Annotated in this window: 52 protein-coding genes (2 of these 52 cut by a window edge); 17 read left to right on the top strand and 35 right to left on the bottom strand. The window is 60.3% G+C overall.

Annotated elements, in window-relative coordinates; all coding sequences use genetic code 11:
- The 4 genes from narJ to DU490_RS03385 form a co-directional block, all read right to left on the bottom strand.
- On the bottom strand, positions 1-332 hold the beginning of the coding sequence (gene narJ, locus DU490_RS03400; RefSeq protein ID WP_114572933.1) for a nitrate reductase molybdenum cofactor assembly chaperone. 451 nt of this gene lie to the left of the window's left edge; the window shows 332 of its 783 coding nt (coding positions 1-332); its start codon is at positions 330-332; its stop codon lies beyond the left edge, outside the window.
- Positions 325-1902 (bottom strand): nitrate reductase subunit beta, encoded by a 1578-nt coding sequence (narH, locus tag DU490_RS03395; protein ID WP_114572932.1) that lies wholly within the window; start codon positions 1900-1902, stop codon positions 325-327. Before narH ends, narJ begins: the two co-directional genes overlap by 8 nt.
- Positions 1899-5663 (bottom strand): nitrate reductase subunit alpha, encoded by a 3765-nt coding sequence (locus tag DU490_RS03390; protein WP_114572931.1) that lies wholly within the window; start codon positions 5661-5663, stop codon positions 1899-1901. Before DU490_RS03390 ends, narH begins: the two co-directional genes overlap by 4 nt.
- Positions 5664-5870: 207 nt before the next feature.
- A complete protein-coding gene (locus DU490_RS03385; protein ID WP_114572930.1) occupies positions 5871-7154 on the bottom strand; it encodes an MFS transporter in 1284 nt (427 codons plus the stop codon).
- 183 nt (positions 7155-7337) lie between these two features.
- Here DU490_RS03385 and DU490_RS03380 point away from each other — a divergent pair, with 183 nt between their 5' ends.
- From DU490_RS03380 to DU490_RS03335, 10 genes are all read left to right on the top strand, one after another.
- Positions 7338-9230 (top strand): histidine kinase, encoded by a 1893-nt coding sequence (locus DU490_RS03380; RefSeq protein ID WP_114572929.1) that lies wholly within the window; start codon positions 7338-7340, stop codon positions 9228-9230.
- 6 nt (positions 9231-9236) lie between these two features.
- Positions 9237-9902: a two-component system response regulator NarL gene (narL, locus tag DU490_RS03375; RefSeq protein ID WP_114572928.1), complete on the top strand. Its 666-nt coding sequence runs from the start codon at positions 9237-9239 to the stop codon at positions 9900-9902.
- 267 nt (positions 9903-10169) lie between these two features.
- The gene (locus DU490_RS03370; protein ID WP_114572927.1) at positions 10170-11804 is read left to right on the top strand and encodes an antiporter; all 1635 of its coding nucleotides are present in this window, start codon (positions 10170-10172) and stop codon (positions 11802-11804) included.
- A gap of 77 nt (positions 11805-11881) precedes the next feature.
- A complete protein-coding gene (locus tag DU490_RS03365) occupies positions 11882-12340 on the top strand; it encodes a universal stress protein (RefSeq protein WP_114572926.1) in 459 nt (152 codons plus the stop codon).
- A 55-nt stretch (positions 12341-12395) separates the two neighbouring features.
- Entirely contained in the window at positions 12396-13904 is a 1509-nt protein-coding gene (locus DU490_RS03360; protein ID WP_114572925.1) for an MFS transporter, read from the top strand.
- Between the two features lie 106 nt (positions 13905-14010).
- Entirely contained in the window at positions 14011-15294 is a 1284-nt protein-coding gene (locus DU490_RS03355) for a nitrate/nitrite transporter (RefSeq protein ID WP_114572924.1), read from the top strand.
- Between the two features lie 123 nt (positions 15295-15417).
- Entirely contained in the window at positions 15418-15867 is a 450-nt protein-coding gene (locus DU490_RS03350) for a hypothetical protein (RefSeq protein WP_114572923.1), read from the top strand.
- Between the two features lie 18 nt (positions 15868-15885).
- A complete protein-coding gene (locus DU490_RS03345; RefSeq protein WP_114572986.1) occupies positions 15886-16452 on the top strand; it encodes a hypothetical protein in 567 nt (188 codons plus the stop codon).
- On the top strand, positions 16453-17043 hold the full coding sequence (locus tag DU490_RS03340) for a cytochrome c oxidase subunit 3 family protein (RefSeq protein ID WP_114572922.1): 591 nt from the start codon (positions 16453-16455) through the stop codon (positions 17041-17043). It begins immediately after the preceding gene.
- Positions 17044-17045: 2 nt separating this feature from the next.
- Positions 17046-17357, top strand: coding sequence for a cytochrome C oxidase subunit IV family protein (locus tag DU490_RS03335; RefSeq protein WP_114572921.1), 312 nt, complete (start codon positions 17046-17048; stop codon positions 17355-17357).
- A gap of 107 nt (positions 17358-17464) precedes the next feature.
- Here the strand turns inward: DU490_RS03335 and DU490_RS03330 are convergent, their stop codons facing one another.
- The 15 genes from DU490_RS03330 to DU490_RS17090 form a co-directional block, all read right to left on the bottom strand.
- On the bottom strand, positions 17465-17677 hold the full coding sequence (locus DU490_RS03330; protein ID WP_258801210.1) for a hypothetical protein: 213 nt from the start codon (positions 17675-17677) through the stop codon (positions 17465-17467).
- Positions 17678-17690: 13 nt separating this feature from the next.
- Complete coding sequence (locus DU490_RS03325; RefSeq protein WP_114572920.1) at positions 17691-19631, bottom strand: nitric oxide reductase activation protein NorD; 1941 nt, start codon at positions 19629-19631, stop codon at positions 17691-17693.
- Positions 19632-19885: 254 nt separating this feature from the next.
- Positions 19886-20707, bottom strand: coding sequence for a CbbQ/NirQ/NorQ/GpvN family protein (locus DU490_RS03320; protein ID WP_114572919.1), 822 nt, complete (start codon positions 20705-20707; stop codon positions 19886-19888).
- A gap of 57 nt (positions 20708-20764) precedes the next feature.
- Complete coding sequence (locus DU490_RS03315; RefSeq protein ID WP_114572918.1) at positions 20765-22111, bottom strand: cbb3-type cytochrome c oxidase subunit I; 1347 nt, start codon at positions 22109-22111, stop codon at positions 20765-20767.
- 33 nt (positions 22112-22144) lie between these two features.
- Entirely contained in the window at positions 22145-22591 is a 447-nt protein-coding gene (locus DU490_RS03310) for a cytochrome c (protein WP_114572917.1), read from the bottom strand.
- A 353-nt stretch (positions 22592-22944) separates the two neighbouring features.
- Positions 22945-23268 carry a carboxymuconolactone decarboxylase family protein gene (locus DU490_RS03305; RefSeq protein ID WP_114572916.1) on the bottom strand — a complete coding sequence of 108 codons (324 nt, stop codon included), beginning with the start codon at positions 23266-23268 and terminating at the stop codon, positions 22945-22947.
- Between the two features lie 222 nt (positions 23269-23490).
- Positions 23491-23883, bottom strand: coding sequence for a SirB2 family protein (locus DU490_RS03300; protein WP_114572915.1), 393 nt, complete (start codon positions 23881-23883; stop codon positions 23491-23493).
- Between the two features lie 12 nt (positions 23884-23895).
- Positions 23896-25110: an NnrS family protein gene (locus DU490_RS03295; protein WP_114572914.1), complete on the bottom strand. Its 1215-nt coding sequence runs from the start codon at positions 25108-25110 to the stop codon at positions 23896-23898.
- A 358-nt stretch (positions 25111-25468) separates the two neighbouring features.
- Complete coding sequence (locus DU490_RS03290) at positions 25469-26995, bottom strand: nitrite reductase (protein WP_114572913.1); 1527 nt, start codon at positions 26993-26995, stop codon at positions 25469-25471.
- A complete protein-coding gene (cobA, locus tag DU490_RS03285) occupies positions 26992-27879 on the bottom strand; it encodes a uroporphyrinogen-III C-methyltransferase (RefSeq protein WP_114572912.1) in 888 nt (295 codons plus the stop codon). The genes DU490_RS03290 and cobA overlap by 4 nt, the downstream gene beginning before the upstream one ends.
- 54 nt (positions 27880-27933) lie before the next feature.
- Entirely contained in the window at positions 27934-29133 is a 1200-nt protein-coding gene (gene nirJ / locus DU490_RS03280; protein WP_114572911.1) for a heme d1 biosynthesis radical SAM protein NirJ, read from the bottom strand.
- 34 nt (positions 29134-29167) lie between these two features.
- On the bottom strand, positions 29168-29716 hold the full coding sequence (locus DU490_RS03275; protein ID WP_114572910.1) for an Lrp/AsnC family transcriptional regulator: 549 nt from the start codon (positions 29714-29716) through the stop codon (positions 29168-29170).
- Positions 29691-30173, bottom strand: a complete 483-nt coding sequence (locus DU490_RS03270; protein WP_114572909.1) for an Lrp/AsnC family transcriptional regulator — start codon at positions 30171-30173, stop codon at positions 29691-29693. Before DU490_RS03270 ends, DU490_RS03275 begins: the two co-directional genes overlap by 26 nt.
- Complete coding sequence (locus DU490_RS17095; RefSeq protein ID WP_181869943.1) at positions 30145-30687, bottom strand: Lrp/AsnC family transcriptional regulator; 543 nt, start codon at positions 30685-30687, stop codon at positions 30145-30147. Before DU490_RS17095 ends, DU490_RS03270 begins: the two co-directional genes overlap by 29 nt.
- On the bottom strand, positions 30684-31157 hold the full coding sequence (locus DU490_RS17090) for an AsnC family transcriptional regulator (RefSeq protein WP_181869942.1): 474 nt from the start codon (positions 31155-31157) through the stop codon (positions 30684-30686). The genes DU490_RS17095 and DU490_RS17090 overlap by 4 nt, the downstream gene beginning before the upstream one ends.
- Positions 31158-31388: 231 nt before the next feature.
- Here DU490_RS17090 and DU490_RS03260 point away from each other — a divergent pair, with 231 nt between their 5' ends.
- The 7 genes from DU490_RS03260 (at position 31389) to DU490_RS03230 (ending at position 38336) form a co-directional block, all read left to right on the top strand.
- A complete protein-coding gene (locus DU490_RS03260) occupies positions 31389-31739 on the top strand; it encodes a cytochrome c (protein WP_114572908.1) in 351 nt (116 codons plus the stop codon).
- A gap of 15 nt (positions 31740-31754) precedes the next feature.
- On the top strand, positions 31755-32972 hold the full coding sequence (locus DU490_RS03255; RefSeq protein WP_114572907.1) for a cytochrome D1 domain-containing protein: 1218 nt from the start codon (positions 31755-31757) through the stop codon (positions 32970-32972).
- A gap of 278 nt (positions 32973-33250) precedes the next feature.
- Positions 33251-34246 (top strand): peptidase U32 family protein, encoded by a 996-nt coding sequence (locus DU490_RS03250; protein ID WP_114572906.1) that lies wholly within the window; start codon positions 33251-33253, stop codon positions 34244-34246.
- Positions 34247-34255: 9 nt separating this feature from the next.
- Entirely contained in the window at positions 34256-35173 is a 918-nt protein-coding gene (locus DU490_RS03245) for a U32 family peptidase (protein WP_114572905.1), read from the top strand.
- Positions 35174-35556: 383 nt separating this feature from the next.
- Complete coding sequence (locus DU490_RS03240; RefSeq protein WP_114572904.1) at positions 35557-37287, top strand: ribonucleoside triphosphate reductase; 1731 nt, start codon at positions 35557-35559, stop codon at positions 37285-37287.
- A 32-nt stretch (positions 37288-37319) separates the two neighbouring features.
- Positions 37320-37496 (top strand): anaerobic ribonucleoside-triphosphate reductase, encoded by a 177-nt coding sequence (gene nrdD / locus DU490_RS03235; RefSeq protein ID WP_114572903.1) that lies wholly within the window; start codon positions 37320-37322, stop codon positions 37494-37496.
- A gap of 90 nt (positions 37497-37586) precedes the next feature.
- On the top strand, positions 37587-38336 hold the full coding sequence (locus tag DU490_RS03230; protein ID WP_114572902.1) for an anaerobic ribonucleoside-triphosphate reductase activating protein: 750 nt from the start codon (positions 37587-37589) through the stop codon (positions 38334-38336).
- Between the two features lie 257 nt (positions 38337-38593).
- Here DU490_RS03230 and DU490_RS16970 read toward each other — a convergent pair whose 3' ends face one another.
- The 16 genes from DU490_RS16970 to DU490_RS03160 form a co-directional block, all read right to left on the bottom strand.
- Entirely contained in the window at positions 38594-39247 is a 654-nt protein-coding gene (locus DU490_RS16970; RefSeq protein WP_147270441.1) for a hypothetical protein, read from the bottom strand.
- A gap of 87 nt (positions 39248-39334) precedes the next feature.
- Positions 39335-41308, bottom strand: coding sequence for an acyltransferase family protein (locus DU490_RS03225; protein ID WP_114572901.1), 1974 nt, complete (start codon positions 41306-41308; stop codon positions 39335-39337).
- A gap of 777 nt (positions 41309-42085) precedes the next feature.
- On the bottom strand, positions 42086-42922 hold the full coding sequence (locus DU490_RS03215; protein ID WP_220270442.1) for an aldolase/citrate lyase family protein: 837 nt from the start codon (positions 42920-42922) through the stop codon (positions 42086-42088).
- A complete protein-coding gene (locus DU490_RS03210) occupies positions 42919-43569 on the bottom strand; it encodes a sugar transferase (RefSeq protein WP_114572899.1) in 651 nt (216 codons plus the stop codon). Before DU490_RS03210 ends, DU490_RS03215 begins: the two co-directional genes overlap by 4 nt.
- A gap of 179 nt (positions 43570-43748) precedes the next feature.
- A complete protein-coding gene (locus tag DU490_RS03205; RefSeq protein ID WP_114572898.1) occupies positions 43749-44924 on the bottom strand; it encodes a glycosyltransferase family 4 protein in 1176 nt (391 codons plus the stop codon).
- The gene (locus DU490_RS03200; protein ID WP_181869941.1) at positions 44924-45667 is read right to left on the bottom strand and encodes a D-2-hydroxyacid dehydrogenase; all 744 of its coding nucleotides are present in this window, start codon (positions 45665-45667) and stop codon (positions 44924-44926) included. The genes DU490_RS03205 and DU490_RS03200 overlap by 1 nt, the downstream gene beginning before the upstream one ends.
- A gap of 255 nt (positions 45668-45922) precedes the next feature.
- Entirely contained in the window at positions 45923-46717 is a 795-nt protein-coding gene (locus DU490_RS03195; protein ID WP_114572896.1) for a glycosyltransferase family 2 protein, read from the bottom strand.
- A 35-nt stretch (positions 46718-46752) separates the two neighbouring features.
- A complete protein-coding gene (locus tag DU490_RS03190) occupies positions 46753-47721 on the bottom strand; it encodes a phosphoribosyltransferase (protein ID WP_114572895.1) in 969 nt (322 codons plus the stop codon).
- A 34-nt stretch (positions 47722-47755) separates the two neighbouring features.
- Positions 47756-48697 carry a glycosyltransferase family A protein gene (locus tag DU490_RS03185; protein WP_114572894.1) on the bottom strand — a complete coding sequence of 314 codons (942 nt, stop codon included), beginning with the start codon at positions 48695-48697 and terminating at the stop codon, positions 47756-47758.
- A gap of 412 nt (positions 48698-49109) precedes the next feature.
- Complete coding sequence (locus tag DU490_RS03180; RefSeq protein ID WP_181869940.1) at positions 49110-50159, bottom strand: glycosyltransferase family A protein; 1050 nt, start codon at positions 50157-50159, stop codon at positions 49110-49112.
- Positions 50160-50237: 78 nt separating this feature from the next.
- Positions 50238-52019, bottom strand: coding sequence for a hypothetical protein (locus DU490_RS03175; RefSeq protein WP_114572892.1), 1782 nt, complete (start codon positions 52017-52019; stop codon positions 50238-50240).
- A gap of 83 nt (positions 52020-52102) precedes the next feature.
- Positions 52103-52372 carry a hypothetical protein gene (locus DU490_RS16965; RefSeq protein WP_147270440.1) on the bottom strand — a complete coding sequence of 90 codons (270 nt, stop codon included), beginning with the start codon at positions 52370-52372 and terminating at the stop codon, positions 52103-52105.
- Complete coding sequence (locus tag DU490_RS17085; RefSeq protein WP_181869939.1) at positions 52369-52515, bottom strand: hypothetical protein; 147 nt, start codon at positions 52513-52515, stop codon at positions 52369-52371. Before DU490_RS17085 ends, DU490_RS16965 begins: the two co-directional genes overlap by 4 nt.
- 100 nt (positions 52516-52615) lie before the next feature.
- On the bottom strand, positions 52616-54616 hold the full coding sequence (locus DU490_RS03170) for a nucleoside-diphosphate sugar epimerase/dehydratase (RefSeq protein WP_114572891.1): 2001 nt from the start codon (positions 54614-54616) through the stop codon (positions 52616-52618).
- A gap of 135 nt (positions 54617-54751) precedes the next feature.
- Complete coding sequence (locus tag DU490_RS03165; RefSeq protein WP_114572890.1) at positions 54752-55921, bottom strand: O-antigen ligase; 1170 nt, start codon at positions 55919-55921, stop codon at positions 54752-54754.
- Between the two features lie 22 nt (positions 55922-55943).
- A protein-coding gene (locus DU490_RS03160; protein WP_114572889.1) for an ABC transporter ATP-binding protein crosses the window boundary here: on the bottom strand, positions 55944-57671 show its 3' portion. The gene runs 75 nt beyond the window's last position; 1728 of the gene's 1803 nt are visible here — the last part of the coding sequence; the start codon falls outside the window, past its right edge; the stop codon is at positions 55944-55946.

Below are 57671 nucleotides of genomic sequence, written 5' to 3'. Positions count from 1 at the left end.
TCGTTCATCAGGTCGACCATGGCCTGGCCACGATCGCGGGATTCACCATGGACATGCTCGAACAGCAGCAGAGAGTGAGCGCGGCCCTTGTCGAACAGCGCCACGTACTCGGACTGCAGTTCCAGCAGGTCGGCCTCACTGATGCGCTGGCACCAGCTCATCAGGTCGGCACGCAGCGCCGTCGATAGACGGCGCTCGACATAGATCGCCTCGATCAGCTCATCCACGGCGCCCTGGAGCGCCTCGGTCGGATAGTCCAGCAGGCGGGCGAGCACGCGCAGGCTGCGCATGCCAAGCTCGGCCTGGGGTAACTGGAGTGCGACATCAGCCATGGTGCTTCTCCTTGGCAGCCGTCTTCCCGGCCGCGGCCTTGGGATCGAAGACGTCCACCGGTTTGACCAGCAGGGAGGTCTGGGAACGACCGTTGAACAAGCTTGGCTTGCTCTCACCGTGACAGCCGTCGCCGAAGCTGAAGCCGCAGCCTCCGCGCTCCGGGAAGGCCTCGGTGGCCATCTCGCGATGGCTGGTGGGGATCACGAAGCGGTCCTCGTAGTTGGCGATGGCGAGATAGCGATACATCTCCTCCACCTGGGCCTCGGAGAGGCCCACGGCGTCGAGCACCTCGGTATCGTGCTTGCCTTCCACGTGCCGGTTGCGCATGAAGACACGCATCGCCATCAGCCGCTTGAGCGCCAGCACCACGGGCTCCTCCTCACCGGCGGTGAGCATGTTGGCGAGATACCTCACCGGGATGCGCAGCGACTCGATCTTGGGCAGCACGCCGTCGTACTCGATCTTGCCGGCCTCGGCGGCCGACTGGATCGGCGACAGGGGCGGCACGTACCAGACCATCGGCAGGGTGCGGTATTCCGGGTGCAGCGGCAACGCCAGCCCCCATTCCATGGCCATCTTGTAGACAGGCGATGCCTGGGCGGCCTTGATCACGTTGTCGGTGATGCCGTCCCTCTTCGCCTGAGCGATCACTTCCGGGTCGTTGGGGTCCAGGAATATCTCGCGCTGACGATGGTAGAGGTCGCGCTCATCCGGCGAGCTGGCCACTTCCTCGATGCGGTCGGCGTCATAGAGCAGCACGCCGAGGTAGCGGATGCGCCCCACGCAGGTTTCGGAGCAGATGGTCGGCATGCCCGCCTCGATACGCGGGTAGCAGAAGATGCACTTCTCGGACTTACCAGTCTTCCAGTTGTAGTAGATCTTCTTGTACGGGCAGCCGGAGATGCACATCCGCCAGCCGCGGCATTTGTCCTGGTCGATCAGGACGATACCGTCCTCTTCCCGCTTGTATATCGCGCCGCTGGGGCACGAGGCCACGCAGGTCGGGTTCAAGCAGTGCTCGCACAGGCGCGGCAGGTACATCATGAAGGTGTTTTCGAACTGGCCGTAGATGTCGGCCTGGATCTTCTCAAAGTTGGAATCCTTGCGCCGCTTTGCGAATTCGGTGCCGAGGATCTCCTCCCAGTTGGGACCCCATTCGATCTTCTTCATGCGCTCGCCGGAGACCAGCGAGCGCGGACGCGCCACCGGCTGGTGATCGGCCTGCTTGGCGGTATGCAGGTGCTCGTAGTCGAAGTCGAACGGCTCGTAGTAGTCGTCGAGTTCGGGCAGGTCGGGGTTGGCGAAGATGTTCGCCAGCACCCGCCACTTGCCGCCGATGCGCGGCTCGATCTTGCCATCGGCACGACGCAGCCAGCCACCCTTCCACTTCTTCTGGTTCTCCCACTCCTTCGGGTAACCGATGCCGGGCTTGGTCTCGACGTTGTTGAACCAGGCGTATTCCATGCCTTCACGGCTGGTCCAGACGTTCTTGCAGGTGATCGAGCAGGTGTGACAGCCGATGCACTTGTCGAGGTTGAGGACCATGCCTACCTGGGAACGAATTTTCATTTCACGGCCTCCTGAACGCTGTCGTTGCCTTCGCCGTCCAGCCAGTCGATTCTCTTCATCTTGCGTATCAGGACGAATTCATCGCGGTTGGAGCCAACGGTTCCGTAGTAGTTGAAGCTGTAAGAGAGCTGTGCGTAGCCGCCGATCATGTGGGTCGGCTTGGGGCAGACCCGGGTCACGGAGTTGTGCATGCCGCCGCGGGTCTTGGTGACCTCGGAGCCCGGCACGTTCACGTTGCGTTCCTGGGCGTGGTACATCATCACCATGCCGGCCTTGACCCGCTGGCTGACGATGGCCCGCGCGGTGATGGCGCCGTTGGCGTTGTAGAGCTCGATCCAGTCGTTGTCCTCGATGCCGATCTCCTGGGCATCGGTCTCCGACATCCACACCACCGGGCCGCCGCGGTTCAGCGTCAGCATCAGCAGGTTGTCGCTGTAGGTGGAGTGGATACCCCACTTCTGGTGCGGGGTGATCCAGTTCAGCGCCTTGGTCGGATAGCCGTTGTCCTCGGGCAGGTCGAACCCGGTGACCGTCTTGGTGTTGATCGGCGGACGGTAGACCAGCAGGCTCTCGCCGAAGGCGCGCATCCAGGGGTGATCCTGGTAGAACTGCTGGCGGCCGCTGACGGTGCGCCACGGAATCATCTCGTGGACGTTGGTGTAGCCGGCGTTGTAGGAGACGTGCTCGTCCTCCAGGCCGGACCAGGTCGGGCTCGAGATGATCTTGCGCGGCTGGGCGACCACGTCGCGGAAGCGGATCTTCTCCTCCTGCTTGGGCCTCGCCAGGTGGGTGTGGTCGCGGCCGGTGATCTTGGACAGTGCGTCCCAGGCCTTGACCGCCACGTGGCCGTTGGTCTCCGGCGCCAGGGTCAGGATCATCTCGGCGGCATCGATGGCCGTCTCGATCTGCGGGCGTCCCTTGTGCGGTCCGTCCAGCTTGCAGTGATTGAGCTTGCCGAGCAGCTCGACCTCGCTATCGGTGTTCCAGGCGATCCCCTTGCCGCCGTTGCCGATGCTCTCCAGCAGCGGCCCCACGGAGGTGAAGCGATCAAAGGTTTCGGGATAGTTGCGCTTGACCTCGATCAGCGCCGGCATGGTCTTGCCGGGGATCATCTCGCACTCGCCCTTCTTCCAGTCCTTTACCTCGACCTGGGCCAGCTCGGCGGGGGAGTCGTGCTGGTGCGGCAGGGTGACCAGGTCGGTCTCCTCGCCCAGGTGTCCCACGCAGACCTTCGAGAAGGCCTTGGCGATGCCCTTGTAGATGTCCCAGTCGCTGCGCGACTCCCACGCCGGGTCGGTGGCCGCGGTCAGCGGGTGGATGAAGGGGTGCATGTCCGAGGTATTGAGGTCGTCCTTCTCGTACCAGGTGGCCGTGGGCAGCACGATGTCCGAATAGAGGCAGGTGGAGGACATGCGGAAGTCCAGGGTGACCACCAGGTCGAGCTTGCCTTCCGGCGCCTCGTCGTGCCACTTCACTTCCTGGGGCTTCTGGCCGCCGAAGTCACCCAGGTCCTTGCCCTGGATGCCGTGGCGGGTGCCCAGCAGGTACTTGAGCATGTACTCGTGGCCCTTGCCCGAGCTGCCCAGCAGGTTGGAGCGCCAGATGAACATGTTGCGCGGGAAGTTCTGGGCGTTGTCCGGATCTTCCGCGGCAAACGCCAGCTCGCCGCTCTTGAGCTGCTGTACGGCGTAGTCCTTGGTGGACATGCCGGCGGCTTCCGCGGCCTTGGCCAGGCGCAGCGGGTTGGTGCCGAGCTGCGGCGCGGAGGGCAGCCAGCCCATGCGCTCGGAGCGCACGTTGAAGTCGATCAGGCTGCCGGGGTAGTCCTCGGCCTTGGCCAGCGGCGACAGGATCTCCTTGATCTCGAGCTTCTCGTAGCGCCACTGGGAGGAGTGGTTGTAGAAGAAGGAGGTGGAGTTCATGTGGCGCGGCGGGCGCTGCCAGTCGAGGCCGAAGGCCAGCGGGGTCCAGCCGGTCTGCGGGCGCAGTTTCTCCTGCCCCACGTAGTGTGCCCAACCGCCGCCGCTTTGACCGATACAGCCGCACATGACCAGCATGTTGATCAGGCCGCGGTAGTTCATGTCCATGTGGTACCAGTGGTTCATCGCCGCACCGACGATGATCATGGAGCGACCCTGGGTCTTGTCGGCGTTGTCGGCGAACTCACGGGCGATGCGAGCGACCTGCTCGGCAGGCACGCCGGTGATCTTCTCCTGCCAGGCCGGGGTGTAGGGGCGGACCTGGTCGTAGGCAGTGGCGCCGTCGTCCTCTCCCTCTTTGCCGAAACCACGGTCGATGCCGTAGTTGGCGCACATCAGGTCGAAGACGGTGACCGCCAGCACGTCACTGCCGTCAGCCTTCTTCAGGCGCTTGACAGGCAGGCTGTGGAACAGCAGTTCGTTGCCGGCCACGTGGTCGAAGTGCTCGTGGGCGATGCCGCCGAAGTAGGGGAAGGCGACCCGGGCCACGTCGTCATGGTGCTCGGCCAGGCTCAGCAGCGGCTTGATCTCGGCGCCTTCGGCATCGAGTGGCTCGAGGTTCCACTTGCCCACCTCATCGCCGGTCTCGCCCCAGCGAAAACCGATGGAACCGCGCGGCACCACCAGCTGATCGCGGGTCTCGTCCCAGGCGACGGTCTTCCACTCCGGGTTGTTGCCCTGGCCCAGGCTCGCCTCGAAGTCGCTAGCACGCATCTGCCGGCCGGGGGCATAGCTACCATCCTCCCGGGGCTCCAGCTCGACCAGGAAAGGCATGTCGGAGTACTGGCGCACGTACTCGGTGAAGTAGGCGCTGGGGTTGTCGAGGTGGAACTCCTTGAGGATCACGTGGCCCATGGCCATGCCGAGCGCGGCGTCGGTGCCCTGCTTGACCGACAGCCATTCGTCGGTGAGCTTGGAGACCTCGGCGTAGTCCGGGGTGATGGAGACGGTCTTGGTGCCCTTGTAGCGCACTTCGGTGAAGAAGTGGGCATCCGGGGTACGGGTCTGGGGCACGTTGGAGCCCCAGGCGATGATGTAGCCGGAGTTGTACCAGTCGGCCGATTCCGGCACGTCGGTCTGCTCGCCCCAGGTCTGGGGGCTGGCCGGCGGCAGGTCGCAGTACCAATCGTAGAAGCTCATGCAGACGCCACCGATCAGCGACAGGTAACGGCTGCCCGCGGCGTAGCTGACCATGGACATGGCGGGGATCGGTGAAAAGCCGATGATGCGGTCCGGGCCGTACTGCTTGGCGGTGTAGACGTTGGAGGCAGCGATCAGCTCGTTGAGCTCGTCCCAGTTGGCGCGCACGAAGCCACCCATGCCGCGGGCACGCTTGTACTGCTTGGTCTTGGCCGGGTCCTCGACGATGGAGGCCCAGGCGTCGACCGGGTCATTCTTCTCCTTGAGGGCATCGCGCCACAGCTTGAGCAGCGGCTTTCTGACCAGCGGATACTTGAGGCGGTTGGCGCTGTACATGTACCAGGAGTAGCTGGCGCCACGCGGGCAGCCACGCGGCTCATGGTTGGGCAGGTCCGGGCGGGTGCGCGGGTAGTCGGTCTGCTGGGTCTCCCAGGTGACCAGGCCGTTCTTGACGTAGATCTTCCAGCTACAGGAGCCGGTGCAGTTCACGCCGTGGGTGCTGCGCACGACCTTGTCATGCTGCCAGCGCTGCCGGTAGCTGTCTTCCCAGCCACGCGATTCGTCACGGGTCTCGCCATGGTCATTGGCGAAGGGCTCGCGAGCCTTGCGGAAGAAATTCAGCCGATCTAAGAAGTGACTCATGGTCGATCTCCAGGCTTCTTGAAATGATGCGTGGCACCCGGGCCACCCCGCCTGCCGTGTCGTGCGCCGTGTTCCACACGACTGTCGGGGCAGGTTCTTGGAGAGGATTCTGGAGGAACCAAACCTGGATTACTGCCCGGTTACCTCCATATACACCCCAACTACCCACAAGGTGATAGGTACCCGAGCGAAAGGGGATAAGCCTCGTCAGGAAGGGGTGTCGGCATGGGTTGCGGAGTCCCAGAGCATGGCCAGCATGCAAACCGCAAGCGCCGCGTAGAGAAACATGAAGCCGGCGGTGCGCACGCCGATCCACTCGTTACCGAGCACGAACATCAGCGGCAAAACGGCAGCGAAGAGTCCGCCCAGGGCCAGCGCCAGCCCGCCCGAGCGAGCCATATCGTCGCCGTAGTCGCGGTGCAGCAGGCACATCAGGCTGCCCTTGCCGATGCCCATAGCCAGCCCCATCACCCCCAGCAGGCTGATAAACCCCCACAGGGGCATGGAAAAGCGCAGCGTCAGGTCGCCATGCACGCCATGGATCTGCATGGTGAAATCGGGGTAGGAGAGCAGGAACAGGCAGACCATCACGCAGGAACTCACCCACCAGCGCAAATCGCGGAAGTCGCGCCGATCGGCCAGGCTACCTCCCACGATTTGCCCCAGGCCGCCCGGCAGCGTGAACAGCAGCGCCCAGAGTGCCGCGCTCTTCAGCGACAACTGGTACTGGGCCGCAAGATAGGCGGGCAGCCATAATGCCAGCGCCACGAAGGCGCCATAAAAGAAGCTGTAGTAGAGAGCCAGCCGCCAGACGGCCAGTGAGGGGAAACCATCTCGCCACCGCCCTGCTGGCGTGGGCGGAACCTCGTCCAGGACATCCGGCTCGGGCACCTCGGGGTGTGGTTCATCCTCGGCGAACAGCCACAGCAGCCCCGCCACCAGCAGTATCGGCAGCAGGAAGAGCTTTGGCGCCATGGGCCAGCCATAGGCCTGGCTGATCAGCGGCAACAGGAAATAGGTGAGCCCGGCACCCAGCATGCCGGCGCCATAGAGCCCCAGCGCCAGGCCGGCGTGGCGGCGCGGGCAGAGAGCGGAGACGTAGACCAGGCCTGCCGCCAATGAGCCGGCCCCCAACCCCAGCCCGGCACCCGCCAGCAGAAAGTCACCGTACTCCCGGGAGTGGGCGATAGCCCACAGGAAGGGGCAGATCAGCAGCAGGCAGCCAATCATCACCCGTCGGCCGCCGACGCGATTTGCCAGGGCCGCCAAAGGCAGGGCCGACAGTGCCCCGGTGAGCATCGGCATGGCCAGCAACACGGAGAACTGCACCTCGCCGAAATTCAGCGCACTCTTCAACTCGACGCCCAACACAGCGAAGATGGTCCAGCTGGCGAACACCAGCGCGAAGGCAAGCGGTGACAGCAGCACGACCACCAGCGAACGATAGTCGCCCTGCAGGCCCGCCGTTGGGGCTTTTTCGGCAGACATCATGAACGGTGGTTCCGAGGGAGTGGTCCAAAGAATTCTCGTCACCCGTGCCCACAGCGTCAAAAGGGCAAGCGAGGTACCCCTTAATGGGGTGCCGCCGCTACCTAATAGGGTGAGGTGCAGCGGCTACCCACTGGGGTATAGTGGCTGCCTACCCTCGTAATACTTCGGAGACCGCACCTGGCGATGAAACTGCTGCAACGCTCCCTGGTGGCCCGCATCGTGGCCTCGCTGCTGGCGATCAGCGCCATGGCGCTGATCAGTATCGTAGTGACCATGGCGGTCGCCGGAGGCAGTCGAGGCGATGCCGCGGCCATCAACGTGGCGGGCTCGCTGCGCATGAACACCTATCAGATCGTCGGCGCCTTGCAGCGCTACGAACGGACACCCTTGATGGTTCATCAGGCCGAGGTAAACGTACTCAAGCGTCGCTTCGAGGAGCGACTGGCCAGCGACGCACTAACCGGCGCGATTCCCGTCTCCGAGGCCCATGAGCTGCGTCGTCAGTATCGCCTGGTGCTGTCTCGCTGGCACAACGAGCTGGCTCCCGAGGTAGGCGAAGCCGTTGCCAGCCAGTACGTGCGTATCGACTCGCTCAATCGTGCCCTTGATGGCCTGGTGGGCGAGATCGATACCATGGTCAATCAACTCGAGCAGAACACCGAAGCCAAGATTCGCCTGCTCAGCGCGCTGCAGATCCTGTTCCTGGGCTTGACCGCCGTGGTACTGATCATTGCCCTCTACGATATTCGCCACAACCTCGTAGCACCACTGCGCCAGTTGATGGTACTTGCCCGGGAAGCCGCACGGCGCAATTTTTCACAGCGCATCCGACTCAGCGGCAACGACGAACTGGCGATGCTCGGTCGCACCTTCGACACCATGGCGGAGCAGCTTGCGTCCAGCTATGCCGAGCTGGAAGAGCGGGTAGCCGACAAGACCCGGGAGCTGGAGCGCAGCAGCCAGGTGATGCAGGTACTGCACGATGGCAGCCGCTGGCTCTACGGCGGCGGCAACGACCTGTGTGCCAGCGCCGCCCCCATGCTGCGCCAAGTCGAGCAACTGCTGGAGATCGGCCCCATCCGGCTGTCGCTCAACGACCCCCATGACAACCGTCAGATTCCGATCCTCGCTACCCGCTCCGCCAGGCGTCCGGACTACTGTCGCGACCATGACTGCCACGCCTGCCTGATCGATCCGAGCCCCATGCGGCTGGCGGATACAGAAGGGGGCGATTGCCTGCTGCTGCCGGTCAGCGTGGGCGAAGAAATGTTGGGCACCTTGGAGATTTGGCACCCCAAGGGCCAGCGCCTTTCCGACAGCGTTCGTCGCCTGCTCAACGCCCTGGCCGACCAGCTGGCCACAGCGGTCTACCTGCAGCGGCGCATCGAAGAGGAGCAGCAGATCTCGCTGATGAATGAGCGCACCATCATTGCCCGTGAACTGCACGACTCGCTGGCCCAGTCACTCTCCTATCTCAAGATGCAGGTGGCGCGGCTGGAGCGCATGCAGAGCAAAGACGCCCCCCGCGAAACCCAGGCGGCGGTGTTCGACGAGCTGCGTACCGGCCTCAACAGCGCCTATCGTCAGTTGCGCGAACTGCTCACCACCTTCCGTCTCAAGCTTGAGGGTCCAGGCCTGCAGTCGGCCCTTCACCAGACCACGGTAGAGTTCTCCGATCGCATGGGTGCCATGGTGGCGCTGCACTATGACGTGCCGCCCCATCTGCTCAATCCCAATGAAGAGATCCATGTCCTGCAGATCGCCAGGGAGGCCCTGAGCAATATACACAAGCACGCCCAGGCGCACTGGGCCGCCGTTACGGTGTACTTCCAGGATGCCCGTATCGTGCTGCGCATCGAGGACGACGGCGTGGGCCTGGCGGACGATGAGTCCCCACCCATGCACTATGGACTCGTCATCATGCGCGATCGGGCCCACACCCTGGGCGGCGAACTCACGCTGACCAACCGCACCGAAGGAGGCACCCGGGTCGAGCTGATCTTCACTCCGCAGACGGCGCGCCTGATCACCCGGCAGCCGTTGCCGACCGCAATCACTGAAGAGAAAGGAAACTGAATCGATATGGTCCAGCCAATCAACGAGACGCCTGCCAGTATCCTGATCATTGACGACCACCCACTGTTACGCCGCGGCGTGGCCCAGCTACTGGAGTTGGAGGATGATCTGGAGCTGGTCGGCGATACCGGCGAGCCCGAGGAGGGCGTGCGCCTGGCCATCGAGCTGGATCCGGACATGGTGCTACTCGATCTCAACATGCCGGGCATGGACGGTATCCAGACCCTCAAGGCGCTGCGCGAGGAAGGATTCACCGGACGGGTGGTGATGTTCACCGTCTCCGACCATGAAGAGGACCTGGTCGCCGCCTTGCGCGGCGGCGCCGACGGCTACCTGCTCAAGGACATGGAGCCCGAGGAGATGGTACGCCAGCTGAGACAGGTGGCCCTGGGCCGCATGGTGGTGAGCGAAAGCCTTACCGCCTTGCTCGCCGAAGCGCTGCGCAACCAGCGTGCGGCACCGGCCACGCCCGATATCCACAGCCTGACCCAGCGCGAGCGCGAGATATTGCGAGAGCTGGCCGCCGGGCTCTCCAACAAGCTGATCGCCCGCAAGCTCGAGATCACCGAAGGGACCGTCAAGGTGCACGTCAAGCACCTGCTGAAGAAGCTCAACCTGCGCTCGCGAGTCGAAGCGGCGGTGTGGGCCGTGCAGGAAGGCATAGAACGGTAGGTTCTGTGTGGATACCTCCAAAGACTTCAAGGCGCCGCCAAGGCGCCGCCCCCTTCCCGGCCGTCGTTTGCAAATGCTTTCATAACAGCCAGTTAGACGCCTACCCCCGCTACCCCTCAAGTGGTATTCCGCTGATTTTACGGCCGTTTCGGCCAGTTTCGCCGCCCTTACGCGCGGCGTATCTTTGCGCCATACGAACCTGAATTGATCCCGGTCAGGCCATAGGTCGCAAGCCGGGGGCAGCGGAACCACCAAGGGGAAATCACCATGGCCAAGACAGATACCGATATCGGGGGTCCTGTCGTGAAGTCCGGCAAGACGAATGGCGATATCGAACACTGGGATGTCGAAAACGACGAATTCTGGCAACGCAGCGGCAAGAAGATTGCCAACCGCAACCTGTGGATCTCCATTCCCAGCCTGCTGATGGGCTTTGCGGTGTGGTTGATGTGGGGCATGATCACCACCCAGATGCAGAACCTGGGCTTCCCCTTCACGGTGAGCCAGCTGTTCACATTGACTGCCCTGGCCGGGCTGTCCGGCGCCACCCTGCGCATACCCGCCTCGTTCATGATACGTATCGCCGGCGGGCGCAATACCGTCTTCCTGACTACTGCCCTGCTGATGATCCCGGCGCTCGGCACCGGCGTGGCGCTGATGAATCCCGACACGCCATTCTGGGTCTTCCAGATGCTGGCACTGCTCTCGGGTATCGGCGGCGGCAACTTCGCCGCCTCGATGAGCAACATCTCGACCTTCTTCCCCAAGAAGCAGCAAGGCTACGCCCTGGGCATGAACGCGGGGCTGGGGAACTTCGGTGTTACCACCATGCAGATCCTGATCCCGCTGGTGATGACCGTGGGAATCTTCGGTGCCATCGCCGGCGGCTCAATGGAACTACAAAGTTCCAGCGGCACCCTGATCGGCCGCATCGAGGCGGGCACCGATACCTGGATCCAGAACGCCGGCTTTATCTGGCTGGTGTTCCTGATTCCGCTGGCCTTCCTGAGCTGGTTCGGCATGAACAACCTGCGCACCATCACCCCTAACCCGGGCACCCCCGCGCAGGCATTCGGCAAGATCCTCGGCCTCTATGCCGTGGGCCTGGTGACTTCCGTGATCGGCATGCTGGCGCTGGTATGGCTCAACATGTGGATCGCACTCCCGCTAACCATCGTGCTTACCGTTATCGCCCTGCGCCTGATTCCCGGTGACATCAAACCCAATATCCAGAAGCAGTTCGCGATCTTCTCGAACAAGCACACCTGGTCGATGACAGTCCTCTACATCCTCACCTTCGGCTCCTTCATCGGCTTTTCCGCCGCCTTGCCGCTCTCCATCAACGTCATCTTCGGCAACATGATGGAAGTGGCAGCCGACGGCAGCGTGACCCGTGTGACCAACCCCGATGGCCCCAGCGCTCTGACCTGGGCCTGGATAGGCCCCTTCGTCGGCGCCCTGATCCGCCCCATCGGCGGCTGGATCTCCGACAAGGTGGGCGGCTCCATCGTCACCCAGATCATCTCGGTGGTCATGGTGGTGGCCTCCGCCGCGGCCGGCTATGTGATGATGCAGGCCTACAACGCCACCGATCCGAACAGCTACTTCGCCCTGTTCATGATCCTGTTCGTGATCCTGTTCGCCGCCAGCGGCATCGGCAACGGTTCCACCTTCCGTACCATCGGCGTGATCTTCGATCAGCACCAGAAGGGCCCGGTGCTGGGCTGGACATCCGCCGTGGCCGCCTACGGTGCCTTCATCGCCCCGCGGGTGATGGGCGAACAGATCCAGGCCGGTACGCCGGAGCTCGCCATGTACGGCTTCGCGATATTCTATGCCCTATGCCTGGTGATCAACTGGTGGTTCTACCTGCGCCCCAATGCCTACGTGAAGAACCCCTGACGCGGTCATCCGTGCTCCGGAATGGGTTCCGGAGCACCCCCTTACTTAGCTCAACTTGCCTTCTCCGGAGGGATGTCATGAAAGTCATGATCGCCTATGACGGTTCGCGAAACGCCAAGCTGGCCCTTGCCCAGGCCGTCAGCCTGTTTCGCTGCAACGCCCCCACGCTGGTGCTGGTCGGCGTGGCGGAAAACCCCCGCGATGCCACCGATGCCAACGAGGACCTGTTCCAGCAGGAGTACGAGGAGCTGAAGGAGGCCTTGCAGGAAGGCGCCGATTTCGCCACCCGCGAGGAATTCGATGTGGAGTGGATCCTGGCCGAGGGCGACCCGCGAAAGATGATCCTGCGCGCCACCCAAAAGCATCAGCCCGACGTGCTGGTCATCGCGCGTCACAGCAACAAGCCCGACGGCGGCATCATCGCCCAGTCGCTGAGTTACTTCGTCGACGAACTCGACTACATGACCTTCGGCAGCGTCAGCTCCTTCCTGGCCCGGCGCGTCGAGTGTCCGCTGCTGATACTGCCCAGCCCATGAGGCGAGGTATAGAACCCAATTATCCCTCCTTTCGCGAGAACAGGTTGATACGACCATGAAAGTCGCCGCCCTATTCAAGTTCCGTACGCCCGAGATCCGGGCCCTGCACCTGACCTGGATCGCCTTCTTCATCACCTTCTACGTCTGGTTCAACATGGCGCCGCTGGCGTCAAGCATGCTGAAAAGCGTCGATTGGATGACCCAGGATCATATCCGACTCTTTGCCATCACCAACGTGGCGCTGACCATTCCCGCCCGCATTATCGTCGGCATGGCGCTGGATCGTTTCGGCCCGCGCCGGGTGTTCTCGATACTGATGGTGGTCATGGCGATTCCCGCCCTGGCCTTCGCCTTCGGCAACACCATGACCCAGATGCTGATCTCGCGCCTGGTGCTCAGCTCCATCGGTGCCAGCTTCGTGGTCGGCATCCACATGACCGCGCTGTGGTTCAAGCCCAAGGACATCGGCTTCGCCGAGGGCTTCTACGCCGGCTGGGGCAACTTCGGCTCCGCCGCCGCCGCCATGACCCTGCCGACCATCGCACTGACCATGCTCGGTGGAGAAGACGGCTGGCGCTGGGCGATCGCCATCAGCGCCATCGTGATGGCCGCCTACGGCGTCTTCTACTGGTTCGCCCTCACCGACGGCCCCAGCGCCACCTCTCACCGCAAGACCCGCAAGGCCATGGCCATGGAGGTCAGCACCTGGGGCGACATGATCAAGCTGATCATCTGGACCATCCCGCTGGTGGGCTGCCTGGGTATCCTGGTATGGCGTATCCAGGACATGGGCTTTTTATCTATGAACGGTGCGCTGATCGCCTACCTCGCCATTGTCGCCATTGTCATCTACCAGATCGTGCAGATCATTCGTGTCAACGTGCCGATCCTGAAGAAGGGGGTGCCGGAGGATGACAAGTATCACTTCAACAGTGTGGCGGCGCTTAACACCACCTACTTCGCCAACTTCGGCGCCGAGCTGGCGGTCATCTCCATGCTGCCGATGTTCTTCGAACAGACCTGGGGGCTCTCCGCGGCCGCTGCGGGCCTGATCGCCGCCTCCTTCGCCTTCGTCAATCTGGTGGCTCGCCCCATGGGCGGGGCGGTCTCGGATCGCATGGGCAACCGGCGCTTCGTGATGCTCAGCTACATGTTCGGCATCGGCATCGGCTTCATGCTGATGGGGCTGATGAACTCCAACTGGCCGCTGATCGTCGCCATCGCCGTCACCATCTTCACCTCCTTCTTCGTGCAGGGCTCGGAGGGCGCCACCTTCGGCATCATTCCCTCGATCAAGCGCCGCATCACCGGCCAGATCTCGGGCATGGCCGGCGCCTACGGTAACGTGGGGGCGGTGGTCTACCTGACCATCTTCACCTTCGTGACGCCGACCCAATTCTTCTACATCCTGGCGGGCGGCGCCTTCATCAGTTGGGTGGTCTGCTTCATCTGGCTCAAGGAGCCGGAGGGCGCCTTCGACGAGGAGTACTACGTCTCCTCGGTGGACCGCATGATCGAGGAACAGGAACTGGCCAAGGTGCAAGAAAAGCCCCAGCAGGGCTGATTCGGCCTGCCCCAGGGCAGTGGTCGCCAAGGCGGCCACTGCCTTTTGGCTTTTCTGGTCACCGACACAGGCAGCGGGACAACCGCCCCTTTCACCGGGAGACTCCATGGCTTCGCCGCGCTTCAAGCAGTATTCGGTACTGACCGCCAACACCTTCGCCTTCACCATCTGCTTCATGGTGTGGACAATGTTCGGCGAGATCGGCGTGCCCATTGCCGAGGAGCTGGGGCTGAGCGATACCCAGTTCGGCATCCTGGCCGCCGTTCCCATCCTGACCGGCTCGCTGGTGCGCCTACCGTTGGGGGCCATGACCGACCGCATCGGCGGGCGCCCCGTCTTCATGGCGCTGATGCTGGCCACGGTACCGGCGATCTGGGCAGTACAGTTCGCCACCCAGTACTGGCAACTGCTGATACTGGGCGCCGTGATCGGCCTGTCCGGTGGCGGTTTCTCGGTGGGTATCACTTATACCGCCAAGTGGTTCGAACGTGATCGCCAAGGCCTGGCCATGGGTATCTTCGGCGCCGGCAACGCCGGTGCCGCCGTGACCAAGTTCGTGGCCCCCACGGTGATCATCGTGCTCGGCTGGCAGGCGGTACCCAACCTGTATGCGGCCATCATGCTGATCACCGCCCTGATCTTCTGGTTCTTCACTTTTTCGGATCCGAGCCACCGCAATGCCAACCGCCCGACTCTGCGCGAGCAGATCGCCGTGCTAAATGATCCCAAGGTGTGGAAGTACTGCCAGTACTACTCGGTGGTCTTCGGCGGCTATGTAGGCGTCTCACTGTGGCTGACCCGCTATTACATGAACGAATATGGCATGGGCATTCAGCTTGCCGCCCTGATCGCCACCATCTTCGTGCTGCCATCGGGTGTCATCCGCGCCTTCGGCGGCTGGCTCTCCGATCGCTTTGGCGCCCATGCCGTGACCTGGTCCTGCATGTGGGCCAGCCTGGTCGCACTGTTCATCATGTCCTATCCCCACACCCAGTACGCTGTGCAGCAGGTCGACGGCTCACGCCTGGAGTTCAGCTTCGGCATTCCCATCTGGCTGTTCACTTTCGCCCTGTTCGTGGTGGGCATTGCCTGGGGTATCGGCAAGGCGTCGGTGTTCAAGTACCTGTCGGATGAGTACGACCGCAACCTGGGCCTCGTTTCCGGCATCGTCGGGCTGGCCGGCGGCGTGGGCGGCTTCCTGCTGCCGATCATGTTCGGCGCCCTGGTTGACGTTACCGGCGTGGCCACCTCGGTGTGGATGCTATGCTTCGGCGTAACCCTGGTCTCGATCGTCTGGATGTGGTGGACCGAGCGGCGGTTGCCGGTTTTCACCCGCGATGAGCACCACCAGGCCACGGTCATCCGCAAGTCGGCTGCAGAATCAGATTGACTGGCTCGATGCAGTCGCAAGGCGGGAAGGAGTTTGATCCACGACAAGGACGAAACTGCCATCAGAAGGCATAGTGGTATCCTGGATACTTGTTCAACGCATGACTTCACTGGGAGGTGGCCGATGTCTTCCACCGCGTATTCACAGACCGATACTTCCTGCCCGCCGCAGGACGTCCTGAATCGCCGTGGCAAGGTGCTTGCCGCGGTGGTCTACGTACTCTACCTGGGCAGCATCATGGCCGTGGTCACCGCCCCTATCGGCGTGTTGATCGCGCACCTGCGGCGGCGTAGCGCCGCCGACTGGGTGGAAAGTCACCTGCTGTTTCAGATCCGTACCTTCTGGCTGGGTGCCCTGGGCGGCGCCGTGGTGCTGGCCGCCTGGTACCTGCTGGGGTTAATCGGCGCGCCCTCCTGGGTCTCCTGGGTGCTGGGCTACGGCTTCTTCACCGCCTGCCTGGGCTGGACCATTGGCCGCAGCGGTGTAGGCATCAATCGCCTGCTGAACGACCGCGCCATCGACGCCCCGCGCAGCCTGCTTTTCGGCGGCGCCACCGTCTCATTGACCGATTGATTCGTCATGGAGCTGCAGATGCGCACGGCCACGTATCACTCTCGCTCAACACCCTCCCGTTCCGCTGCTGTATCCGGCATCGCCTGGTGCTTCATCGTCTTTTCACTGCTGGTGATGGCACTGGTGACCCTGCCGCTGATGCCCGGTGACGCCATGGTGGCTTCGCTGGGCGTCGAGGCCGGTAGCGGCGGGCTGACCGGCGGTGTCGCTTGGCTGATCGAGCGCAGCAGCCTGCTGGCCATACTGATGATGATCGGTTCCCTGGCCACGCTGGTGCTGGCCGTGGCGCTGCTTCAGCGACGTGCCTGGGCTCGCCCCGCCTTTGTCGGCCTGATGGTGGCCGGTTTCGTCGGCGTGTTCGGTGCCGCCGCCCTGACACCGATGACCTTCGGCTTTCTGCCCGATGCCGCCACCGCCGACGCCGTGAACCCCACCAACCCGGTGGCAGGGCTGGTGGGGGCTCTCGCCCTGCTGATACTGGCAGCGACCACCCTGGTGGCACTGTTTGCCTGGGCGGGGTGGAAGCTGACCACACCGGCCGTGCGCGCCGAGTTCGACCGAACGCCCATCGCCCCGGAGGGCTGAGTGGCACAGCAGCAAGATACTACCCACCAGCGGCCGCTGCCCAACCCGGGCTGGGGGCCACTATCGGCGCTTCCCGGCAATCCGCTGATGTGGGTGCTGATCCTCAGCGAGATGGTGGTTTTCGCCGCCTTTTTCGGACTCTTCGCCTGGTTGAGGATCGGCGAGCGGGAGGTATTCGATGCTTCCCAGCAGCTGCTCGACCCGGTGGCCGGCGGCATCAATACCCTGGTACTGCTGACCAGCGGGCTTTTCGCCGCCCTGGCCGTCCAGGCCATCACACATGGCAAGGTGCGCCGTTGCCGCCAGTGGCTGGGGGCCGCCTTCGCGCTGGGCGTGGTGTTCTGCGTGGTCAAGGTGATGGAGTACGCCGACAAGCTCGGCCAGGGTCTCATGCCCGAAACCAACACCTTCTTCACCTTCTACTATCTGCTGACCGGCTTTCACTTCGCCCACGTGCTGTTCGGCCTGGGGCTTATCGCGTTGGTGGCGTGGCGCATCTCTCACGACAACGTGGAGACCGCCGCCGCTTTCTGGCATATGGTCGATCTGATCTGGATCCTGCTCTATCCCATCATCTACCTGCTGAGGTGACCATGCCGACACGCCTCGCCCCCCTGTCTCCCGCTACCCACCGGCTGCTGATCACCTGGGCGATGCTGATGGGCCTGACGCTGGTCACCATGCTCTCGGCCCAACTCGGCGGTGATGCCCGCCTACAGGCGCTGCCACTATGGTCGGCGGGCCTGCTGCTGCTCAGCACCGCCTTCAAGGCACATCAGGTGCTGATGACCTATCTCGGCCTGCGCGATGCCAGCGCCGCCTGGCGGGGCGCCTTCATCGGGTTGGTGCTGTTGACGCTGCTGCTGGTGGCTTCCGGTTACCTGCTGGCACAGCTGGGTGGCTAAAGCCGGGCAGCCAGTGCCCACCGTGCTTGCCCACCGAAAACGACACCCAACGAACAACGCCGGCCCCAGGGCCGGCGTTGTGTCTGGAGCTGCCAGAACGAGTGCCGTCAATCGCCTTCGGGTGGCGGCGGCGGGTCGACCCACTCCGCCAGCCGACGGCCGGCATGGATCAGGCCATAGATCACGAAGGGCGCCAGCAGCATCAGGAAGATGCCCCAGTCCCGAGTATTGATCAGCCAGATCAGTGGCGTGAGCACGGCAAAGGCCACGATCACCCCGAAGATCGTTGCCATGACGGGGCGGCTCACTGTCAGTGTCATGTGAAGTCCTCTCTCAGCTACCGATGATCTGACGATAGATACCCGGCAACGCCTGGGCCAGATGCTCGGGTCGGTTGACAATGGCGTAGCTGCCCCGGCCAAACAGGCGCGAGACATACTGATGGGCCTCGCTGTCGACAGTCACCCCGAATACCCGCACCTCCTGCTGGCGCGCCTCGAGCACCGCCTTGCGGGTGTCCTCGATGCCGTAGCGACCCTCGTAGTAGTCGGTGTCGTTGGGCTTGCCGTCGGTGATCACCAGCAGCAGCCGGTGCCGGTTGGGCCGCTTGGCCAGCTCCTGGGTCACATGGCGGATCGCCGGCCCCATGCGGGTGTAGTGCCCCGGCTTGAGCGCCGAGATTCGCCGCGCCACCCGCTCGCTCATGCTCTCCTCGAAGGTCTTGAGGGTATTGACCCAGACCTTCTGGCGCCGATGCGAGGTGAAGCAGTGGATGGCATAGTCATCGCCGCAGCCGGCCAGGCCGTGGCCCAGCACCAGCAGTGCCTCCTTCTCCACGTCGAGCACCCGGCGGTCCTCCAGCCAGGCGTCGGTGGAGAGCGAGACGTCGACCAGGATCGAGACCGCCAGGTCGCGGGCCTGCTGCCGGGTCGCCTGGTAGAGGCGGTCGCTGGACTCGCCGGTGGCGGCCAGGTCGCAGCGCGAGCGGATCACCGCATCCATGTCGAGTTCACTGCCGTCGAGCTGGCCGCGCAGCATCTCGCGCCGCGGGCGCAGTGCCTCGAACTCGCGACGTACCCGACGGATGCGCCGGTGGGTGGCGGCATCGGGCTCCCACTGCTCGCCCTCCTCGCTCGCAAGCTCGGTATGCACCAGGCAGTGGTCGGGAAGGTAGATCTGCTTGCGGTAGTTCCACTCGTCGTAGGCGTGCTTGCCACGCAGCCGCTCGCCCAGCACCTCGTCCGGCGGCAGGTCGAGGTCGACCTTGATGCGCGTCGCCGCCCGCTGCTTGTGCGGGCTCAGGATGATCTCCTCCATCTGTTCGGCGGCGCGCTTGGCTTCTTCGTCCTCGTTGTCCTCGACCAGGCGATTGAGGTTGACCATCTCGGTCCAGGAGAGCATTTTCTCGAAGCGGTTGGCGACCAGCGGATCGTCGCGCTCGGTCTGGTCCTGGGTCTTGCGCTCGGCCTTGCGCTTGCCACCGTCTACCGACTGGGGGCTGTTGGTCTCGCCCTCGTGGGGGTCGTCGGCGCTCTCCTCGCGGCCCGAGCCGGTGCCCAGCTCCACCACCTGGCCCCACAGCGGGATCGGCAGCGGGGGACGATAGCCGCGCGGCGCTTGGAAGTCTTTCAGCGAGAGGTCCGGATCACACACCGCCCGGTGCATGGCATTCGCCCAGCCTTCGAGCTCGAGCTCTTCGCCCAATAGCACGCGAAGTGTAGCCTCCAACGCCATCTCTATGGGCGGCAGTCGTTTGCGCTCTGGCCGCACGATCAATAGCGCCATACAGAGCCGACGATAGCGTTCAGCCAGGCCCGGGAAACGAACCAGCGCCGCGTCGCGGGCACGCACCGCCTCTCTCAGCCGGGAGAGGTCATCGCGCAGCGGGTCGCGCTGGACAACCGGGCGCCGGGCCACGGCGAGGAAGGCAACCAGCCAGAAATAGAGATCCCGGTTGAGCGCCGGATCGGGGAAGACATCCAGCGTGGGGGGCAACAGCAGGTTCTCTTCGTCGCGGCGCGCCTGATCGATGGCCTCGTCGTCAAAGCCCAGGCGTTGGCGCAGCGACAGGCGATGCTGGGAGCTGCGCGCAACGATGGCGGCGACCTCGACCCCGGCCTCGCCACCGCTGGCACGAAAGAACACGCCCAGCACATGGCGCAGGTCTTCCAGGTTCACGGCCGCATCGGGGTAGCGCTGATAGCTGGCGGCACTGGACGCCCAGCGATGCCAGTGGCGACCGACGAACTCCTCGACCTCGAGAAACTGCAGCATGACCAATCTCCTGTCCAGGAAGGCGTTGACCGACGCCCTATGCTCGGATCTAACCCGGCAGGCCCCGAGGGGCAGACCATCGAGGAGGCGCTGTGAATACCTCCCTGTACGCTACCGACGCCCTGCTTCGCTCTCGCATCCTGCTCCGCTTGCAGGACCGGGGCTGGCCATCCATGGCCAGCCCGTTCGGAGCAGTGCTCCTCACCCATGGCGTAGGACCTCCTCTCCTATCTCCCCCCGGCGCCTCGCAGGGCCTAGCCGAAGGTGGCCTGAATAGCTTCCATCAACCCTTCCTGAACATCCAGGTCGTCGGAAAGCGGCTCGACCAGGGTGGCCCGGGTCGCCTCCAGAATCGGCATGCCGGCATTGATCAGGGTGGCGCAGTAGACCAGCAGGCGGGTGGAAACGCCCTCCTCCAGGTCCTGGCCCTTGAGCTCGCGCAGGCGCGCGGCCAGGTTGACCAGGGCGGCACACCGCTCATGCGACAGGCCGCTCTCGCGGGCGACGATATCGCACTCCACCCGGGGGGGCGGGAAGTCGAAGGACATCGCCACGAAGCGCTGACGGGTACTCGGCTTGAGTGACTTGAGAATGTGCTGATAGCCGGGGTTGTAGGAAACCACCAGCATGAAATCGTCCGGTGCCTCGAGCAACTCGCCGGTACGTTCCAGCGGCAGCATGCGGCGATCATCGGTAAGGGGGTGAAGCACCACGGTGACGTCCTTGCGCGCCTCGACCACCTCGTCGAGGTAGCAGATGCCGCCTTCGCGCACGGCGCGGGTCAGCGGACCGTCGACCCAGCGGGTCTCGCCGCCCTGCAGCAGGTAGCGGCCGGTGAGGTCGGCGGCGGTGAGGTCATCGTGACAGGAAACAGTGAACAACGGACGGCCCAGCTTGGCCGCCATATGACTGACGAAGCGGGTCTTGCCACAGCCGGTCGGTCCCTTGAGCAGCAGCGGCAGATGCTGCTGATACGCCTGCTCGAACAGCGCGCACTCGTTGCCGACCGGTTCGTAATAGGGTAGGTCCTGCTCGAAAGCGGAAGGCGCTGCCGGAGCAGTAGCAGTATGAGACATGGCGTTACTCCAGGGAAAGGCTCGGCGGGGCGCGAGGCACACCCCGCCGAGGATCTATCACTCGTTGGCAGTCAGCGGGCGGCTGGTAGCAGGCACCTGCTCACGCGCCGGTGCGAACACCGCGTAGATGAACATCAAGGCGGCGATACCCACGAAGATACCAGTACCGAAGCGCATGATGTAGAACAGCTCGAGCTGCTCCTGGATCTGCATGAAGTTCATGCCGAGCACCCGCTGCAGGTGAGTCTGGACGACTCCTGCGAAGGTCAGGGTAAAGGTCATGAACCACATGGCCGAGGTCATGATCCAAAACGCCCACATGTTCAGCACCTGGTTGTAGGGCTGCACGCGACGCAGCTGCGGCATGGCGTAGGTGATGACACCCAGTACCAGCATCACGTAGGCGCCGTAGAAGGCCAGGTGGCCGTGGGCTGCGGTGATCTGGGTACCGTGGGTGTAGTAGTTGATCCACGACAGGGTGTGCATGAAGCCCCACACACCAGCACCGAAGAAGGCCACGGCAGCGCTGCCCAGGGTCCACAGCATGGCGGCCTTGTTCGGGTGATTACGGCTGCCCTTCCAGAACATGTAGAAGGCGAATACCACCATGGCGAAGAACGGGATCACCTCAAGCGTGGAGAAGATGCTGCCGATCGGCTGCCAGTAGGCGGGTGTGCCGATCCAGTAGTAGTGGTGGCCGGTTCCCAGCAGGCCGGAGAACAGCGCCAGGCCGACGATGACATAGAGCCACTTCTCGATCACTTCACGGTCGACACCGGTCATCTTGATCAACAGGTAGCCAAGCAGCGAGGCCATGATCAGCTCCCACACACCTTCCACCCAGATGTGAACAATCCACCACCACCACAGCTTATCCAGCGCCAGGTTATCGGGATTGTAGAAAGCGAACAGCCAGAATATCGCCGCCAGCCACAGGCCGAGCATCAGCACCATGTTGATGGCGGTCCTGCGTCCCTTGAGCATGGTCAAGCTGGTATTGAACAGGAACATCAGGAAGGAAACCGTTATCACCAGCTTCGCCCATAGCGGCTGCTCGAGATAGTGGCGACCTTCATGAATGCCGAACTGGTAGCTGATCAGCGCACCGGCACCGGCGATGGCGAACAGCGCCAACTGGAAATAAGCCAGGTTGGGGCTGTAGATCTCGTTCTCCGCCTCTTCCGGCATCAGATAGTAGGTACAACCCATGAAGCCGATCAGCAACCACACGATCAGCAGGTTGGTGTGGCTGGTACGGGTGATGTTGAACGGCATGGCTTCGGACATGAAGTGCGGCCACACGTATGCCGCTGCGGCCAGCAGCCCGAAGACGATCTGTAGCGCGAATAGCGCCATGGCCACCATGAAGAAGGGTAAGGCCACCTTCTGTGTTTCATATTTCATCGGTTCGACTCTCCTTGGTTCCTGGAATCCGGATCAGCCGGCCGGATGCGGCGGCCAGCCCTGGGTGTCGATGGAATCGGTCCACTCCAGGAAGTCGATCAGCGCCTGCATTTCTTCATCGTTGATGTCGAAGGCGGGCATCTGACGACGGCCGGGCGCGCCGGTGGGCTGGGCGTTCATCCACGCCTCGAGGGCCATGCGAGCCCCTTCAGGGTTGTTATGACCACCGAAACGGGTCCAGACGTTGCCAACTTCAGGCGCGAAGTAGGAGCCTTCGCCGAGAATGGTGTGACAGTTGATGCAGTTGTGCTCTTCCCAGACATGCTTACCTAGCCTGACGGAATCCGACATGGGCTGGGTCGACGTGTTGACGATGTAGTAGTGACTGTGAGCCGTCAGTCCGGCAAACAGCAGGAAGAAGAATAGCGAGCCGCCGTAGAATATATTTCGGGCCGCCGCCTTGGTGAGGCCTTCGGTCATGGGCCTTTCCCCCCTCGCTCGTGTGGCTTTTCAAGGGACCTGCGATCATGATCGATCAGTCCCACCCCTTTAAACATGCATTTATGGTGCATCTTTAGAGTACAGCCCCGGATTGGGGCCGGCATTGACCTTCGTCAAATGCGGGGCAAAGAGCCGTGAAAGTGGCGGTATGGCAGGAGGGAAAAGGTTGCGGTCTGATGTCGCACGGCGGGCCGAAAAACACGAAAGGAAAGGTCTAGAAACGCACGAGCGGGATGAAGGGCTAGGTGCACGGCGCACAGGAACCGGAGCCTATGGGGTATAGGTGAGGATTCCGAGCACCGTGCAACAACGCCATTCGCCCGCGCAGTCGTTTATTCTCTGGCGTCGGTGATGTCCTCGATCCAGGTTAATGCCGCAACGCCGGCGGGCAGCCCCAGGGTCGGAATCGCCAACATCGCTACCTGTTTGAGTGCCTCGGGCTCGATGCCCTCAGCCATGGCACGCCGCATGTGCGAATGCACGGCACCTTCGGAGCCGCCCCCCACCGCCAGCGCCAGCTTGACCAGGCGCCGCGTGCGGGCATCCAGCGGACCGGCTTCGGCGCACGCCTTGCCCAGCGAGGCGAAGGCTTGCCACACCTCGGGATAGTCATCCGCCACCTTGCCGGCGCCGGAAGGAAGATCTTGATTGGCCATGCGGTTTTCCTCGTCTTGTCGTGTGTGTCTCACCAGGCTCTCAGTATAGAAGCCCAGCGGGTCGTGCCCGTAGAAGAGAGCCATGTCTAGGCTATGTACGAAAAGTCGGCGAGCGAAGGTCAGGCAAGGCAAAAATCGGCGAAAAAGCGGAGTTTGCGGGGTGTAAATGAGCATTTTGAACCGGTTTTTAACGCCGCATGACCGAGCGCAGGCAGTTTTCGTTCAAAGCCTAGCAAACCAGAGGGGATCCTTGAACATGGCCGTGCCCAGCATGTACAGGAAGGTGATGACTGCTGCCAACGCCGCCATGCCCCGGACCAGCGATGTGCGCCCGCGCTTGATCGCCACACTCCCCAGCACGATATACACCAGCAGGGCGAGGATCTTTGCGGCAAGCCAGGGATGACGCTGCGGCCACATCGACAGCATCACCATCAGCAGGATGCCGAATGTAAGCAGCAGCGTATCGTTGACGTGGGGCACGATCTTCACCCAGCGCCGCTGCAGAATCGGCGCTTCGCGCACCGACCACCAGGCACGCAGGATGAAGAAGGCGAGGCTCAGTCCCGCCGTGGTCATATGTAAATGCTTGATCAGGAAGTAGTGCTCGACCACGTCTCGGCTCCCTCAGCCATCCCTGCCATCCACTCGAGCAGTCAAGAGCGGCACGGTGTAATGGAGCAGGAAGATCAGGTAGGCGATACACCAGAACAGGATGCTGAGGTTATAGGTCCAGTGGGTGATCTGCGGGAACATCGCCAGCACCGGCGAGCGCAGCAGGGCACCGGCAAACATCAGGCCGAGGCCCACGCCGATGCCCGGCAGGGTACGAATCGTGCGCCCGGTGTGGCCCAGCGAAACCCGTGACATCATCGCCAGCATCATGGTGGCAATGCCGCCGATGGCCAGGGCATGCAGCGCCAGCTCGACACGAAATGCCCCCATCAGCGCCATCGCCCACATCAATAGCCCCACGGAAACGAAGGCATAGCTGATGTGCAGGCCCCAGAGCAGCGGCTCGTGGAGGGTGCGATACCCCTCCCAGCGCGCCAGACGCACCAGATTGGCCGCCGCCGCCACCAGCATGACCAGCGCCAGCAGCCCCGGCGGCACAGGCACACCGAACAGTATCAGCAGCTGCAACAGCACCACGCCGAGGGTGGAGCCCACGGAGAGCGACTCCAGCCAGGCTATGGGTGCCACCTTGGGCCGGCCGAGCTTGAGCGAGGTAAAGAAGGGAATGACCCGACCGCCGAGCAGCACCATCAGCACGGCAATCAGCAGTACGCCCAGGTAGCCGCCCTCGCGAATCAGCGGCAGCTTGCCCTGGATGACCCCCAGGTGCATGGCCAGGTTGGCCAGGGCCAGCAGCAGCAAGACCGGCACGAACATCAGGTTACGCCACAGCCGGGCCGCTACCACCAGCCGCCCCATCACCAGGGCTGCCAGCGGCAGGAAGGCAACATCGAGCAGCATCAATAGCCAGGCCGGCAGGCCCATCGGGTAGGCCAGCAGCACGCGTGCCGCCAACCAGACGCCCACCAGCCCCAGCAGCGGAGCACCGGTAATGCTGGGCCGGCCGGTCCAGTTCTGTACCGCCGTCAGCAGGAAACCCACCACCACGGCAGCACCGAAGCCGAAGATCATCTCGTGCTGGTGCCACCACATCAGCCCTCCGTGGGGCCGCAGCAAGATATCGCCATGCCAGAAGGCGAACCAGACGATCATGGACAATACGCTGAACAGCGACGCCAGCAGAAAGAAGGGGCGAAAGGCGAGACGCGCCACGGGAAGACGCGTCAGGCCGGATGCAGATTGTGGTGCGGAGGTGGCAGATTTCATGGTGGTATACCCGACTCAAACGGTTGGATAAAGCCATTGTGTGCGCATGGACCGGGTAGCACCATGACCGGTATCAAGAATGCTTCTTTTTACCTGATTATTCACCTTGATCAGCCATCGGGCCAATCTTTCAGCCTCCGCCGAGGCGCCTATCGGCGCCAGTCGCGATGGGAACCAGCGCTCCAACAGCGATCCTCTCCACCGACGGTGCCACGCCGCTGTAGGAGTAGCTTCAGCTCACGACTGGAGGCCGCAGGCCTCCCGGCGGTGTTGCCGACGCCAACGATCACCGCTAACGCGGCGGCCTGCACCAGGCGCCTGCTGAGCCTTATGCGTAATCAGGTCTTTTTAATGACTCCTAATGGCTCGTGCCTTCCTCGTACTGTGTCTTGTTCCATACATTGTACTTGCCCGAGGGGCGTTTCATCGGCATGCGGCCCAGTTCCTCCAGGGTATTGCCGTCGAGCCACAGCAGGTAGCCGTCGTCGTCCCAGATGCTCAGCAGCAGGGTCTCGCCGCGGCGGTCGAACTCCACGTGGGCGGCGGTCTTGCCCGGCTCGGGGATCAGCGTCTCGACGATCTCCAGGGTCTGCTTGTCGATCACGTGGATACGATCGTGGTTGGGGCCGAAGAAGACGTCTACCCAGGCGTAGGGCGAGTTCTCGTGGCTGCGCATGAAGAAGCCGGGGCCGTCGGTCTCGATATGGGTGATCAGGGACCAGTCGGTCATGTCGAACACCGACACCTGCCCCTTGTCGATGTGCGGGATCGCCATGACGCGGCGCCCGTCCAGCTCCCAGGTGATGCCGGCGCCCAGGTGCGGCATGCCTTCCAGCGGCAGGTCGGCGACCTTGACCTCCTCGTCCATGTCGAACACCTGTCCGCCCTTGCCGCCCCGTGCGGCGCCTACCAGGTAGCGGTAGTCCATGTCGAAGAAGAAGTCGTCGAGGTAGTCCGGCGCCTCCATGCGGTGCAGGGCGAAGTCGCCGATGATGGTCTCATCGCCGTCGGCCCGCTCTTCGGGCCAGCGGATCTCCCACACCTCGGGAATGTCGCGCAGGGCGGCAACGAAGCTGTTGCGTGGCGGCGCGGTATAGACGGCACTGACGCGAGAGGTTTCGCCGTTCAGCCCCTCCACCGGGATGGTGGCGATCAGGTCAAGATCCCGGGCATCCAGCAGCACCAGCGAGTGCGGCAGGTAGTTGCCGGCCAGCACATAGCGGCCATCGGCGGAGACGGCGATGTTGCGCATGTTGATACCGGCACGCACCTCGGCGGTGACCTCGAGGTTGTAGATGTCGTACTTGGTTACCCAGCCGTCGCGGGAGCCGAAGTAGACGTAGCGGCCGTCCGGGGTGTACTTGGGCCCGCCGTGCAGCGCATAGCGGCTGGGGAAGCGGGTGATGCGTTCGAACTTGTCACCGTCGAGCAGGCTGACGTGGTGATCGCCGATCTCCACGACGAGAAAGAGGTTCTTGAGATCCTCGACTTCGAAAACAGGCTCGTCGGGCAGGGTGCCGTAGGCGTGACGGACGTCCTGACTGGCCAGGATATCCTCGTCGGTCCAGCTCGGCTCCACCTCCGGCGCCTCGAAGATCCATTCGGCCAGGGCAGCAATCTCGGCCTCATCCAACAGTTCGCCGTAGGCGGGCATCTGAGTGGCTATGCGGCCGTCGCGGATGACCTCGAAGGCCTCGTCGTGCTTGAGCCGCGAAAGGTTGTCCGGCAGCAGTGCTGGGCCGATGCCGCCCAGGCGGCTGACGCCATGACAGATCGCGCAGTGGTGGTTGTAGAGCACGTTGGGGTCGGGCTCGTCGGCCACAGCCGTCAGGGCCGGAATACCCAGGCCCAGCAGGGCGCCGAGCAGCAGCGAGGGGCGTATCACAGCACCATCCTCCTCATCTCGACCGGCGTATCGGTGCTGTCGCTCTGCGTGACAGTATCCGCGTCGGTATCGCGTCGCGTCATCCGGGTCATGGCCGGCGCCAGGGTGTCGGCCAGACGCACCACCTCGCCCACCACGATCAGGGTCGGCGGCTGGAAGTTTTCCCGCTCGATGACCTCGACCACGTCGCCCAGGGTGGCCAATACATGGCGCTGCTCGGGGGTGGTACCACGCTCGACCAAGGCAACAGGGTGCGTGGCCGGCAGGCCGTGGCGCTGCAGCTCACGGCTGATCAGCGCGGCATTGGCCAGGCCCATGTAGAACACCGCCGTGTGGCTGGGCACCGCCAGCGCCGCCCAGTTGAGATCCAGTGCACCGTCCGCCTTGCAGTGGCCGGTGACGAAGGTGACGCTCTGGGCGAAGTCCCGGTGGGTGAGCGGAAAGCCGGAGTAGGTGGAGCAGCCCGACGCCGAGGTGATGCCCGGCACCACGCGAAAGCCGACGCCGTGCTCGATCAAGTACTCGGCCTCCTCGCCGCCGCGGCCGAAGATGTAGGGGTCGCCACCCTTGAGGCGCAGGACCCGCTTGCCCTCGCCCGCCAGGCGCACCAGCAGCGCGTTGGTTTCGTCCTGGGTCAGGGCATGGCAGCGCGAAGCCTTGCCGACGTAGAAGCGGCGCGCAGAGGCCGACGCCATGGCCAGCACTTCCTGGGACACCAGCCGGTCGAAGACCAGGCAGTCGGCCTGCTGCAGCAGCGACAGAGCACGCAGGGTCAACAGGCCGGGGTCTCCGGGCCCGGCACCCACGATGGCGACTTCGCCGGACGCCAAAGGCGCCTCGTCGAGATTGAAGCTCAAGTTACGCGAATGGCGATGTGTGATCATGGTCGGCCTCTCCCCGAAGCGTCAACGGTCATCTTACAGATTCTGTGTGAAGGCCTACAGCTCGATGCTCTGGATGGCATCGTAGGGTGCTGCTACCCGGCGCTGGCGGTTTTCTTCGACGCCAATTTCCTCATTGCTGAGGTAGCAGCCGGGGTCCTCCTCCCAGGGGTCGCCGGTGACCTTCCACGCCCGCACCCGGGTGTTGCCGTTGCAGATTGCCAAGTACTGACATTCACCGCAGCGCCCCTTGAGGGGCCGTGGCCGCTGGCGAAAGCCCAGCATCAGCGGATCCTGCGTATCGCGCCAGATCTCGGAGAAGGGCCGCTCGCGGACGTTGCCGAGGGTGTGATCCCACCAGAAGGTATCCGGGTGAACGTTGCCGAGATTGTCGATGTTGGCGATGTGCTCACCGGAAGCGTTGCCCCCCCAGTTGGTCAGTCGCCGCACCAGGGTCTCGGCCTGCTCCGGGAAGTGCTCGCGGGCCCACATCAGCAGGAAGGGGCCATCGGCGTCGTTGTTGCCGGTGACGTACTCGCGTTCCACGCCGCGGGCAAGCTCCGTCCGGCAGTGGTCGAACAGCTGGGTCATGGCGTCGCGGGTCATCTGGTGCCAGGCATCGTGCTTGCCGTGACGATGGCCGCGCCCGCCGTAGTTGAGGTGCGAGAGATAGAACTTGTCGACGTCGTGCTCGTCGATCAGCGCCAGGATGTCACCGAGCTGTTCGTAGTTCTGCTGGGTCAGGGTGAAGCGCAGCCCCACCTTGATGCCGCGCTCCTTGCACAGCTTCACCGCGTGCATGGATTCGCGAAAGGCGCCTTTGCGCTGGCGGATCACATCGTGGGTCTCCTCAAGGCCATCGATGCTGATGCCGACGTAGTCGTAGCCGATGTCGGCAATCTCATCGATATTGGACTCATTGATCAGGGTGCCGTTGGTGGAGAGGCCGGTATAGATGCCCAGCTCCCGCGCCCGCCTCGACAGCTCGAAGATATCGGGTCGCATCAGCGGCTCGCCCCCGGAGAGGATCAGCGCCGGCACCCGGAAGCCCTGCAGGTCATTGAGAACCGCATGAGCCTCGGCGTTGGAGAGCTCACCGGCGAACTCGATGTCCGCCGAGGTGGTGTAGCAGTGCTTGCAGGTCAGGTTGCAGCGGCGGATGAGGTTCCAGATCACCACCGGACCCGGCGGCTTGCGGGCCGGCGGCACTTCAGTGGGCTCGACCAGGGACTTGATGTAGCGGGTGACTCTGAACATGGGGAACTCCTCTTGCGGCACACCTTGGCACAACCTAGCTCTGCCTGTCGGACCGGCCGGCCAGTCGCAGACCGGTCTTCTTGAGAATGCGCGAGCTGTAGAGAATGCGATGATCCCGGCAGGCGTCGCCAAGCAGGGCGCGAAGTTCGTCGGCCTGACGTTCGACATCGGCGTGGGTCTGACCATGCAGCATGGCGAACAGATTGTAGGGCCATTCCGGCAGGTGGCGGGGCCGACGGTAGCAGTGACTGACGCCCGGCAGCGTCCCCACTACGCGGCCCAGGCGATCGATATGGGCGTCGTCCACGTCCCATACGGTCATGCCGTTGGCCAGGTAACCCAGTCGGTAGTGATTGGGCACTGCAGCAATGCGCCGGATGATCCCGGCCGCCTGCATGCGCTGCATGCGCTGGCGAACCTCTTCCCCGTCGATACCCAGTGGCGTGCCCACGGCACTCCAGGGGTCGGGTACCAGCGGCAGGCCGGCCTGGGTGGCCAGTACGATGGCGCGGTCGACGGCGTCCAGGCCACTCGGCGTGGACTTGGCGACGTTCACGTCAGACGGGCAGGTGGAGACGGACATGGAATTCCTCCTGCTTGGGCATGTTGAAGACCGGCAGGCCGGTGGCCGCCTCGATCGCCTCGATCGCCTCGGCGATGCCTTCCGGCGTCTCGGTGGCCAGTACGAACCACATGTTGAGGCGGTGCTCGCGGCGGTAGTTGTGAGCCACCTCGGGAAAGGCGTTGACCGCCGCGGTGACGCGTTCAAAGTCGGCTTCCGGCACTTCCAGCGCCGCCAGCGTGAGGCCACCACCGAGCCGTTCGGCGTGATACATGGGGCCGAAGCGGCTGAGTATGCCGCTGTCCCGCAGACGCTCGAGCCGATAGAGCAGCTCGCCCTCGCTCAGCTTGAGTTCCGCCGCCACGGCGGCAAAGGGCGACTCGACCAGCGGCAGGCCATCCTGCAGGCGGTTGATGATGCGCCGGTCGACGGCGTCCAGCTCCGCCGGCTCAGGCCGACTGAGGCGTTCTGCGATCATGGCTGTCGTCCTCTCGGGTGTAGCGGCCCCCGCGTTGCTTGTAGGCCTTGAGGCTGAACAACACGCGGTGGGAAATAGCCTGTAACGCCTGGCGCTCGACGATCTCATCCAGCGCGGCAAGTACCCGGTCGCGCCGGGTGCCATGAATCATGCAGAACAGGTTGTAGGGCCAGTCGGGAAGGCGCCGCGGGCGACGGTAGCAGAGTGTCACGGCGGGCTCGGCCGCCAGGCGCCTGCCCAGCTCACCGACGGCATCGTCGGGTACGTCCCAGACCACCATGGCATTGGCGCAGACGCCCAGCGCATGGTGTCTGACCACCAGGCCCATGCGCTTTATCAGACCCACTTCCTGCCAACGCTGCACACAGGCCATGACCTCGCCCTCGCTCATCCCGCACTGCTCGGCAAGCGTGCTCCAAGGCCGGGGAGTCAGCGGCAGGCCGCTCTCCAGCAGCGCGCGCAAGCGGTGTTCGGCCCGAGTCTCGGGCACGGCATAGGACAGGGATGAACTCATGGCACCTCCAGTTCGGTCCAAGGAATGGGAAAGCTCAGATCGATATGGAAGCCCTCAAGCATCGGCAGGCGCAGCAGCGGCTTGCCCAGCTCGGCCTCCAGCGCATCGAGACGCTCATCGAGTTGGCACTCGTCGGCAGCCGTCATCACGAACCACAGGTTGTAGCGGTGTTCGCGAGCATAGTTGTGGTTGACGCCGACAGAGCGATTGATGACTGCCGCCACCTCGTCGCGCTGCGCTTCTGGCACGGCCACAGCCACCAGCAGGCTGGCGCCGGCTCGGGCGTGATCGAAAACCGGCCCCACCCGGCTCAGTACCTGCACGTCCTGCAGCGACTGAAGCCTCTCGACCACTTCGTCCTCACTCACCCCGAGCTGCTCGGCCATGGCCGCATAGGGCCGTTCACAGATCGGCAGGCCGCGCTGGTAGGCGTCGATGAGGCGACGATCAAGAAGGTCAAGTGCAGCCATGGGCAGGTACCGAGCCATTGGATGGAGAGCATGATGTTAAGACGCATCTTACATGCCTCATCAAATCTGAAAGTGGTCATTGACGCTGCCGTTGACACAGGTCAAAAGAGGCATTTTTACTAACCCGACTTGATATTCGTCAAAGCAGCCAAGCCGCAACGGGGGGACACTTCGCTGACGACCACTTTCTTTCACGGCCGTTCCTGTTCCGTCGTCTTGCGAGGTTTTCACATGCACCAGCCGGCCCTCTTGATGCTCCTCGGCTTACTGCTCTCGGCCTCCGCCATGGCGGAGACCACCGAGGATGCGCTTGATCCACAGCGCCAGGCCGAGCTCGAGACCCTGCTCTACCAGGACTGCGGCTCCTGCCACGGCATGACGCTGCGCGGCGGGCTGGGGCCGGCGCTGCCCCGCGATCGCATGGAAGGCTTCAGCGTCGAGGCGCTCGCGCACATCATTCAGTATGGCATTCCCGGCAGCGCCATGCCGGGCTGGAAGGCCCTGCTCAGTGACGATGAGGCGCGCTGGCTGGCTGAACATCTGCGTACCGACAATCGCCTGCAAACGCTGCAACAAGACTGACCCCGGAGACCTGCCATGCCTATCCCGTACCCGCTGAAGACCCTGCTTGCCGCCGGCGCCCTGGCCCTGCTCTCCACCGGCCATGCCGTGGCAGAGGCACCCGTCGCGGGGCCGGAGCTTCGCGGCACCGGGGATCTCGGCGTGATCATCGAGCGTGCCACCGGCAGCGTGGCACTGGTCGACACTACTCAAAAGACGGTGCTGAGCCATATCGAGGGCTTCGGCGATCTCTCCCACGCTTCGGTAAAGTTCACCCGCGATGCCCGCCACGCCTTCGTCTTCGGCCGCGACGGCGGCCTGACGCGACTCGACCTGCTCACCGGCGAGATCGACGGGCGCATCATCCAGGGGGGCAACAGCATCGGCGGAGCGATCTCCCAGGACGGCCGCTTCGTGGCGGTGGGCAACTACGAGCCGGGCGGGGTGAAGGTCTTCGCTAGCGACACCATGGAACTAGTGATCGACGTGCCGGCCACCTATGAGAAGCCGGATGGCACTACCGATCAGGCCAAGGTGGTCGGCGTGGTGGACGTACCGGGCAACATCTTCGTCTTCAGCCTGTTCGAGGCCGGCGAGATCTGGACCCTGGACATGTCCACGGATGAGCCCGAGCTGACGAAGTACCGCGACGTGGGCAGCATGCCCTACGACGCGCTGATTACCGCCAACGGCCGCTACTATATCGCCGGCCTGTTCGGCGAGGACGGCATGGCCCTGCTCGACCTGTGGCATCCGGAAAACGGCGTGCAGCGCATCCTGCCCGACTACGGCCGCGGCGAAGAGCGCCTGCCGGTCTACAAGATGCCCCACCTGGAGGGCTGGGCCATGGCCGGCGACCAGGCCTTCTTCCCCGCCGTGGGACGCAACGAGGTACTGGTAGCCGACGCTCGCGACTGGTCGCTGACCAAGCGTATAGAAGTGCATGGCCAGCCGATCTTCGTCATGAGCCGCCCCGACGAACGCCAGGTCTGGGTCACCTTCGCTCACCCGCTCAACGACAGGGTGCAGGTAATCGATACCCAGACCCATGAAGTGATCAAAACCCTCGAGCCGGGCGAGTCGATCCTGCACAAGGAATTCACGCCCCGGGGCGAGCATATCTGGATCTCGGCCCGCGACAGCAACCAGGTGGTGGTCTACGACACCCGAACCTTCGAGGTGTTGGCGACACTGCCGGCCGAGTCACCCAGCGGCATCTTCTTTACCAATCGGGCGCATCGCATCGGGCTTTAGGGAAACACGACACCACAGTAGAAAAGCAAAAGCCGGGGCTATCCTCCCCGGCTTCTTTCGTCCTGCCCGCGACAATGGGTCTCACGTCATCGCCTCTTGAAGAGGTATTTTACATATTTCCTCATAAAGTCATGCCCGCCAACCTTGCCGCCCTGGTTATCCAAAGCGGCAAGGTTTTCATTTCGAGACAACTCCACCTCGCCATGACCCGTATCAAAAGCGTGACGTCGATAGTCGACTAGCATGGTCGGATTTAACCAGACTGCGAGGAGAGCGTCATGGAGCTTGTCTGTCCGGCCGGCAACCTGCCTGCCCTGAAGCGAGCCGTGGATGAGGGAGCCGATGCCGTCTACTTCGGCTTCCAGAATTCCACCAATGCCCGGCAGTTCGCCGGCCTCAACTTCACCGACAAGCGTGCCCGCGAAGGTATCGACTACGCTCATGCCCGCGGCAAGCGGGTGTTCTGCGCCATCAACACCTATCCGCAGCCCGACGGCTGGGCCCAGTGGACCCGCGCCGTGGACCAGGCTGCAGACCTTGGTGTCGATGCCCTGATCATGGCCGACATGGGCCTGCTTGACTATGCTGCACGACGCCACCCCGATCTCGCCCGTCACCTCTCGGTGCAAGGTTCGGCCACCAGCCACGAGGCCCTGCGCTTCTACCACGACCAGTTCGGCATCAAGCGCGCGGTGCTGCCCCGGGTGCTCTCCATCACCCAGGTGCGCGACCTGGCGAAGCAGAGTCCGGTGGAACTCGAAGTATTCGCTTTCGGCAGCCTGTGCATCATGGCCGAGGGGCGCTGTTATCTTTCCTCCTACCTCACCGGCGAGTCGCCCAATACCCGCGGCGTCTGCTCACCGGCGGCCCACGTGCGCTGGGAGGAGACCCCCGAAGGGCTCGAATCACGCCTCAACGGCGTACTGATCGATCGCTACGGCGAGGGCGAGCGGGCCGGCTACCCCACCCTGTGCAAGGGACGCTTCGAGGTGGGTGGCGAGACCTATCACGCCATCGAGGAGCCCACCAGCCTCAATACCCTGGAGCTGCTCCCCGAGTTGCGCGAGCTGGGTATCAGCGCAGTGAAAATCGAGGGCCGCCAGCGCAGTCCGGCCTACGTATCAAAGGTAGCCGGGATATGGCGCCAGGCGCTGGACCGCCTCGAACGAGCACCCGAGCGCTTCCACCCCGACCCCGCCTGGATGGCTGGCCTCGGCGAGGTCTCCGAAGGCGCCACCACCACCCTGGGCGCCTACGAACGCCGCTGGAAATAGGAGCACGTCATGTCGACTTCCCCTGACCTGCAGCTGTCGCTGGGTCCGGTACTGTTCTACTGGACCCGCGAACACTACGCCGATTTCTACCGCGAGGCCGCCGACTGGCCGGTGGAAATCGTCTATCTTGGCGAATCCGTCTGCTCGCGCCGCCGCGACATGAAGCTCGACGACTGGCTCGGCATCGGCCGCGAGCTGGCCCAGAGCGGCAAGCAGGTGGTCATCGCAAGCCAGACCCTGATCGAGTCCGAGGCCGACCTGCGCGACCTGCGCAAGCTGTGCGACAACGGCGAGTTCATCGTCGAAGCCAACGACCAAAGCGCTCTGCAGCGCCTCTCCGCCGCCGGCCGGCCCTTCATTGCCGGCGCCGCGCTGAACCTCTACAACCCGGCTTCCATCGGTGTGATGGCCCGGGCCGGCATGCAGCGCTGGCAGGCGCCAGTGGAGATGTCCCACAAGGATCTCACCCGGCTGCTCGCCGACTGCGCCGCCGAAGGGCTCGAGGCGCCCTGCGAGGTGTTCGCCTACGGCCACCTGCCGCTGGCCTGGTCGTCGCGCTGCTTCACCGCGCGGCGTCACCAGAAGCCCAAGGATCGCTGCCAGTTCGTCTGCCAGAAATACCCCGAAGGACTGGCGCTGCGCTCCCAGGAATCCAAGGAGGTGTTCACCCTCAACGGCATCCAGACCCTATCCGGCGCCTGCCAGGACCTGCGCCACGAGGTGAGCGGCATGGCCGAGATGGGGGTGGCCGTAGCGCGCCTGAGCCCCCGCGCCGAGGGCATGGCCGAGGTGGTGGCCGCTTTTGACGCCGCCCGCCGCGGTGAGCTGCCCGCCGCCGACCCACTGGCGCTGGTCGAAGCGGAGGTCTGCGACGGCTACTGGTACGGCCGCCCGGGAATGGACAACACTCGCCTGCCCGCCGGCTGAAACCACCAATACCACAGCACACTCTCTCATGGGGCCTCGACGGAGCAGATTGAGGCGCCGGGGCAGGTCGAAGAGGAGGTCATTTGCCATGGGTGAGGAGCATTGCTCCGAACGGGCTGGCCATGGATGGCCAGCCCCGGTCCTGCTAGCGGAGCAAGATGCGAGAGCGTAGTAGGGCAAATGTAGCGCCCATGGATGGGTTCACAGCGCCTCCTCGTAGACCTGGCGACGGCGCGGTACAGCCAACGGCAAGCGCTACCGTTTATCTCGATAGACCTTTTTCTGACCTGGATCATTTTCTCCCGCCGCCGTAAGCACTAGCCTTCACACACCATATGTAGTGTATGAAAACACCAAACGGCAGCACATATAGGGAGATTGCGGTGAACGCCCCCATCCGCCAGGCCGGCCCGCGCCGCATCGACGTCGCCTCGACCGTCAACGAATACCTCGAACGTGCCGACTGGCGCGTGCACGCCAATGCCAACCAGGGCTATTCCCTGGGCGGCCTGATCCTCAACGTCTCGGGCAAGCTGATCGCCAACTACTGGCTCGACGAGGTCTACCCGGCCGAGGTCGGCGCCGCCCACCGCGAGGGCGACCTGCATATCCACGACCTCGACATGCTGTGCGGCTATTGCGCCGGCTGGTCGCTGCGCCAGCTCTTGATTGAAGGCTTCAACGGCGTGCCCGGGCGCGCCGAGAGCGACCCACCGCGCCACCTCTCCAGTGCGCTGGGGCAGATGGTCAACTTCCTCGGTACGCTGCAAAACGAGTGGGCCGGCGCCCAGGCCTTCAGCTCCTTTGATACCTACCTGGCGCCCTACGTGCGCCGCGACGGCCTCGATTTCGTGGCAGTGAAGCAGGCGGTTCAGGAATTCATCTACAACCTCAACGTGCCATCGCGCTGGGGCAGCCAGACGCCCTTCACCAACCTCACCTTCGACTGGGTGTGCCCGGCAGACCTGCGCGATCAGGTGCCGACCATTGGCGGCGAAGAGCAGCCGTTTCGCTACGGCGAACTACAGACGGAAATGGACCTGCTCAACCGCGCCTACCTGGAGGTGATGGAGGCCGGCGACCGCCAGGGGCGGGTGTTTACCTTCCCCATCCCCACTTACAACATCACCACCGACTTCGACTGGGAGAGCGACAACGCCGAGCGGCTGTTCGCGCTGACCGCCAAGTACGGACTGCCCTACTTCCAGAACTTCCTCAATTCGGACCTGGAACCTCACATGGTGCGTTCCATGTGCTGCCGGCTGCAGCTCGACCTCACCGAGCTGCTCAAGCGCGGCAATGGCCTGTTCGGCAGCGCCGAGCAAACCGGCTCGCTGGGTGTGGTGACGCTCAACTGTGCGCGGCTCGGCTACCGCTTCGCCGGCGACCGGACGGGACTGCTCGAAGAGCTCGACCGGCTGCTGGCACTGGGCCGCGACAGCCTGGAGCTCAAGCGCAGCTGCATCCAGCAATGGATGGACGAAGGCCTCTACCCTTACACCCAACGCTACCTGGGCACCCTGCGCAACCACTTCTCCACCCTGGGCGTGAATGGCCTCAACGAGATGGTGCGCAACTTCTTCGAAGACCACTACGACATCGCCGCCCCGGAAGGGCGCCAACTCGCCCTGGAGGTACTCGACCACGTGCGCGGGCGAATGCAAGAATTTCAGGCCGAGACCAGCCATCTCTACAACCTGGAGGCGACCCCAGCTGAGGGCACCACCTACCGCTTCGCCAAGGCTGACCAGGCGCGCTTTCCCTCCATTCTGCAGGCCGGCACGCCGGAGTCGCCCTACTACACCAATTCGAGCCAGCTGCCGGTGGGCCATACCGACGACCCCTTCGAGGCGCTGATTCACCAGGACCCGCTGCAGACCCGCTACACCGGCGGCACCGTGCTGCACCTCTACATGCGCGAGAAGCTTTCCAGCCCCGAGGCCTGCCGCAAGCTGGTGCGTACCGCGCTGTCGCGATTCCGCCTGCCCTACATCACCGTGACGCCGACCTTCTCGATCTGCCCGGTGCACGGCTACCTGGCCGGCGAACACGAATTCTGCCCAAAGTGCGACGAGGCACTGCTGGCAAGATGCGCCGCGGCCGTGACGGCCTGAGCGTTATTTGACCCACTGGAAGGAGCCAACCGATGACGAATATCGACACCTTGCCCACCGAACAACGCCAGCGCTGCGAGGTGTGGACCCGCGTGATGGGCTACCACCGCCCGGTCAGCCAGTACAACGTCGGCAAGCGCGCCGAGCACCGCGAGCGCCACCACTTCACCGAACGAGCCGCGGCCCTCGCACCCCCTGATACCAAGTAGTTGACGCATCCATCAACGCTGCCGGGCCTCGTGCCCGGCACTGGCGCCTTCAGTTTGGTAAAGGAGCCATCAGCTTGGTAAGGAGTCTTCATGATCGCCACCGACCTCGACTCCCCCCCACCCGTGCCACTCGACGGCATTCGGCTACCCATCGCCGGACTCACCCAGATGACCACGCTGGACTATCCTGGCCACCTGGCCTGCGTGGTGTTCCTGCAGGGCTGTCCGCTGCGCTGCGGCTACTGCCACAATGGCCACATGATGCCACCGCGCCGCGGTGACGAACGGGAGTGGCAGGCAGTGCGAGAGTTCCTGGGTAGCCGCCGGGGGCTGCTCGAAGCGGTGGTGTTCAGCGGCGGCGAACCCACCCTGCACAACGCCCTGCCGGCCGCCGTCGGCGAGGTGAAGGCGATGGGTTTCAAGGTGGGCCTGCACACTGCTGGGCCTTATCCGGGCCGGCTCTCTCACCTGATGCCGAATCTCGACTGGGTGGGGCTCGACGTGAAGGGGCGCGGGCGCGACTTCGACCGCATCTGCGGGCGGCCCGGCATCTGGCAGCGCCACAGCCAGAGCCTGATGACACTGCTCGACAGCAGTATCGACTTCGAGTGTCGCACCACCGTGCACTGGCGCGACTTCGAGCTCGCCGACGTGGAACGCCTGGCGCTGACCCTGGCCGACTGCGGCGTGCGCCACTATGCAATCCAGGTAGCTCGCACCCATCAGTGCCTCGACCCGGCCTACTGCCAGCCGGCGGACAACGCGCCGCCGCAAGCCATGCTCGCCGGGCTGATCAAGCGCCTGACTCCCCACTTCGCACGGATTGAACTGCGTGAGTAGACTGACAAGAGAACCATGCGGCGACAGGTGTTCGAGTTCATCGAGCCGGACTACAACCGGTAGCGCCGACAAAGTGCGATTGGGATGATCAGCTCAGAGGCCTTCGAGGCCCGAATGATCGCTTAGATCGGTGTCCACAATTGCAGGGTGAAATAAGCCGTTTATTGCTCTGTCACTAGGTTCCCATACACTAAGATCTTATTTTCGAACGCCAAATAAGCTAATGCGTGCGCCATAGAATTAATTTCAAAAAAAATTCAGGACGACCTCAATTTATTAAGTTGATTAATTGCGTCAAAATGAACAAACCCTAACATAGCGGGCATCTTTTCCAAGCCTGCACAAATTGCCATACAAATACGATGTCTTCCGTCGGGCCCCCATATGAGACTAGCATCTCGCGCAACACTTACTTTAACCAAATCCTTTTTTTTGGTACTCATACACTTATCTTTCAGCACTTCAAGAAATATACTATCAAGATTTTCATATCGTTCACAAAGAGCACTGCTCGAAGAGAAGCGGCATGGCTCACCGCGACCTAGTTTTTCGACATAAAATTGATACAAAGAGGTCTGACTCCAACTTTTCCCCTCTACCCAGTGTTCGTAGCAACTGAGATAAGGGTCCAATTTCGTGAATTCCATATAATGAATATTCTCGATATCCCAATCTCCACCGAGTAAAGCGCCACCATTGAACCCTGTCCTCCTCCTTAGCTCTTTCCACACATCAGGAAACATATGTCCAGAAATTTCTCGGGGATTAACCCAGATAACTTCACCTTCCTGCGGGGCATTATTTCCATATTCCTTATGGAAAAGCGAAGCATGGATAATTTTTTTTAATGGGTAATAAAGTCTAACTTCTGCGTGACGAACAATTTTATTATTAATTCCTCTGTGAAACATACGAATACTCCACATAAAACTTATTAAATTTTAATCCAAGTGCCGCGAATCATCAATTTTACGTTAAGCTCATGGCCATCTACGTTATCAACCCTCAAGCTGCCTGTACATGCGCCTAGTAAACTCTTTAGCCCCAGTCAAGCTCCAATGATCTCCATCACGCCAAAACCAACTATCACAATTAATAAAATCTTTAGCGATCGAGAAATTTACTAGTTCTATCTGATCAACATACTCTACTAGGCTGTCCTTAGCCTGCCGCGATATCAAATTACTGATTTCTTCATAAAGTTCTTGCTGACCGGGTCGCATTCTGAATTCGCTGTTACAGCCACTCCTAACGACACGCTTTAAAGGTATATGCGGTTCGATGCGAGGCCCAACCCAAACAATATCAACACCTTCTTTTTCCGCAGCCAGCTGTTCGAGGAAAGCTATCGTTTCAGAGATATAATCTTCCCTGATTTTAAAATCAGAAATCAATATAGGATCAGTAAGCGAAACATGAGAAATCATATTCCTACCTTCCAACTCATCATTATCATCCACCTTTTCCATTAAATAAAATCCTGCTTGCGTGTAGATCACTCTATCAAATAACTGCCCTTTAACGTTAACTAACTTTTTTATTGTCTGATACTGATCTTGGCAAATATCCCTGTTTGTATAAGGACTGCACCCACCCCTCACAAACCCTAAGATAAAATCACTAAATTCATTAAGAACTAGCCCATTAAATAGATCAATACCATGGCTATCCCCAATCACCAGGATCCCGGGGCCATGTAGCAGCTGACATTCATCGAGACGACTTAAATCGTTTACATTAATTTCAAGCAAGGAAAACTGACACCTTTTCAAGCGCGGTCCATTATTTGCTTCAGACATTTCACGCTCAGCTATTTCATAAGTTAATGATGCGATCGGATACTTAGACTCCCATAAATATCGCATCCCATCCGTAAACTTACCGTGCAGGCCTAAGCTGACGAAAAACAAAGTTCCAGCTAACGATAACCCAAAAATTTGTTTTTTTGTCAAACCACCATTCCCCTGCCTTCTTTTCCGGAAAGGCTGCTCTACATACTTCCAAGTGAAGTAGGCCAAACCAAGAGATGTCAAGGCAAGTATCAACATGAGCGACGAATCCGGATAAGACTCACTCCTGATTCGAGCAAATGCCATAAGGGGCTGATGCCAAAGATATGCACTGTAACTAATCAGCCCTACACCAACCATATACTTACTGGACAAAAACCAGTTCGCAATCCCTTTTTTACTGCCGAAAAGAACGACGAGAACGGCTCCTGTGACTGGCACCAGCGTATAGGCGGATGGAAACGGGGTATCATTATCATAAAAAAACACAGAATATAAAATAAGAATAACGCCAAGCAGAGATAGCAACCCTTCTTGTCGCGGCTTTCTATTATAAATAATAAAGGCACATATTGACCCGGCACCCAGCTCCCAAGCACGTGTCGGTAATAAATAGAAAGTGGCGCTTGGTGAAATCCTCCATCCCCATTCAGAAAGTAAAAAGCTGACCAAGGTTAAAATTATGACAATATAAAATGCTGTTACCTTTCCGTGCCGCCATGCCAAAAGCAGCAGCACGGGAAAGAAAATATAAAATTGCTCTTCTACCGACAAACTCCAAGTATGAAGCAATGGATTCGTTTCTGAGTCTGGCGCAAAATAACCATCCATCCTCCAGAAAAGCACATTGGACACGAAGAAACTTATCGCCACAAGCGCTTGAGAATACTCTTTGAATTGGTTCGGAAGCATCCATATCCAAGCTAATGGAGTGCAACATAATAGCACAAAAAACAAGGCGGGCAGCAACCTCCTGGCGCGCCTCTCATAGAATCTTGAGAACGAAAAATTGCCCTCCTCTATCTCGTTGATAATGACTAAAGTTATTAAATATCCACTAATTACAAAAAAAACATCAACACCAACAAACCCACCTGAAAAAGGCTGCAGGCCAGCATGAAAAAGAATGACAGGAATTACGGAAACTGCGCGCAACCCATCTATATCTCGCCTGTACTCCATATGCAAATTCCTTCTCAGCTAACATGGAGATAGCCAGCGCCGTGGTCTCTTAATGATAAAGAAGAACTCCAAAGCTACTGGTGTCAATACGCTCTCAACCGCATGCGATCAAGAATGATAAGTCATGACTGGAATCTAGCTTACGGCGTTCTGTATAGATTCTTCCACTATCTGTGCCAGATCACGCATTTGCGCAGGTGTCAGGTGTCATGCGTCAGGTGTCATGCGTCATCAACCAGAGACATTCGGTAGTTGTTAAGGAATCTGTCGCCTCTGAGTTCATTCACGCCGACTGTTTTTCTGGTTCGGCGACGGTGTCCTGGAGATCCCGATCGGCGCAGGTGTGAGGTTGCTTCGGGTCATGGGGACCAATGTCGATGAAGCACGCATCAGAGTAGTCTCCGCAAAGCGCGCGGGACGCTTCACAGAACTCGGCTACGCCTTTTTCAGTCAGTAACCTCCCTATAACCAGAAAGTTGATCGCCCCCCCAGGTAGCGGTTCGCGAGCGAAAATCTGCATATACACCCTGAGGCCGTAAGTACGCACCGCCTTGCGGCGATCCTTAGCATCCTAAGCTCAACAAACTCTTAAAGGTCGTCAAAATTTTGAAAAAAACACCTGGCAGTTAACTGCAAGCCCACTGCGGTAAAGAACGACGATGACCTTCTGCAGCCTGCGGTTGCGGTTGTGCTCGGTAGTGAACGGAGATATTAGCTATAAACATGAATGCATGAGAGTAGACAGCCACATGCCATGTTACGTCGCAGGATCATTCCTCATGCGATCTTGTGCGGCTGGCTATTGGTCGCCGCGGCACGCAGTGCCAGGTTTGTCTGATTTGCTTCGAGAATGCTCGGGGCGGTCACACTGAACTCCCGGTAACAGCGCCTTATGGCTTTCAGTTCGGCGGCCAGGTCTATACAAGACGAGAGATCCGCCAGGCTTTCCGCCCCGCCGTGAAAGGCTCGCGATAAGATCACCCACTCAGAGCCGAGCCGGGCATGCTCGCTGATGACCCATTCCGCCGGCACCATTCCCTTGCCGATACTACCAACACCACCTATTCCGAACGGGATTCCGGCATCGCGGCAGAGCGCCGCCGGACCATCAAGAAGACGTCCGCCAAGCACCTCAAAGAGAAAATTGAGCTGCATATCGATACACAGATCATTGAGACCGAAATGAATACGATCCTCTTGACCAAGCAAGGGCAGGAACACCGGCAAACGAGCCAAGCTTGAGGCCGTTTCCACGAGAAGAGTCACCGGGACCCGCCCCGCCACGGCTCGCTTAAATTCCATGACTTGTTCTACATTGCGGAACATGGGCAACATGACTCGTTGGGCCCCAGCGTCGATGGCGGCATCGACTTCCGCTGACGTGCCGTCCCAGGGTGGATTAATCCTAACCATCACTTCCGCCTTGGAGAGGACGGCAGCAATGCGAGCAACGTCGGCATAGGTGTGTGCACTTTTATGAGTGTCAAGATGACCTTGTCGATCTGCCTTACCACGTGCCTCCATATCGATGAAGATGGTATCGACACCACATGTTTGTGCATGCAAGGCAATTTCCGGCACTACAGTGATCAGCATGGTGTGCAAGTGTTTCACTTGGTTTCTCCCGAGTCCTGTTGACACTTACCCTTCCGGTATTGGCGCCAGTTCCGTTCAGTGCTGCCGTAGACATCCTTGAAGGTCAGCACTACATACGCCGTGGCCAGCATGAGCCGCAGGTCCAGCCAGACACTGGCCCGTTCGGTGTAGCGCACGTCCAGTTCCAATTGTTCGAGCCAGCCGAGACTGCGGCGCCCATGGACCTGAGCCAGGCCAGTCAATCCCGGGCGCACCACGAAACGTTCCATGAATTTGTCGGGCACGGCTTCGACCTGCTCTTCGAGCACGGGGCGAGGGCCGACCAGGCTCATGTCACCCTTGAGAATGTTAAAGAGCTGGGGGAGCTCATCGAGACTCGTCGTCCGAAGGAATCGCCCTATCCGGGTAATGCGCGGATCGCTGCCCGAGCTAATCACGCCTTCGTTCAGTGGATCGATTTCCTCGGCATTGCGATCTTGCATGGTGCGGAACTTGTAGATGTGAAACGGCTCAAGGTATCGCCCAACGCGACGCTGGACGAAGAGCGAAGGTCCGAACGTGTCACAACGAATCAGCACGGCAATCAACACCAGCAGCGGTGCCAACACCAGCAATGCCAGGGCGGATACGACGATATCCAGGCAACGTTTTATGACTATCTGCATGTTGTCTTACCTGCACGAAAGGAACGGCAACTGGCACCGTTGTGGAGGGAAAGTAGCGAAGGGGTGATTTGCTCAGTGGTCCACCGAATTGCTGCAGCCTCACCAGTTCAAGATGTCGCAGCCATTGGAGACCGGACTTCAGCGAGACTGGCCTAAGGGGAGGGGCCAGGGCGACGAACTTATGCCATTCCCTTGAGCGTTCCTCCGACATTGGCGATCGGCATTTCATCAAGCATTTGTCGATTGACGAAGTCAGTAGTGAAGCGCGCCTCCACCAGGGCTCTCCCCGCTCGACCCATTCGCCCTACCAGGCTCGGATCGTGAATGAAGGCTTGCATCCGGTCAGCCAGCGCTTGGACATCGCCAGGAGGTACCAGCCGGCCGTTGACGCCTTCCTCTACCGTCTCGCGGCAGCCAGGCGAATCACAGGTGATGATCGGCCGCCCTGTGCTCATGGCCTCAAGCAGGCTGCGTGGGATTCCCTCCCGATAGTAGGAGGGCAGGACCATCACCGAGGCGTCCCGGAGATAGCGCCGCACGTCGCGAACCTTGCCAGGGAACGAGACGCAACCCTCTTTGCGCCACGTTGCTACTTCTTCCGGTCTAATGGCATTGACCGAGGTTTCGTCGACGTCGCCCAAGGCAATGAATTCCACCTCCGGGTTTTCCGATGCCAGCCGCCGCGCCGCGCTGACGAATTCGCGAATGCCCTTCTCCTCGAGAAATCGCCCCATGAACAGAAAGCGAATCGGAGCCGTCGAGGGCTCGCTGAAGGGATACTCGCCAGGATCCACGCCAGATCCGTTGACCACCACGCTGCGCGTCATGCGACGAAAGAGAAAGCTCTGCTGAAGTTCGTCGCGATCGTCGGGATTTTGAAAGAAGAACGTTCGACTCAGGCCTCCCGATACGGCATAGCAGCGGTTGACCACTGCACGAATCAGGCGCGTGCGCCAGTCATGCCGGCCGTACAGGTAACCAAGGCCGGTGGCCAGGCAATAGGTCTCGCTCACCCCCGCCAGCCTTGCCGCCGGGACACCAAAAATGATTGGTTTGACGGAGTAGGCGAAAACAGCCTGTGGCGCAATGGCCCGGATTATTCGCCGCAGTTCGAGAAAACGCGTTATTTCTCCGCCCACGCCCATGCTGTGGCGATCGAGATGATAACGCCATGTCGTGACCCCTAGCGCCAGAACTTCCTGCAGGAAATCATCGTCCGGCACCAAGGCGCCAACGCTTAGCCCTCGCTGCTGTAGGGCTCGGATCAGCGCTCCCCGATTGGCAACCAGCGATCGCGTGTTAGCCGCAATGAACAGCACATCCTTGTATTCGAAGTCGGAGTTTATCGTCATCATCAATAACCTCTTTGCGGAAAGACTTCCGTGAGCAACGGGGAACCTGCGAGATAGGCGGTCATGTTGTCCCTGAGGACCGCCAGACCGAGCTCATGGCCCAAGGGAAAGCGGCCAGCGACATGGGGCGTGATCAGCAGGTTAGGCGTGGTCCACAATGGCGAATCGCTCGGCAGGGGCTCCTCGCGAAACGCATCCAGGACCGATCCACCCAGCCGTCCGGCTCGCAGGGACTCCATCAACGCCCATTCATCCACGAGTTCACCCCTGGCGACGTTGACGAAAAACGCACCGGGCTTCATGGCATCGATTACGCCCCGATTGAAGACGTCGCGGGTCTCGTGGGTCAGAGGCAAGGCACAAAAAACGTAATCGAAGGCACCGATTACGTCGGGCAAGGCGCTCAACGGATGAACACATCGAAACGGCGGTCGGGGACTCGTCTCCCGGGCGACAGCCTCCACCGTGACACCGAGTCCATCGAAAACGGCTCCCACAGGGAGACCGATTCCACCAGCCCCGCACACCAGCAGACGCTTACCGGCCAACTGGCCCAGGGTCGGCCTCTCCCAGTGTCCGTGCACCCCGTTCTCAACGAATGTGCCGATACGCTTTTCAAAGTGCAGCAGTACCGCCAGCAGGTACTCCGCCATAGCTTGGGCATGAATGCCGCGTACGTTGGTGATCCTAAACGTAACGGGAGCGCCGCCGATGGCTTCGAGGAGACGGTCCACGCCAGAACGCATGACCTGCACCCACCGAAGCGATGCCGGAGGGGTCGTCAAATCGTCAATGAGGACGTCACTCTCGTGGCCCACCACGACCTCGGGTTTTAGATCAAGCAAAGAACCCGGCCTGCGGCAATCGTGCAGAGTCAGATCGGGCACCAGTTCAGCGAGGGACAAACGTATTTTTCGCTCCCAGTCGTCATAGCTTTGTGGAGTGAATGAGAGACCTACTTTCATGATGCACCTTCGACTTATCAGAACGGTGACGGGAAACTATCTCCGACTCAAGCGTATGCTTGGCGGTACAAGCCCTATGCATAACCGTAATACCATGTAGGCTCGATCCGACCAGCCCCCACCCAGACCCGCGATCACACGCCGCTGAACCAGATAGCTGTTCCATATATAACGCAGCCGCCGGTGCCGTTCGAATGACTGGCGAGCGTGAAACCGCTTGGCCACAAGTACCGAAGAGGAACGTGTGATGGGGTATTCCGCCAGGCAGATGCGATACCAGAGGTCATAATCGAGCTGCGACATCAACCGTTCGTCATATCCCCCTACTGCTTGGCATAGCGTGCGCTCCATGATCACGGAGGAGTGATTGACCGGGTTTCTGCGCAGCAGCCGATGACTACAATCGACCACTTCGCAGGACCGAACATCAACCGGCTGCCAGTACACTGCCTCGTCATCCCGAATGTACTGTGGTGCCGAGCAGAGAAAAGGCAGTTCATGTTGTTGCATGAGGGCTAGCTGTACCTCAAGTCTTTGCGGATGGGACAGGTCATCGGCATCCAGATTGGCGATATAGCTTCCCTTTGCATGAGATATGGCATGGTTAAGCGCCCGACCTCTACCCATGCCGGTCGTTGGCAAAACCAGAATACGGTTATCAAGCTCAGGCAAGGTCAACAGATAATTCAGCGTGTCATCTGTTGACCCATCATCCACGATAATTAGCTCCCAATTCTGATATGTTTGATTTCGCACGCTGTTGACGGCATGCCCCAAGTAGGGGCCACCATTTCGAACGCTCATATATACACTGACTAAAGGTTTACTCATAACTCCACCATTACTCTAGCGGCAAACATATAGCTTTATTTTGAAAACTTCCTGTAGAAAAATTTCAGCACATTTTTAATTGGCACTGGAAAGAATTGGCTTTGGTGCTTTAATCTTGTCATTACAGAAGCAGGATTAGTATATAGACCACGCATGGCGGAGGCATGATATATGATGTTACTGCTGGAGCAATAAACAGGCTTTCCGCTTTCCTTAAATATACCTAGCGCTTGATTATCATCAGGCTCAATAAAAAATTCCAGCTTGCTTGTTTTGTAATAAAATGCCTTTTCAATAGCAGCTTCGAACCGACTGGAAGATGCGCTCCCCGGCCTGACATCCAGAAAGACCAGGTTCTCATAGCTAATGCCGCGTTCTGCCAGCCATGCCTCAATGTCACTCCTATTCTCCTCTCCTTCCACCGACACGAGAGAATGGACATAGGTAGCCGAAAGCGGAGAAAAATCGTTGCTCTTCACCACATCAGTCTTTCCATGTCCTTCACCCTCCCTCAGGATGCTTGCTACTTCTCTGTCAATGGAAATACAGCTCCTTGAGAGGATAGGATGATGGAATACATTCCACTCGAATATCCGAGGATGAGACACATATTCAAGATAAAGATCGATATCATTTCTTCCACGAATAGATGAATAAATAGCCAGCTCTACGATTTCCCCAGTGAAAGATGCTGGAATACTATTTCTCGCCAGCTTCATGGATTTTCCAGAAAAGATGCTATCGTCGACAAGCAAAATCTTTTTGGCATCCCATACCGTTTCCAAACTCCTGGAAACCTTTCTGGTTACACCACTCTTCAGTTGCCCACCACGCACAAAGTGGTCAATATCAGTACAGTGTAGATTCAACCCCAGCGCGATCATGTAAGCGGGAATCATGCCGCTTCTGGGAATACCAACAACCAGATCGATATCGAGCGCATGGAGAGAGCCGATATGCTTTCTTATATCATTACTTAGTTCTGAGTAGGTCTTGAAATTCATAGGGACTCCAGTGACTTAAGACAGGAAAGTTAGTTCATCCAGGCCAAGACAATCTTGCCTTTCTCAACAACCTCAGCCCCTTGAAAATCCGCTGCGGCAACAGCAATGAAACCAAAGGTATAAACTGACGAGGCCGAAGCCCCAAACACGAGAGGCCTCGCACATCCTCAGCGACTGGCAGACCGCAACTCTTCTTTTCCACCGCCCAGGCTATTGACTTTCTATTCACCGCCGCTTTCAACCTGGCTCGATCAAGAAATGAAAGATTGTTTATTTCCTCCGCCAACAAATCGACACTTGGGTGGGTGCCGCTCAAGTTAAGCGTATTCCGGGTAACCTCCCTGTAATCCATTGTCCAGAAACTTGTTACCTCCTCATTAAAGTAAATCACCTCAAGACGACACAGCGATTTCAACCAGAGATACACATCGCCACCTCGCCGAAACCGCCCTTCTGGAAACCCACCTATGGAAAAAAAGAACGGCTTGTGCATGCAGACACCATTCATATGAATAAAGTCCGCACTAGCAAAGGCAGCCAAGGATTTTTGGCGAGACACGCGCCCAGTTTCAAATACTTTTCTACGTCCTGATTTTTTTCCATGCTGAGTTTTTTCATACGCATTCACCAAAAGCTGAACATCCGGATTCTTCTGTATCGCCTCATGAAAATTCTGCAAATGGGTTGGCGAAAAAAGGTCATCGGCATCGAGAAACACCAACCAGTCCGCTTTTGCCTGAGAGACACCGTAATTTCTTGCCGCATAACCCCCGGGACCTGGAACAGATCTTCTATAGACTCTCACTAGACCCTTCTCCTCATGACTCTTGATTAACGCAGCGGAACGGTCCGTTGAGCAATCGTCTATGGCTATGATCTCGAAGTCACGGAAAGTCTGTTCATACGCCGAAGACAACGACGCTTCCAGAGAGGATTCTTTATTATGGACAGGCACGATAATAGTAAAAAAAGGCATTGCTCATCCCACCTTTTGCGCATCAAGAACAGGAGAATAAGTACTTATACATCTCAAACACCCAGATACCTGGTCATTTGTCGCACACATGATCACCATAAAGCACGCCATGCTTTTTCGAAAATATTATCGCACGTATATCAGGCACTTCATTCCTAGCGAATCGTTAAAGTCAGCATGTGTTATTGCTAAGTTGCCGGCATGCCAGGCACCAAAGACCAAGCGCTTTTCATCGCGAATAAATATCTAACTGAACAAACACAAAGGCAGCTAGCCGTCTCAGCAATCGTAGCTGACTAATGTGAATAATATCGATGGCGTTGTAGGAAATTACCGCGTTGAGCCGTCTTTTTCTCGCTTCGACCCCTCTTTTTTCTTTTCATAAAAATTTAAAATTCAATGATAAAACCATTTACTTTAACCATTTCTTCAGCTTGTCATAGTACGGATAAGGAACTAGGAGCATGGCCATATGTAGCCAATGCCTAAGTCGCATGCTGCTGCACCTGATAGATGCCAGGTCCCTCCTTATGGATTGTCCAAGCCGTTTTTTTTCCAGCGCCCAGGAAAGCACCTTGCGGTTAACCGCTGCCCGTAGCTGACGCCGTTCACGCCATGGCAGATTATTTTCACACTCTGATAACACGTCGACACAGGGGTGGATATTGGCAAGGTTATTTCTGTCGTGTGTGATGCCGCTGTGTTCCAACTGCCATAGGCTGGTGACGACATTATTGTAATAAATAGTTTCCAAATTGCAGAGTGTCTTGAGCCAGAAATAGATGTCTCCACCGCGACGGTAGCGCTCGGCAGGAAAGCCGCCCAGCGCCTTGAATCGGTCACGCCGAAGGCAGGCTCCATTCATGTGAATGAAGTCGTATCGTGCAAAAGCCATCAATGCATCATATCGCTCGAGCACACCACTTTGGATTTGTTCGCTTCGAGGCAAACGCTGGTGCTCTTTCATCTTTTGATAAGCATTTATGAACAGTTCGATCTCTGGATAGCGGGCGATTCCATCGGCAAAACAGGATAAATGATCGAACAGAAGCAGGTCGTCGACATCGAAAAAGACCAACCATTCGGCTTTCGCCTGTTCCGCGCCATGATTACGAGCCGCATGACCCCCGGGTCCAGGCGTTGCCGGACGATACAGGCGCAACCGACCGGCTCGTTCATGGCGCTTCAACAATTCGAGGGAGCCATCGCTGGAGCCATCATCCACTGCGATGATCTCAAAATTGCGAAATGTCTGCTGGTAAAGGCACTCCAGGGAGGCAGACAGCGTCGAAATCTTGTTGTAGACGGGAACCACTACCGAAATGAGGGGCACCTTAACGACTTCGCCATTCATAGCGCCGATGGTATGATTCGAGCGGCTGCAAGTGGCGCTACAATGCTTCACACTTGGTAGTCCGGTTACTTTTTTGAAACGAAAAACCAGAACCCAGGGCCATAGCATAACTCTTCGGTGTAGATTCAAGCATGGTTGAACATCCATCGAGCAGCAGGTCAGGCCCATGCGGGTAGACCGTCACCTCTACTTGACGGCTATCTGGCGCGCAATACGACGCACATAGCGCCGGCCAGCCCGCTTCATGCCGGCGAGTGTCAACGGCACCAGGAAAAAGGAGCGAGCCAATACCAGTACCGGGCGCGGAACCTCATGAAGGCATAGCAGGCGCGGCAGACCGGTATAAGGAAGCCATCGGCGCAGGTAGGGGCGATTACGCGCCGACTGGGGCACGTCCCCGCAAAAGTCGCCAGGTACGGCATACCATGCATAGTTTCCCTTCAAGGTGTCGACGCCACGTGGCCCCGGCTGCAGGAATTCGAAATCAATGATCTTCAGCCCCTGACAGGGGTCGTAGATCAGGTTATGAGGGTTGAGGTCGATACACTCGTAGCCAAGCCGGCGATAATGCAGGATCACATGTCTCAGGCGCTCTATGGCCCAGATAGGCAGCATCCCGTGTTGATAGAAAGGCGCCTTGGGCGACAGGATACGCTGGAGATTGTCGGCATACCACTCGAACACCAGGTGCCGGGGGCCAATCTCCAGGATACTCGATACCTCCGGTAGCTCCTTGCCGAGCTCACGGGCCTGTACTTCCCGCTCCATGAAACGCTCCCTGCCAGGTCGAAAGGTCTTGCAGATCGCCTGGGCACCATGGAAGTCCACCAGTTCCACCTTGGCGCGCTGAGCATGCTTGCTGAGATCAGCCAGCACGGGATAAGGCGTACGGTAGGCGGCGTTACGCTGCCGCGCCTGCTCCACAATTTCTTCTATCCGATCGGGTGCCACAACCGCTAGGTATTCAACGGCCTGAGCGGCATTGTCCGATGAATGCAGGGGATTGCAGTGCTGCCGGGCCGGGCGGCCACGGTTCATGCGCCTGCGCATGCTCTCCTTTGCGGTGAAGACTCTGGCATTATCGACCTGTTCGTTGGCCCCGGCAGCTTCGGACCGGCTGACGTCGGGATGGACATCATGTATGACCAGCATATGAGCCGGCAAGCCGCCGCTGCAGGGAAAGGGTCCACGTCCCCAGTTTCCTCCTCGTATCCGATCGGCCACCCGGAGTTGGTCCTCACCTTGGATATTGAGATCGCACAGCACATCGAAGCCATGGTGCTCCAACGTTTTGTGAAAGTCATCAAGGTGGAGCAGGCCCTGCTCTCTCACCAACATCACAGCCAGGCCAGGCACTGGCTCCGGGTAGCCTTGCTGGGCCAGGGCCACAATCTGCGCAAGCCATGGATTGGACCGGGATAGCTTCCTCAACGTATCCGTGCTCGGCCGCCAACACGCTTCGGCCATCCGCCCTTCCAGTTCCTCCAGCCCCATCACTTGAGGGCTCGGCCAGATACCACAGCTGGAGTTGAGTAACTGCATGGCCTGTGCATAGGGCGATAATGCAACATCGGATGGCTGGCCTGCACACAGCGGCAAGCCACTCTCGGTACCAAGGTGATAGACCGCCTCGCTGCACATCGCCAGCAGGCGCTGCTCGTCGCTTGCCAGGTGCATTCCGCAGCGCCCTGATGCGGCCAGCATCTCACGTGCCCGGCTGATGGGGAGCCAGGCCACACCATTTCGATCGCTGCCCGGCAGCCCCCCGATGGTGAATAGCGTGCAAGCGATATCACCCCTGTGCCGCTGTGAACGTAACAACCTTGTCACACGATACAGGTCATGATCCGACGCCAGCAGGATGACCCCATGGTCTCCTGGCCATGGCACCTCGGCGCCGGGCCAGTTGAAGAACAGGTGCTCTACGTGCAGCTCCTTCAGGGTGGCAGCAAATTCATCGAATCCCATCCCTCCAGCAATATATCCTCGGTGCTTGAAACTCCGTTTTCCCGATAGACGGTGCGCCAGTCTTTTTTGAGCACTTTGCCAGTTCATTCCACGCTTCCTCCTGAAGACGTGCAGACCCTATTGAGAACATCCAAGCCGGTGCGGTCCTCTGCACTGGAAAAACAGGCATCGAAGACCTCGAGCGCTGCAGCCGGAGTGAATAGCCCCGAAACGACGCCAAGCCACAGCATCACTTCTTCTCGCCCGACGAAGGATTCCACCCGTATATCGATAAGCGGCTTCCCAAGTGCACTGATCACCGCGTAGCGGTGCTGGCCTACCAGAGCCTGCCAACGCCCATCGGGATGGCTCAAGACCAGCGTGCTGATATCACCATTGGCACCATCATGTCGCAGAACCCCGCGGGCCAGATAACGCTTAAATTATGAACATGAAGCCCGGCCTGCTCCACTTGCCGAATCACCCAGAGCTTGATAAGCAAGGGTTCAATGCGCATGTCAACCTTCCTTTGTTATGGGGCTCAGGAAGGTATTGAAAGGCATGACGGGGCCGCCGTGCGGCATTGGCCGGACGACTTTTCTAAGATACCTAAACCTTTAACGTTCTGTGCGAGCGATACTGATCAGCGGATCCACCCTAGTGTTCGTCTCAGGGAAGGGAATGATAAAACCGGGTGATCCTTGAGCAGGCCCGGCTTGTTGTTTACGTGCGTTCCAGATTAAATCGACAATGTCATCCTCAGGCGTATAGCCTAACGGAGCGGAGACTAGCAGTTGACGCAGACGGGCATGGTCGAACTTGGCCAGCACTGCTTCTAGTTCGTTCAGAAAAGGCCTAAGCCGGTCCCAGGTCCAATACACTTCTCGTGAGGTGCTGATTCGATGATGTCGGGTTGCCTCGACTTCTCCGCCGATCAGTAGTTCCTCGTAAAGCTTCTCACCCGGCCTCAAACCGGTGTAGACGATCTCGATATCACCATCAGGGTGATCCGCGTCCCGCACCTCCAGGCCGGAGAGACGAATCATGTTCACTGCCAGATCTTGGATTCTTACCGGCTCACCCATGTCGAGCACGTAGACTTCGCCTCCCCGCCCCATGGCGCCGGCTTGAATCACGAGCTGGGCGGCTTCGGGGATAGTCATGAAGTAGCGGGTGATGTCGGGGTCCGTCACCTGGACAGGCCCACCCTGCTCGATCTGCTTGTGGAACAGGGGTACGACCGATCCGCTGGAACCCAGGACATTGCCGAACCTCACCATGCAGAAGCGCGTACGACATCCGGTGTCGGCGAAGGCCTGGCAGATCAGTTCGGCCAACCGCTTGGACGCGCCCATGACGTTGGTGGGTCGTACCGCCTTGTCGGTGGAAACGACCACGAAGGTCTCGACTCTCGCCGTCATCGCCGCCCTGGCAAGGTTCAGGGTGCCAAAGACGTTGTTGCGAATACTCTCGATGAGATTGTACTCCACCAGTGGCACATGCTTGTAGGCCGCGGCATGGTAGACGGTGTGAACCTCAAAGGCACCGAAAATGGTCTCGAGTCCCTCCCGTGACTGCACCGATATCATCAAGGGCTTGATTTCGGTTCCCATCCTGCCGGCCCTCGTGTGATTGGCAAGCTCCTGCTCGATGGCATAGAGCGCGAATTCGCAGTTATCGACCAGCAACAAACGAACGGGTCCAAGCGCGATGATCTGACGACACAGCTCGCTACCGATGGATCCTCCCGCCCCGGTCACCATGACCGACTTGCTGCGGATATTGGCTTCCAGCAGGTCAGGGAATGGTGGCACGGGATCGCGTCCCAGCAGGTCTTCCAGTGCCACATCGCGCAGCTCGCTGATCTGAGCGCGGCCCGCAATCACATCGGCGCTACCGGGAATCGTCTTCACCGGTACCGATAATGCCGATAGGTTGCGCAGGATCTCCCTACGCCGACAGCGTGGCGCACTCGGTATGGCCAGCAGCACCATGGCAGCCTTGTATTCCTCGACAAGTGCCGCCAGAGCAACCGGCTGATGCACGCGCAGTCCTTCGACCAGGGCACCGTCGAGGCCGCGCCAATCATCGACGAAGGCCACCGGTTCGAATTCGCCCCCATGGCGAAGGGCAGCAAACAGTTCACAGCCGGCCGCCCCCGCCCCATAAATCACCACGGGCCGGCGTAGCCGCCGCTGGCTGAGTATATAGAGTTCCCGCAACAGGAAACGTACGCTGCCCAGGCCGAGCAACATAAGTAGTGCATAACTGACGAGAACCGGAAGGGTGACAAGGCTAAGGCCCGTCAGCCTGCTCGCCAACAAGACCACCAGCGACGACACCCCGACCGCCACTGCCACCACCGGCACAGTGGCGTGGTTCATATAGCGGATCACAACGCGGTAGAGCCCCAACCACTTGAACAGCAGCAGGCTCGCCGCTGCTATGGAGACACTGGCCACCCACAGGGGGGTATCGCGTGATAATTGCAGGCTACCCATATGCAGCATGAGGGCAAGATGCAACGAGGCAACCACGATAATACCGTCGACCGCCACCAGGACTCGACGCTTTATGTCGCGTGGGAGAAACAACAAGGGGCTCAATAAATTCTGCATGCGTATTCCCTCACTTCTATCCCGAGCAGCAATGACTCGTGCTCGGTTAGATCCACTGCGGCAGCGATATGCAACTAGCCGAGGTGCTTGAAATTTTAAATATCTAACCCATCGATCGACGATGAGACAGGGGGCTCAGTGCCTTGACGATGATTCGACATGCACAAGTTCGTCTTGTGCAGCGGGCGGTGGATAGAAAACCGGCTGCCGCCCCCATCGATAGAGATGCCAGCACAGCACCAGCACCAACCAGAAAAGCGTCGAACGAAGCCCGTTATGGGTCATTGAGTAGAAGAGCGGGCCGGCCATACCCACCCACACATAGGCTGGAGCACGGCGTAGCGCGGTGAAGATCACCAACAGGAAGAGGCCGAACCCGGGTATGCCGTAGGCGAACAGCATATTGATAAAGGACGAGTGGATCTCGGCACGGTGGTAGGGAACAAAGCGTTGGCGCTCGCCTTCGCCTGCCCCGAGGATCGCATACTCGGGAAAGTGCTCGAGCCGGTCGAACTTGCGCTGCTCGTAAACACCTTCCACCTTGTCGGGCGCCCGGTCCATGCGTTTCTGCAGGTTATTGAAGATCTGACCATCGGCGCGAAGGTTGATCACGATAACTACGATGAGAAAGAGTGGCACCGCTACTACCAAGCGTGCGAAATGCTTGATTCGCGTGGCGTTGGCCATGGCCCAACCGACCACGACCAGGGCGCCCCCCCCCATGGCCGCCAGCGACGACGCCGACAGAATGCCCACCATGCCAGCGGCCAGACCACTGAGAACAAGTGGCCTCAACTGAAGCCGATAATCGTCTAGCATCATCAGTACCACAATGCCGCAAAGCGAAAAGTAGGCCATCTGGTTGGGGTTGTTGAAACTTCCTGTTGCCCGATTGAACCCCAATGCCAACTGCACCATGACCTCAGTGGCAGTGACCAGCAGCGCGATGGATACGGCAATGCGAATCAAGCTACGCGCATAGGAGCCGTAGACCCTCAAGAACCGCAGCGTTGCCATTCCCACGAGGAAATTGAAGAAGAAGAAGGCCGGGTAAATCAAAAAGCCCGTGGTTTCCATCACCAGGGTCCAGGCCAGGCTCACAAACAGCACCCACAGCACCATCAATCCCCAACTGACAACAAACGGCGAGAGCTCCAGATGCTCGTCACCCAAAGCCATGATCGACATGATGATCGCGAAACCGAGCAACACGAAGTCAGCAGGCTGAGGTTGCCCGCTAGGGAAGACATAAAAGCTGGCTAGGCTCAGCCCCAGGAACAGCAGCACGGCGGCGATCAGGTTCATGTGTATTCTCGCCCAGGTAGTGTTAGAGGTTGGCCATCATGCGGAATGCCGTATTCCGTTCAGCAAGCTCGTCATAAGTACCACTGTCCACCACCCTGCCCTCATCGAGCACATAGATGATGTCGCAGCCTCTTACCGTAGAAAGGCGGTGGGCAATCATTACCAGGGTCTTGCCGCCGGCAACTTGATCGATATCCTCCATTACCCGTTTCTCGGTGATCCCATCCAGGGCGCTGGTGGCCTCATCGAGAACCAGCACATGGGCCTTACGATAGAGGGCACGAGCGATGCCGATACGCTGACGCTGACCACCTGAAAGTTGAACGCCCCGCTCGCCTACCTGCGTTTCCAATCCTTCCGGAAAGGAGTCGATCAAGGTATCGAGCTGTGCCATCCGCAGCGCTTCCTCCACCTGTACCACGTCGATCCGGTCACGCGGCAATCCGAAAGCGACGTTCTCCAGAATGGAGGCATCCGCCAGGAAGATGTGCTGCGGAACAAAGCCCACGCCGGCCTGCCAATTCGCGAGGTTCTCCTTGTCCAGCGGCATGCCGTCCACCAGTACTCGGCCCTGCTGCGGCAGGATCAGTCCCAGCAATAGATCCACTGCCGTCGACTTGCCCGATCCCGACTCACCTACCAACCCCACCCTGGACTTAGCCGGGATTGTCAACGTGAATCCATTGAGCGCAGGCTCCTCCTTGCCCGGGTAGTGGAAGACCACATCCTCCAATTGGATGGCCGATGCAGGAACCATCGGCGTCGCTTCGGGCTGGTTGTCTGCGGTGGAATAGGCCTCTGGCGAACGGCTGGCCAACAGGTCGCCGCGAATTGCCTCGTAGGCCGCCAGGTTGCCGCGGATATGGGAAACGGAAGAATAGATCTTCTGGTAAGCCGGCAGCATCTTGAAACCGGCCAGGGCATAGATCGACAGAGCGGGCAGTATCGCCCCCAGGTTGCCCTGGTGAATATTGAGCAGATAGAGAACCAGGAAGATCACCGAACCGAAGGCCACCAGCTCGATGGCATAGCGCGGTGCATCACTTAGCCCTTGGGTGACACCCTGGCCCCGCGCCACCCGGTGACTGGCCTTGTCGAACTGCTGGGTGTAGGTAGCTTGACGATGCAACAGCAGCAGATCCTTGATGCCACCAAAGCCCTCGGTCATGAGCTTGAAGCGCTGGGTCTGGGCCTGGGATATCCGCTTTCCGTTGGCGATCAGAAAACGGCGTACCGTCTTGTAGAGCAGCATATAGGTGGTGACAAAGATCACGACACCAATGGCCGCAACCACGGGGTTATAGATCAGAATGGTCAGCGACATGCAGATTACCATCACCACCTTGGCATTGAACTGCATGAAGGGGTTGATGATCTTGGTGGTCACCCGCTGTACTTCCTGAGACACCCGATTTATCAAGCGGCTACTGCTACCCCCTGCATGGAACATCCAGGACTGGTGCAGGTAGTAGAGGTAGAGGCGGCTCGAAAGCTCGGCCCCGACATGCGCCCCGTAAAGCGACAGGCGCCAGGTGGTGTACATCGAGAACAGGGCTGCCAGAATCAGGATCGACAACACCGCAATGCCCATCAGAGTGAGGAAGCGCTGTGGGCTGTCGACACCACTCAGCGTATAAGCCTGGGCCAACCAGCCTTCCCCTTCGAGCCGACTCATGTCGCCCACCACCGCCATGAAGGGGCCGATGGATATCACGCTGACAACCTCGGCGAAGGCCATGATGATGATTAG

The organism is Halomonas sp. DQ26W, assembly GCF_003339685.1.
Taxonomy (GTDB): domain Bacteria; phylum Pseudomonadota; class Gammaproteobacteria; order Pseudomonadales; family Halomonadaceae; genus Halomonas.
This window is presented reverse-complemented; position numbering and strand designations above follow the sequence as displayed.

Excerpts from the sequence above, each read along its gene's own strand:
- narH (WP_114572932.1), bottom strand. The coding sequence starts at position 1,902 with ATGAAAATTCGTTCCCAGGTAGGCATGGTCCTCAACCTCGACAAGTGC.
- DU490_RS03390 (WP_114572931.1), bottom strand. The coding sequence starts at position 5,663 with ATGAGTCACTTCTTAGATCGGCTGAATTTCTTCCGCAAGGCTCGCGAG.
- DU490_RS03385 (WP_114572930.1), bottom strand. The coding sequence starts at position 7,154 with ATGATGTCTGCCGAAAAAGCCCCAACGGCGGGCCTGCAGGGCGACTAT.
- DU490_RS03380 (WP_114572929.1), top strand. The coding sequence starts at position 7,338 with ATGAAACTGCTGCAACGCTCCCTGGTGGCCCGCATCGTGGCCTCGCTG.
- narL (WP_114572928.1), top strand. The coding sequence starts at position 9,237 with ATGGTCCAGCCAATCAACGAGACGCCTGCCAGTATCCTGATCATTGAC.
- DU490_RS03370 (WP_114572927.1), top strand. The coding sequence starts at position 10,170 with ATGGCCAAGACAGATACCGATATCGGGGGTCCTGTCGTGAAGTCCGGC.
- DU490_RS03365 (WP_114572926.1), top strand. The coding sequence starts at position 11,882 with ATGAAAGTCATGATCGCCTATGACGGTTCGCGAAACGCCAAGCTGGCC.
- DU490_RS03360 (WP_114572925.1), top strand. The coding sequence starts at position 12,396 with ATGAAAGTCGCCGCCCTATTCAAGTTCCGTACGCCCGAGATCCGGGCC.
- DU490_RS03355 (WP_114572924.1), top strand. The coding sequence starts at position 14,011 with ATGGCTTCGCCGCGCTTCAAGCAGTATTCGGTACTGACCGCCAACACC.
- DU490_RS03350 (WP_114572923.1), top strand. The coding sequence starts at position 15,418 with ATGTCTTCCACCGCGTATTCACAGACCGATACTTCCTGCCCGCCGCAG.
- DU490_RS03345 (WP_114572986.1), top strand. The coding sequence starts at position 15,886 with ATGCGCACGGCCACGTATCACTCTCGCTCAACACCCTCCCGTTCCGCT.
- DU490_RS03335 (WP_114572921.1), top strand. The coding sequence starts at position 17,046 with ATGCCGACACGCCTCGCCCCCCTGTCTCCCGCTACCCACCGGCTGCTG.
- DU490_RS03330 (WP_258801210.1), bottom strand. The coding sequence starts at position 17,677 with ATGACACTGACAGTGAGCCGCCCCGTCATGGCAACGATCTTCGGGGTG.
- DU490_RS03325 (WP_114572920.1), bottom strand. The coding sequence starts at position 19,631 with ATGCTGCAGTTTCTCGAGGTCGAGGAGTTCGTCGGTCGCCACTGGCAT.
- DU490_RS03320 (WP_114572919.1), bottom strand. The coding sequence starts at position 20,707 with ATGTCTCATACTGCTACTGCTCCGGCAGCGCCTTCCGCTTTCGAGCAG.
- DU490_RS03315 (WP_114572918.1), bottom strand. The coding sequence starts at position 22,111 with ATGAAATATGAAACACAGAAGGTGGCCTTACCCTTCTTCATGGTGGCC.
- DU490_RS03310 (WP_114572917.1), bottom strand. The coding sequence starts at position 22,591 with ATGACCGAAGGCCTCACCAAGGCGGCGGCCCGAAATATATTCTACGGC.
- DU490_RS03305 (WP_114572916.1), bottom strand. The coding sequence starts at position 23,268 with ATGGCCAATCAAGATCTTCCTTCCGGCGCCGGCAAGGTGGCGGATGAC.
- DU490_RS03295 (WP_114572914.1), bottom strand. The coding sequence starts at position 25,110 with ATGAAATCTGCCACCTCCGCACCACAATCTGCATCCGGCCTGACGCGT.
- cobA (WP_114572912.1), bottom strand. The coding sequence starts at position 27,879 with ATGATCACACATCGCCATTCGCGTAACTTGAGCTTCAATCTCGACGAG.
- nirJ (WP_114572911.1), bottom strand. The coding sequence starts at position 29,133 with ATGTTCAGAGTCACCCGCTACATCAAGTCCCTGGTCGAGCCCACTGAA.
- DU490_RS03275 (WP_114572910.1), bottom strand. The coding sequence starts at position 29,716 with ATGTCCGTCTCCACCTGCCCGTCTGACGTGAACGTCGCCAAGTCCACG.
- DU490_RS03270 (WP_114572909.1), bottom strand. The coding sequence starts at position 30,173 with ATGATCGCAGAACGCCTCAGTCGGCCTGAGCCGGCGGAGCTGGACGCC.
- DU490_RS17095 (WP_181869943.1), bottom strand. The coding sequence starts at position 30,687 with ATGAGTTCATCCCTGTCCTATGCCGTGCCCGAGACTCGGGCCGAACAC.
- DU490_RS17090 (WP_181869942.1), bottom strand. The coding sequence starts at position 31,157 with ATGGCTGCACTTGACCTTCTTGATCGTCGCCTCATCGACGCCTACCAG.
- DU490_RS03260 (WP_114572908.1), top strand. The coding sequence starts at position 31,389 with ATGCACCAGCCGGCCCTCTTGATGCTCCTCGGCTTACTGCTCTCGGCC.
- DU490_RS03255 (WP_114572907.1), top strand. The coding sequence starts at position 31,755 with ATGCCTATCCCGTACCCGCTGAAGACCCTGCTTGCCGCCGGCGCCCTG.
- DU490_RS03250 (WP_114572906.1), top strand. The coding sequence starts at position 33,251 with ATGGAGCTTGTCTGTCCGGCCGGCAACCTGCCTGCCCTGAAGCGAGCC.
- DU490_RS03245 (WP_114572905.1), top strand. The coding sequence starts at position 34,256 with ATGTCGACTTCCCCTGACCTGCAGCTGTCGCTGGGTCCGGTACTGTTC.
- nrdD (WP_114572903.1), top strand. The coding sequence starts at position 37,320 with ATGACGAATATCGACACCTTGCCCACCGAACAACGCCAGCGCTGCGAG.
- DU490_RS03230 (WP_114572902.1), top strand. The coding sequence starts at position 37,587 with ATGATCGCCACCGACCTCGACTCCCCCCCACCCGTGCCACTCGACGGC.
- DU490_RS16970 (WP_147270441.1), bottom strand. The coding sequence starts at position 39,247 with ATGTTTCACAGAGGAATTAATAATAAAATTGTTCGTCACGCAGAAGTT.
- DU490_RS03225 (WP_114572901.1), bottom strand. The coding sequence starts at position 41,308 with ATGGAGTACAGGCGAGATATAGATGGGTTGCGCGCAGTTTCCGTAATT.
- DU490_RS03210 (WP_114572899.1), bottom strand. The coding sequence starts at position 43,569 with ATGCAGATAGTCATAAAACGTTGCCTGGATATCGTCGTATCCGCCCTG.
- DU490_RS03205 (WP_114572898.1), bottom strand. The coding sequence starts at position 44,924 with ATGATGACGATAAACTCCGACTTCGAATACAAGGATGTGCTGTTCATT.
- DU490_RS03200 (WP_181869941.1), bottom strand. The coding sequence starts at position 45,667 with ATGCGTTCTGGCGTGGACCGTCTCCTCGAAGCCATCGGCGGCGCTCCC.
- DU490_RS03195 (WP_114572896.1), bottom strand. The coding sequence starts at position 46,717 with ATGAGTAAACCTTTAGTCAGTGTATATATGAGCGTTCGAAATGGTGGC.
- DU490_RS03190 (WP_114572895.1), bottom strand. The coding sequence starts at position 47,721 with ATGAATTTCAAGACCTACTCAGAACTAAGTAATGATATAAGAAAGCAT.
- DU490_RS03185 (WP_114572894.1), bottom strand. The coding sequence starts at position 48,697 with ATGCCTTTTTTTACTATTATCGTGCCTGTCCATAATAAAGAATCCTCT.
- DU490_RS03180 (WP_181869940.1), bottom strand. The coding sequence starts at position 50,159 with ATGCTATGGCCCTGGGTTCTGGTTTTTCGTTTCAAAAAAGTAACCGGA.
- DU490_RS03175 (WP_114572892.1), bottom strand. The coding sequence starts at position 52,019 with ATGGGATTCGATGAATTTGCTGCCACCCTGAAGGAGCTGCACGTAGAG.
- DU490_RS17085 (WP_181869939.1), bottom strand. The coding sequence starts at position 52,515 with ATGCGCATTGAACCCTTGCTTATCAAGCTCTGGGTGATTCGGCAAGTG.
- DU490_RS03170 (WP_114572891.1), bottom strand. The coding sequence starts at position 54,616 with ATGCAGAATTTATTGAGCCCCTTGTTGTTTCTCCCACGCGACATAAAG.
- DU490_RS03165 (WP_114572890.1), bottom strand. The coding sequence starts at position 55,921 with ATGAACCTGATCGCCGCCGTGCTGCTGTTCCTGGGGCTGAGCCTAGCC.